51 protein-coding genes (2 of these 51 cut by a window edge) are annotated in these 57671 nt (G+C 72.6%); 20 read left to right on the plus strand and 31 right to left on the minus strand.

Annotated features, from left to right (window positions below; all coding sequences use genetic code 11):
• The 6 genes from Mco01_RS28130 to Mco01_RS39910 all read right to left on the minus strand — a co-directional run.
• Positions 1-259, minus strand: the 5' portion of a protein-coding gene (locus Mco01_RS28130; RefSeq protein WP_036328022.1) for a glycosyltransferase family 2 protein. Its footprint begins 623 nt before the window's first position; the window shows 259 of its 882 coding nt (coding positions 1-259); the start codon lies at positions 257-259; its stop codon lies off the left edge, out of view.
• Positions 260-458: 199 nt separating this feature from the next.
• On the minus strand, positions 459-1217 hold the full coding sequence (locus Mco01_RS28135) for a CDP-alcohol phosphatidyltransferase family protein (RefSeq protein WP_204059879.1): 759 nt from the start codon (positions 1215-1217) through the stop codon (positions 459-461).
• On the minus strand, positions 1195-2235 hold the full coding sequence (locus Mco01_RS28140) for an iron-containing alcohol dehydrogenase family protein (protein ID WP_204059965.1): 1041 nt from the start codon (positions 2233-2235) through the stop codon (positions 1195-1197). Before Mco01_RS28140 ends, Mco01_RS28135 begins: the two co-directional genes overlap by 23 nt.
• A gap of 58 nt (positions 2236-2293) precedes the next feature.
• A complete protein-coding gene (locus Mco01_RS28145) occupies positions 2294-3025 on the minus strand; it encodes a phosphocholine cytidylyltransferase family protein (protein WP_204059880.1) in 732 nt (243 codons plus the stop codon).
• Between the two features lie 93 nt (positions 3026-3118).
• Positions 3119-3742, minus strand: a complete 624-nt coding sequence (locus Mco01_RS39905; protein WP_204059881.1) for a DUF5941 domain-containing protein — start codon at positions 3740-3742, stop codon at positions 3119-3121.
• Entirely contained in the window at positions 3739-5265 is a 1527-nt protein-coding gene (locus Mco01_RS39910; protein WP_275410590.1) for a CDP-alcohol phosphatidyltransferase family protein, read from the minus strand. Before Mco01_RS39910 ends, Mco01_RS39905 begins: the two co-directional genes overlap by 4 nt.
• 163 nt (positions 5266-5428) lie before the next feature.
• On the opposite strand from Mco01_RS39910, the gene Mco01_RS28160 reads away from it, so the two are divergent.
• Both Mco01_RS28160 and Mco01_RS28165 read left to right on the plus strand, forming a co-directional pair.
• On the plus strand, positions 5429-6835 hold the full coding sequence (locus tag Mco01_RS28160; RefSeq protein ID WP_204059883.1) for a bifunctional cytidylyltransferase/SDR family oxidoreductase: 1407 nt from the start codon (positions 5429-5431) through the stop codon (positions 6833-6835).
• A gap of 44 nt (positions 6836-6879) precedes the next feature.
• The gene (locus Mco01_RS28165; RefSeq protein ID WP_204059884.1) at positions 6880-8667 is read left to right on the plus strand and encodes a CDP-glycerol glycerophosphotransferase family protein; all 1788 of its coding nucleotides are present in this window, start codon (positions 6880-6882) and stop codon (positions 8665-8667) included.
• 31 nt (positions 8668-8698) lie between these two features.
• Here Mco01_RS28165 and Mco01_RS28170 read toward each other — a convergent pair whose 3' ends face one another.
• On the minus strand, positions 8699-9757 hold the full coding sequence (locus tag Mco01_RS28170) for a glycosyltransferase family 2 protein (protein ID WP_204059885.1): 1059 nt from the start codon (positions 9755-9757) through the stop codon (positions 8699-8701).
• Positions 9758-9809: 52 nt separating this feature from the next.
• On the opposite strand from Mco01_RS28170, the gene Mco01_RS28175 reads away from it, so the two are divergent.
• The 8 genes from Mco01_RS28175 (at position 9810) to Mco01_RS28210 (ending at position 16592) form a co-directional block, all read left to right on the plus strand.
• Entirely contained in the window at positions 9810-11321 is a 1512-nt protein-coding gene (locus Mco01_RS28175) for an LCP family protein (protein WP_204059886.1), read from the plus strand.
• A gap of 140 nt (positions 11322-11461) precedes the next feature.
• Complete coding sequence (locus tag Mco01_RS28180) at positions 11462-11830, plus strand: group I truncated hemoglobin (RefSeq protein ID WP_204059887.1); 369 nt, start codon at positions 11462-11464, stop codon at positions 11828-11830.
• Between the two features lie 387 nt (positions 11831-12217).
• Positions 12218-12808: a hypothetical protein gene (locus tag Mco01_RS28185; RefSeq protein WP_204059888.1), complete on the plus strand. Its 591-nt coding sequence runs from the start codon at positions 12218-12220 to the stop codon at positions 12806-12808.
• A gap of 24 nt (positions 12809-12832) precedes the next feature.
• Complete coding sequence (locus tag Mco01_RS28190; protein ID WP_204059889.1) at positions 12833-13444, plus strand: FMN-binding negative transcriptional regulator; 612 nt, start codon at positions 12833-12835, stop codon at positions 13442-13444.
• Positions 13445-13506: 62 nt separating this feature from the next.
• A complete protein-coding gene (locus Mco01_RS28195) occupies positions 13507-14640 on the plus strand; it encodes a TIGR03118 family protein (RefSeq protein ID WP_204059890.1) in 1134 nt (377 codons plus the stop codon).
• Between the two features lie 157 nt (positions 14641-14797).
• A complete protein-coding gene (locus Mco01_RS28200) occupies positions 14798-15583 on the plus strand; it encodes a hypothetical protein (RefSeq protein ID WP_204059891.1) in 786 nt (261 codons plus the stop codon).
• Positions 15559-15831 carry a hypothetical protein gene (locus Mco01_RS28205; RefSeq protein WP_204059892.1) on the plus strand — a complete coding sequence of 91 codons (273 nt, stop codon included), beginning with the start codon at positions 15559-15561 and terminating at the stop codon, positions 15829-15831. The genes Mco01_RS28200 and Mco01_RS28205 overlap by 25 nt, the downstream gene beginning before the upstream one ends.
• Before the next feature lie 170 nt (positions 15832-16001).
• Entirely contained in the window at positions 16002-16592 is a 591-nt protein-coding gene (locus Mco01_RS28210; RefSeq protein WP_036328048.1) for a DsbA family protein, read from the plus strand.
• A 74-nt stretch (positions 16593-16666) separates the two neighbouring features.
• On the opposite strand, the gene Mco01_RS28215 is transcribed toward Mco01_RS28210, so the two are convergent.
• The 3 genes from Mco01_RS28215 to Mco01_RS28225 all read right to left on the minus strand — a co-directional run bounded on the left by Mco01_RS28215 (position 16667) and on the right by Mco01_RS28225 (position 20762).
• The gene (locus Mco01_RS28215; protein ID WP_204059893.1) at positions 16667-17995 is read right to left on the minus strand and encodes an MFS transporter; all 1329 of its coding nucleotides are present in this window, start codon (positions 17993-17995) and stop codon (positions 16667-16669) included.
• Positions 17996-18231: 236 nt separating this feature from the next.
• Positions 18232-19413, minus strand: coding sequence for a GNAT family N-acetyltransferase (locus Mco01_RS28220; protein ID WP_204059894.1), 1182 nt, complete (start codon positions 19411-19413; stop codon positions 18232-18234).
• On the minus strand, positions 19410-20762 hold the full coding sequence (locus Mco01_RS28225) for an ATP-grasp domain-containing protein (protein ID WP_204059895.1): 1353 nt from the start codon (positions 20760-20762) through the stop codon (positions 19410-19412). Before Mco01_RS28225 ends, Mco01_RS28220 begins: the two co-directional genes overlap by 4 nt.
• A gap of 364 nt (positions 20763-21126) precedes the next feature.
• Between Mco01_RS28225 and Mco01_RS28230 the strand changes: the two genes are divergently transcribed.
• On the plus strand, positions 21127-22176 hold the full coding sequence (locus Mco01_RS28230; protein ID WP_204059896.1) for a questin oxidase family protein: 1050 nt from the start codon (positions 21127-21129) through the stop codon (positions 22174-22176).
• Positions 22177-22585: 409 nt separating this feature from the next.
• Entirely contained in the window at positions 22586-24580 is a 1995-nt protein-coding gene (locus Mco01_RS28235) for an FAD/NAD(P)-binding protein (protein WP_204059897.1), read from the plus strand.
• Here the strand turns inward: Mco01_RS28235 and Mco01_RS28240 are convergent.
• The 7 genes from Mco01_RS28240 to Mco01_RS28270 all read right to left on the minus strand — a co-directional run bounded on the left by Mco01_RS28240 (position 24536) and on the right by Mco01_RS28270 (position 35027).
• Complete coding sequence (locus Mco01_RS28240) at positions 24536-25510, minus strand: TauD/TfdA family dioxygenase (protein WP_204059898.1); 975 nt, start codon at positions 25508-25510, stop codon at positions 24536-24538. The two genes, Mco01_RS28235 and Mco01_RS28240, sit on opposite strands and share 45 nt — an antisense overlap.
• 21 nt (positions 25511-25531) lie before the next feature.
• Complete coding sequence (locus tag Mco01_RS28245) at positions 25532-27175, minus strand: class I tRNA ligase family protein (protein ID WP_204059899.1); 1644 nt, start codon at positions 27173-27175, stop codon at positions 25532-25534.
• On the minus strand, positions 27172-27564 hold the full coding sequence (locus Mco01_RS28250; protein ID WP_239103964.1) for a cupin domain-containing protein: 393 nt from the start codon (positions 27562-27564) through the stop codon (positions 27172-27174). The genes Mco01_RS28245 and Mco01_RS28250 overlap by 4 nt, the downstream gene beginning before the upstream one ends.
• An 18-nt stretch (positions 27565-27582) precedes the next feature.
• The gene (locus Mco01_RS28255) at positions 27583-28908 is read right to left on the minus strand and encodes a lysine N(6)-hydroxylase/L-ornithine N(5)-oxygenase family protein (protein ID WP_204059900.1); all 1326 of its coding nucleotides are present in this window, start codon (positions 28906-28908) and stop codon (positions 27583-27585) included.
• Positions 28909-29326: 418 nt separating this feature from the next.
• Positions 29327-33004, minus strand: coding sequence for a GDSL-type esterase/lipase family protein (locus Mco01_RS28260; protein WP_204059901.1), 3678 nt, complete (start codon positions 33002-33004; stop codon positions 29327-29329).
• Between the two features lie 355 nt (positions 33005-33359).
• A complete protein-coding gene (locus Mco01_RS28265; protein WP_204059902.1) occupies positions 33360-34406 on the minus strand; it encodes a hypothetical protein in 1047 nt (348 codons plus the stop codon).
• A 15-nt stretch (positions 34407-34421) separates the two neighbouring features.
• The gene (locus Mco01_RS28270; RefSeq protein ID WP_204059903.1) at positions 34422-35027 is read right to left on the minus strand and encodes an RICIN domain-containing protein; all 606 of its coding nucleotides are present in this window, start codon (positions 35025-35027) and stop codon (positions 34422-34424) included.
• Between the two features lie 298 nt (positions 35028-35325).
• Between Mco01_RS28270 and Mco01_RS28275 the strand changes: the two genes are divergently transcribed.
• From Mco01_RS28275 to Mco01_RS28290, 4 genes are all read left to right on the plus strand, one after another.
• On the plus strand, positions 35326-35769 hold the full coding sequence (locus Mco01_RS28275) for a helix-turn-helix domain-containing protein (protein ID WP_204059904.1): 444 nt from the start codon (positions 35326-35328) through the stop codon (positions 35767-35769).
• 114 nt (positions 35770-35883) lie between these two features.
• Positions 35884-36429 (plus strand): hypothetical protein, encoded by a 546-nt coding sequence (locus tag Mco01_RS28280; protein ID WP_204059905.1) that lies wholly within the window; start codon positions 35884-35886, stop codon positions 36427-36429.
• 16 nt (positions 36430-36445) lie between these two features.
• Positions 36446-37657, plus strand: coding sequence for an MAB_1171c family putative transporter (locus Mco01_RS28285; protein WP_204059906.1), 1212 nt, complete (start codon positions 36446-36448; stop codon positions 37655-37657).
• A gap of 347 nt (positions 37658-38004) precedes the next feature.
• Positions 38005-39807 carry an AfsR/SARP family transcriptional regulator gene (locus Mco01_RS28290; RefSeq protein ID WP_204059907.1) on the plus strand — a complete coding sequence of 601 codons (1803 nt, stop codon included), beginning with the start codon at positions 38005-38007 and terminating at the stop codon, positions 39805-39807.
• Between the two features lie 60 nt (positions 39808-39867).
• Here the strand turns inward: Mco01_RS28290 and Mco01_RS28295 are convergent, their stop codons facing one another.
• From Mco01_RS28295 to Mco01_RS28325, 7 genes are all read right to left on the minus strand, one after another.
• Positions 39868-40047, minus strand: a complete 180-nt coding sequence (locus Mco01_RS28295) for a hypothetical protein (RefSeq protein ID WP_204059908.1) — start codon at positions 40045-40047, stop codon at positions 39868-39870.
• 119 nt (positions 40048-40166) lie between these two features.
• Entirely contained in the window at positions 40167-40334 is a 168-nt protein-coding gene (locus tag Mco01_RS28300; RefSeq protein WP_204059909.1) for a hypothetical protein, read from the minus strand.
• Between the two features lie 103 nt (positions 40335-40437).
• Entirely contained in the window at positions 40438-40896 is a 459-nt protein-coding gene (locus Mco01_RS28305) for a S26 family signal peptidase (RefSeq protein WP_204059910.1), read from the minus strand.
• Positions 40893-42767, minus strand: a complete 1875-nt coding sequence (locus Mco01_RS28310; RefSeq protein ID WP_239103965.1) for an ABC transporter ATP-binding protein — start codon at positions 42765-42767, stop codon at positions 40893-40895. Before Mco01_RS28310 ends, Mco01_RS28305 begins: the two co-directional genes overlap by 4 nt.
• Positions 42764-43306, minus strand: coding sequence for a thioredoxin domain-containing protein (locus Mco01_RS28315; RefSeq protein ID WP_204059911.1), 543 nt, complete (start codon positions 43304-43306; stop codon positions 42764-42766). The genes Mco01_RS28310 and Mco01_RS28315 overlap by 4 nt, the downstream gene beginning before the upstream one ends.
• Before the next feature lie 15 nt (positions 43307-43321).
• The gene (locus tag Mco01_RS28320; protein WP_204059912.1) at positions 43322-43873 is read right to left on the minus strand and encodes a MauE/DoxX family redox-associated membrane protein; all 552 of its coding nucleotides are present in this window, start codon (positions 43871-43873) and stop codon (positions 43322-43324) included.
• Positions 43874-44099: 226 nt separating this feature from the next.
• On the minus strand, positions 44100-45197 hold the full coding sequence (locus Mco01_RS28325) for an FUSC family protein (protein ID WP_204059913.1): 1098 nt from the start codon (positions 45195-45197) through the stop codon (positions 44100-44102).
• 739 nt (positions 45198-45936) lie between these two features.
• On the opposite strand from Mco01_RS28325, the gene Mco01_RS28330 reads away from it, so the two are divergent.
• Positions 45937-47544, plus strand: a complete 1608-nt coding sequence (locus tag Mco01_RS28330; RefSeq protein ID WP_204059914.1) for an ABC-F family ATP-binding cassette domain-containing protein — start codon at positions 45937-45939, stop codon at positions 47542-47544.
• Between the two features lie 38 nt (positions 47545-47582).
• Here the strand turns inward: Mco01_RS28330 and Mco01_RS28335 are convergent, their stop codons facing one another.
• The gene (locus Mco01_RS28335) at positions 47583-48086 is read right to left on the minus strand and encodes an SDR family NAD(P)-dependent oxidoreductase (RefSeq protein ID WP_204059915.1); all 504 of its coding nucleotides are present in this window, start codon (positions 48084-48086) and stop codon (positions 47583-47585) included.
• An 82-nt stretch (positions 48087-48168) separates the two neighbouring features.
• Here Mco01_RS28335 and Mco01_RS28340 point away from each other — a divergent pair, with 82 nt between their 5' ends.
• Positions 48169-48786, plus strand: a complete 618-nt coding sequence (locus Mco01_RS28340) for a TetR/AcrR family transcriptional regulator (RefSeq protein ID WP_239103966.1) — start codon at positions 48169-48171, stop codon at positions 48784-48786.
• A 39-nt stretch (positions 48787-48825) separates the two neighbouring features.
• Positions 48826-49182, plus strand: a complete 357-nt coding sequence (locus Mco01_RS28345) for a PPOX class F420-dependent oxidoreductase (protein ID WP_275410596.1) — start codon at positions 48826-48828, stop codon at positions 49180-49182.
• Between the two features lie 258 nt (positions 49183-49440).
• Here Mco01_RS28345 and Mco01_RS28350 read toward each other — a convergent pair whose 3' ends face one another.
• From Mco01_RS28350 to Mco01_RS28375, 6 genes are all read right to left on the minus strand, one after another.
• Complete coding sequence (locus Mco01_RS28350) at positions 49441-50166, minus strand: alpha/beta fold hydrolase (protein WP_204059916.1); 726 nt, start codon at positions 50164-50166, stop codon at positions 49441-49443.
• Between the two features lie 124 nt (positions 50167-50290).
• On the minus strand, positions 50291-51079 hold the full coding sequence (locus Mco01_RS28355) for an oxidoreductase (protein WP_204059917.1): 789 nt from the start codon (positions 51077-51079) through the stop codon (positions 50291-50293).
• Between the two features lie 54 nt (positions 51080-51133).
• Positions 51134-52054, minus strand: a complete 921-nt coding sequence (locus Mco01_RS28360; protein ID WP_239103967.1) for an alpha/beta fold hydrolase — start codon at positions 52052-52054, stop codon at positions 51134-51136.
• Between the two features lie 23 nt (positions 52055-52077).
• Entirely contained in the window at positions 52078-52869 is a 792-nt protein-coding gene (locus Mco01_RS28365) for an alpha/beta hydrolase (RefSeq protein ID WP_204059918.1), read from the minus strand.
• A gap of 275 nt (positions 52870-53144) precedes the next feature.
• Positions 53145-53630, minus strand: coding sequence for a helix-turn-helix transcriptional regulator (locus Mco01_RS28370; RefSeq protein WP_204059919.1), 486 nt, complete (start codon positions 53628-53630; stop codon positions 53145-53147).
• A 150-nt stretch (positions 53631-53780) separates the two neighbouring features.
• The gene (locus tag Mco01_RS28375; protein ID WP_275410594.1) at positions 53781-56648 is read right to left on the minus strand and encodes a helix-turn-helix transcriptional regulator; all 2868 of its coding nucleotides are present in this window, start codon (positions 56646-56648) and stop codon (positions 53781-53783) included.
• Between the two features lie 17 nt (positions 56649-56665).
• On the opposite strand from Mco01_RS28375, the gene Mco01_RS40480 reads away from it, so the two are divergent.
• A protein-coding gene (locus Mco01_RS40480) for an AAA family ATPase (protein ID WP_204059921.1) crosses the window boundary here: on the plus strand, positions 56666-57671 show its beginning. It continues 1757 nt past the right edge of the window; 1006 of the gene's 2763 nt are visible here — the first part of the coding sequence; the start codon lies at positions 56666-56668; its stop codon lies beyond the right edge, outside the window.

The following is a 57671-nucleotide window of genomic DNA, read 5'->3' on the forward strand; positions in this document are numbered from 1 at the left end:
AGAGCACGATGTCGCCGGAGCACTCCTGGACGCCCCGGTTACGCCCCTCGGGGATGCCGGCGTTGTGCGAGAGCCGTACGGTCTTGACCGCGGCGGCGGACCCGGGCAGCGGCCGGACGCTGAGCTCGGGGACGTCGGCCCCGTTGCCCACGATCACGACCTCGACGTCGCCGTCGGTCTGCGTCAGGGCCGACTCCACGGCCCGGTCGAGCTCGGCGATCCTGTTGCCCATGGTGAGGATGACACATGAAATCTTCACCGCGTCACGACCCTCGACCTTGGGCGGACTACACACGATTTCATGATCACCGAGTCTGTGTGGCCGGGCAATCCGGGATCTGCCTGGTTTACTGCGAAATAAGAGTATCGGAACTGCCAACGAACCCCCACCCAACCGCACGTGTACGAGGCATCCGCATACTGCCCCAGAACGCTCGGACCAACTCGTACACGTACGGTCATGAGAGCCGCCGGGACGCCAGGATGCTCACCAGGTGCAGGAGGAGCTGGACGACCGCGACGATCGCGCACGCGACCACCAGGACGCGCGTGGCGGGGAACCACAGGTCGAGGACGGCCGCGACCACCACGATCAGCGACAGCTCGACGGCCTGGATCAGCCGGTGGAAGCGCAGCGCGCCGACGACCCGGCGGGCGAGCGCGACCCGGCTTGAGGTGAACTGCCCGGCCGACGCCTCGGTGGCGGCGACCAGCCCCGAGCGGGCGCGGGCCACGTCGACCAGGTCGGTCTCCGACTTGATCAGGATGGCGCCGAGGGCCGCGGCGAAGCCGAGGACGGTGTACCAGTCGGGCAGCACCGCGGACGCACGGAAGCCCAGCCCGATGAGCAGCGCCGCCTCGGCGAAGTAGTGCCCGACCCGGTCGAGGTAGACGCCCGTGATCGAGGTGCGGCCGGTCCAGCGGGCCAGCTCGCCGTCCGAGCAGTCGAGCAGCAGGTAGACCTGGATGAGCAGGGCCGCGGCGACGGCCGCCGCGATCCCCGGCAGGGCGAGGACCGCCCCCGCCCCGATCCCGCAGAGGATCATCAGGCCGGTGACCTGGTTGGGGCTGATGGGCGTCTTGGCCAGCAGCCAGGTGGCGTAGATGGACAGCCGCCGCATGTACAGCAGGCCGGCCCAGTGCTCGCCGCTGCGGCGGTCCATGGTGGTCTGCGGCTGCGCGACCGCGCGGAGTTCAGCGACCGACGGCGCCGACATAGTCCTCAACCTTCGCCCTGACCTCGGACTCCGACAGCCGGAGGTGCTCAAGGATGGTGTAGCGGCCGGGACGCGTGCTCGGGGCGAGCATCACGGCCTCGGTGAACTGCTCGGCCGTGAGGCCGACGTCGCCCGGGACCACCGGCAGGCCGTGCCGCCGCAGGCAGCCGGCGATCTCGTCGAGGCGCCGGGCGTCCCGACGGAGGAAGAAGCAGAACGCGGCGCCGATCCCGGCGAGCTCGCCGTGATTGGACGTTCCGGGGAAAAGCTGGTCCACGGCATGAAGGATCTCATGATCGCCGCCACTCGCCGGACGGCTTGACCCAGCGATGACCATCGAAAGCCCCGAAAGGATCAGCGACTCGGCCAGAACGGTCAGGAAGGCGTCCGACTCGATCGAGTCGCGACGTCCCAGGACGGCCTCGGCGGCCGTGCGGGCCATCGAGACGGCCAGCCCGTCGATCGGCTCGCCCCGCTCCACCGCGCCGAGCTGCCAGTCGTCGATGGCCGACAGGTTGCTGATCACGTCGCCGATCCCGGCCCGTACGAGCGAGGGCGGCGCGTCGTGGACGAACTCCAGGTCGACCATGATGGCCAGCGGCATCGGCACGCCGAACGACCCCTTGCCGCCCTCGTAGACGAGCGAGGCGACCGGCGAGCAGATGCCGTCGTGGGAGAGGTTCGTGGCGACGGCGACCATGGGGATTCCGGCCAGGGAGGCGGCGTACTTGGTCGCGTCGATCGTCCTGCCGCCGCCGACCCCGATCACCGCCTCGTAGTTGCCCTTGCGCAGGTCGGCGCCGAGCGAGACGGCCGCGTCGACCGTGCCGTCGGGCACCCGGAAGACCTTGGCCTCGCCCAGCGAGGGGGCGATGACCTCGGCGATGCGGTCGCCCTGGCCGACGCCGACCGCGACCGCGACCCGGCCCGACGTGGCCACGCGGCTGTCGGCGAGCAGCGAACCGAGCTGCGCGATGGCGCCCCGCCGGACCTCCATCGTGAGGGGGGCGGGGAGCATCCTTGCCAGAATCGGCATCAGACCTCCTCAGGCGCAGGCCGGCGGGCCGGCGGCGTGATCAGTAGCGGCATGCGATCTCACGGGCCCTCGCGAGGTCGTCGTGGTTGTCCACCTCGACCCACTCGACCTTGCCGATCGGCGCGACCGCGATCTTCTCGCCACGGGCGACCATCTCCTGGTAGCCGTCCTCGTAGTAGAGCTGCGGGTCGCGCTCGAACGTCGCCTTGAGGGCGTCGGCCAGCCGCTCGGCCGCGCCGGGACGGATGAGGGTGGCGCCGATGTACTCGCCGTACGCCTCGGCGGGGTCCATGAGCTTGGTGATCCGCCGGAGGTGGCCGTCCTCGAGCGTGACCTTCATCTCCTCGTCGGCGAGCGACTTCACGTCGTCGACGGCGAGGAGGACGTCGGCCGCGTCGGCCGACGACAGCAGGGTGCGCTCGACCGACACGGGGTGGACCGTGTCGCCGTTCACGAGCAGCGCGCCCTGCTCGAAGTAGTCGCGGGCGCACCAGAGCGAGTAGGCGTTGTTCCACTCCTCGGCCTTGTCGTTGTGGACCAGCGTCAGGCGGACGCCGTGGCGGCGCTCCAGGTCGGCCTGGCGGTCGCGCACGGCCTGCGCCTGGTAGCCCACGACGACGACCACGTCGCGGAGGTCGACCTCGGCGAGGTTGCGCAGGGCGATGTCGAGGATCGTGGTCTCACCGTCGACGGGCACCAGCGCCTTCGGCAGCGTGTCGGTGTACGGCCGCAGGCGACGTCCGGCTCCGGCGGCCAGCACCATTCCGAGCAATTTCCCGCACTCCTTGAGGTCGAGCGTCAGACAGTAACCTCAAAGGTTAGTTGGGTTCTGGCCCATCTTGGGTAATCCGGTGTTGGTCTGGCGTTAATCCTGCGCGGCCGCGTCGATCACCTCGCCCGCCGCGCGGGGCGCGGCCAGCCAGCAGGTGAGGCTCTCCCAGCCGAACAGCCCCCACAGGTAGGCCGCGAGCAGGACGAACACCGCGGGCACCAGGCCCAGCAGGCCGCCGATGGCGACGACCAGCATGCGACCGTCCCAGCCGAGCCCGGCGGCGGCGAGCCACGGCGGCGGGTAGACGTGCTGGCGGATCCGGTAGACGGTGTCGTAGTGGTGGAAGGCCATCGCCCCGAGGAGGGCGATGATCAGCACGGGCCACACCGAGCGGGCGAAGCCCACGGCCGCGATGAAGCCGTACTCCGTGATCCGCAGGATCGGCGGCACGAGCCAGTCGAGACGGCCGTCGTGCCGGTGGGAGCTGCCCGCCCCGGCGAGCAACAGGACCACGGCAGGGCCGAACACCGCGAAGTCGTCGGCGCCCGCCACGCCCAGCAGGAGCAGGATCCCGGTCACGAACGCCCCGGCGAGCGCCGGGGGCAGCGGGGGGATCTGCCCGGCGACCAGCAGGCCCATGCCCTTGGAGAGCGTCCCGTCGTCGCGGTAGGCGACGACCACGCTGCGCGGGACCGGGGTCATGTGCACGGAGATCACGCGAAGGACCTCGCGATCCGGCCGGCGGCCGTGTAGACGAGGGCGACGAGGCCCCAGGACAGCAGCGCGACGAACGTCACCCGCGCGTCGAACAGGGCCGCCGTGACGGCGATGAGCGCCATCCGCTCCCCGATCGGCAGGACGATCGTCTTCTTCACCCAGTAGGCGGCGCCCCGGTCGAGCCGCCGGGACAGGGCGAGGACGGCGCCGGCGCCGGAGCCCCCGCCGGACGCCGGCGCGGACGCCGCGTCCCAGGGGACGCCCAGCGGGCGGGGCGGGCCGGTGGCCGCGGCCGTGGCGCGGGCCTCGGCCACCTGGCCGGCGTAGGAGAAGTCGACCATGTGCCGGATCGTCTGCAGCAGCATCGTCGCCACCGCGAGGGGCCACACGTCGTGCGGGCCGGCCGCCGCGGCCCCGGCCGCCAGCCCGGCGTAGACCACGTACTCCTTGAGCCGGTCGCACATGGCGTCGAGCCACCCGCCGAGCTGCGAGAACGCGCGGGTGTACCGGGCGAGCTGGCCGTCCACGCAGTCGAGCACGAACGACAGGTAGAGCGCGGCCGCCCCCACCAGCATCGCGGGCCGGTGGCCGTCGGAGAACCAGATGGCCGCGATGGCCGCCAGGCCCACCGAGACGCCGGTGACCGCGTTGGGCGTGAGGTTCAGCCGGGCGGCCAGCCGGACGACGTGGCGCGACCACGAGCTGACGCAGAAGGTCGCGAACAGGCCGTCGCCGGTCTTGATGGCCGCGTCGAGCCGCGCCTCGGGCTCGTCCACCCGGGCGAGCTCGGCCACGGCCTCCTCCGCCGCGGCCTGCCCGGCGACGCGCGAGCAGTGCAGGGAGCGCAGCGAGACGGCGTGGACCGGTACCCCGGCGCGCACGAGCCCGGTGAGCAGCAGGTCGGTCACCTCGGCGTCGCTCACCCGGCCGAGCCGGCGGCGCTGGGCCAGGTCGGCCAGCTCCTCGGCGACGTCGGCGAAGCCCGCGAGGTGGGCCTCCCCCACCTGCAGGACGCCGCGGAACGTGCCGTTGGGCCACTCGACCTCGTGGAAGGAGTTGCCGGCCGACACCACGCGCCCCCACTCGGTGCGTACGGGCGGGCGGAGCGGGGAGGGGTCGCCGTTGCCGACGACGGCGCCGGTGGGCCGCGAGGGGTGCTCCAGCAGCCCGGCCAGGGCCTCGGTGTGCGCCACGACGTCGGCCGCGAGGACGGCGACGGGCGAGGTGGCCGCCCTGGCCACCTTGGCGACGATCCGCAGGTCCTCGGCGAGGCCGTCGCTGGTGGCGGCCAGATGCCGCATGCCGTCCACGGTGGGGAGCCCGGGGGCGCGGCCGGGAGGGCCGTCGGGCCAGGCGCCGTACCCGCCCGGGGAGGCGTCGCCGCGCGTCACCACGTGCACCTCCCGGACGGGGAGCGTGACGAGCTGGGCGGTGAGGCGCTCCAGGAGCGTGCCGCCGGCGCACGGCAGTCCCGCGGCGGGCGAGGTCGCGAGGACCACCGCCACCGTGTCGGTTTCCCGCACTGTTTCGTGCACTGTGCCGGGCTTGCTCGGATCCGCCCCCATGAAAAACCCGCTTCACGTCGACCACGCGGTGCTCACCTCGCAAAGTAATCGAGTGATCACTAGGTGGCAATCACCTTCACCGGCTCCCCACACGGGTATGGTCTGACGCGGGGAGGAGATCATGATCGCGGAATCGCGTCTGCGCAGGGTAGGGGTGGTGCTCGCCGGCGGGGTCGGCCAGCGGGTCGGCCTCAACACGCCGAAGCAGCTGCTGAAGATCGCCGGGAAGACGATCCTGGAGCACACGATCGACGTGTTCGACGGGCATCCGGAGATCGACGAGGTGATCGTGCTGATGGTGCCCGGCTTCGTCGCCGAGGCCGAGGAGCTGGTGCGCCGCAACGGCTACGCCAAGGTCAGCCAGATCATCGAGGGGGGCGCGACCCGCACGGAGACCACCTGGCGCGCGCTGCGGGCCCTGGGCGACCGGGAGTGCGACGTGCTCCTCCACGACGCCGTGCGGCCGCTGGTCGAGCCCCGGGTCATCAGCGAGTGCGTCGCCGCGCTCGACCGGTACGAGGCCGTCGAGGTGGCGATCCCGTCGTCCGACACGATCGTGGTGGCGGCCCCCGGGCCGCGTGGCGACATCATCAGGGACATCCCCGACCGCTCGCGGCTGCGGCGCGGGCAGACCCCGCAGTGCTTCCGGCTGTCGGTGATCCGGGCGGCGTACGAGCGGGCCTTCGCCGACCCCGGGTTCGCCTCGCTGCCCACGACCGACGACTGCGGCGTCGTGCTGCGCTACCTGCCCGACGTGCCGATCTACATCGTGCCGGGCAGCGAGCAGAACATGAAGGTCACCCACCCCGTCGACGTGTACATCGCCGACAAGCTCTTCCAGCTCGGCGCGAGCGCCGCGCCCGCGCTCGACGACGAGGGATACCGCGCCGGGCTCGCGGGCCGTACGCTCGTGGTCTTCGGCGGCAGCTACGGCATCGGGGCCGACGTCGTCGCGCTGGCCGCGCGCCACGGCGCGAGCGTCCACCCGTTCTCCCGCAGCCAGAACGGGGTGCGCGTGGAGGACGTGGCCGCGGTCGAGGACGCGCTCGCCCGCGTGTACGCCGAGACCGGCCGGATCGACTATGTCGTCAACACGGCGGCCGTGCTGCACATGGGCAAGCTCGGCGAGGCCGGGCACCACACGATCGAGGAGACGATCGGGGTCAACTACCTCGGCCCGGTCAACATCGCCCGCGCGTCCATCAAGTACCTCATCGAGACCCGCGGCCACCTGCTGCTGTACACCTCCTCGTCGTACACGCGCGGCCGCGCCGACTACAGCCTCTACTCCTCCACCAAGGCGGCCGTCGTCAACCTCACCCAGGCCCTCGCGGACGAGTGGGCCTGCCACGGGGTGCGCGTCAACTGCGTGAACCCCGAGCGCACCGCGACCCCCATGCGGCTGCGCGCCTTCGGCGACGAGCCCGCCGCGACGCTGCTGTCCCCCTCGGCCGTCGCCCGTACCAGCCTGGACGTCCTGCTGTCCCGCCTCACGGGGCAGGTCGTGGACGTCCGGCTGACCCGCTGACCGAACGATCGCGCGGCCGGGGGCCGCGACACATGGGGGGAACGATGAGGGGGCGAAAAGGCCTGCTCACCGCACTGCTGCTCGCGTCGTGCGCGGCTCTGCTCGCGGCCGCGCTGTGGCCCGCGCCGTGGGCCTTCGCGGTCCTCGTGCCGCTGTCGTACGCCGGGGAGGCGGCGCTGCCCGGGAGGGCGGCCGACGCGCTCGGCAGGGCGCACCTGAGCGCCACCGTGCGGTTCATGACACGGGAGACGGCCGCGGTCCTGCTGCTGGCGCGGTCGGCGCCCGGGCGTCCCTGGGCGTACGCGCTGCTGGCGGCCGGGCTGTTCGCGTTCCATCTCGGGCGGGCGGCGCAGACGTGGCTCGCCCTGTTCCTCGACCGCTGCCACAACCAGCGGCCGGTGACCACCCGCAACCTCGACCTGCCGTCGCTGCGGATCCCGCCCGCGCCGCCGAGGGCGCTGCTCGTCTGGCGGGGCACCCGGCTGCTCTACCTCGACGTGCTGCCGGTCGGGCTCGCCGCGTCCGGCGCCCTGGCCGGGTGGGGGTGGGCCGGGGCCGCCGGCGCCGGGGCCGCCCTGGCGGCCGAGGGCGCGGCCGTGCTCGCGCTGCTGGTCCACGCCCGGCGCGCCGCCCACCTGCGCGACCGGAGCCGGGTGCTCGCGGCCGTGGACGACGAGGTCCGCGCCTACCGGCCGGAGGTGCTGCTCTACTTCTCCGGCCCGGCGAGCGCCGTCTACCAGGCCACGATGTGGCTGCCGACGATGGAGCGGCTCTCGCTGCGGTCGCTGGTGGTGCTGCGCGAGCGGTCGCTGCTGAACGCGCTGGGGCCGACCACGCTGCCGGTGGTGTGCGTCCCCGCCTCGGTGGACCTGATGAACTTCCGCGGCCTCGACTCCGCCAGGGTCGCGCTGTTCCCCGCCAACGTCGGCAACAACATCCACATGCTGCGGATGCCGGGCGTGCGGAGCGTGTTCATCGGGCACGGCGACAGCGACAAGGAGGCGTCGTTCAACCCGTACACGAAGGTGTACGACGAGGTGTGGGTGGCCGGGCCGGCGGGCCGGGACCGCTATCTGCGGGCCGACGTCGGCGTGCGGGACGACGCCGTCGTGGAGGTGGGCCGTCCCCAGCTCGCCGCCGTCCTGCGGACCAGCCCGCACGCCGAGGGGGCCGTGCCGTACCGGACCGTGCTGTACGCGCCGACGTGGGAGGGCTGGACGGACGACCTGTTCCACAGCTCGATCCAGGCCATGGGCCCCGCGCTCGTGCGCGCGCTGCTGGACCGGGGGGCGCGGGTCGTCTACAAGCCCCATCCGCTGACCGGGCACCGGTCGCCCCGCGCCCGCGCCGCCCACCGGGAGATCGTGGCGCTGCTGGAGGCCGCGGAGGGCTCGTCCCTCCCGCACCTGGCCGTGACGGGGGGCGAGCCCGGCCTGTACGACTGCTTCAACGAGGCCGACCTGCTCGTCGCCGACATCAGCAGCGTGGTCTCCGACTTCGTGGCGAGCGGCAAGCCGTACGCCGTGACGAACGTGGCGGGGCTGCCGGCCGGGGAGTTCCGGGAGCGCTACCCGGCCGCCGGGGCGGCGTACCTCCTCGGCCCGGACCTCGGCGAGCTGCCGGACGTGCTGCGGCGGCTCGCCGGCGGCGAGGACCCGATGGCCGCCGCCCGTCGCGCGCTGCGCGCCTACCTCCTGGGCGCCGACCATCCCGACCCGGTGGCGCGGTTCGAGGAGGAGGTCAGGCGGGCCTGCATCCGGTCGGCCGCCCGGCTGGAGCGACTGGAGGCCGCCCGCCGGCCCGAGTCGCTCGCCCTGCCGGGCCGCGACTGAGCCGGCCGGGCCGGTCGTGCGGGTGGCGGTGTCAGTCCTCGAAGAAGTCCTGGAGCCGGGCCCGTTCCGGCTCCGGCTGCTGCTTGCTCAGCTTCGGCGGGCTGGTCAGGAACCCGGTGCCCCACGAGAGGTGCATCGTGGCGTACACCAGCGGCAGCCGGGCCAGCGCGGCGGGCGGCAGGCCGCGGCCGGTGAGCACCGAGCCGGCCAGGATCGCCGCGACGTAGGCGCCGGGGATCAGCAGGCCGGGCCAGAAGAACGGCGACGCGACCAGGCCGGCCGCCATGGCGGCCACGGCCGTCGGCGGGGCGAGGTAGCGCAGGTTGATGGTGCCCTGGTGGGTGCGGGAGACGACCCGCCGCCAGCGGCCGTAGTGGAAGTACTGCTTGGCCAGCGCCCGGACGTTGGGCCGGGGCCGGTAGGAGACCCGCATGCGCGGCTGGAACCACACCAGGCCGCCGGTCTCCCGGATGCGGTGGTTCATCTCCCAGTCCTGCGCGCGCTGGAAGTGCTCGTCGTAGCCGCCCACCCGGTCGAGTGCCGACCTGCGGAACACGCCGAGGTAGACGGTGTCGGCCGGGCCGGGCTGCCCGCCCGTGTGGAACCGGGCGTTGCCCACGCCGATCTTCGACGTCATCGCCGCGGCCACGGCCTGCTCGAACGGGGTGACCCCCTCGGCGGCCATGATGCCGCCGACGTTGTCGGCCCCGGTCTCCTCCAGCGTCTCGACGGCCGTGCGGAGGTAGTCGGCCGGCAGCATCGCGTGCCCGTCGACGCGGGCCACGATGGGGTTGCGGGAGGCGGCGATGGCCGCGTTCAGCCCGTTGGGGGTGCGGCCGGTCGGGTTGGCCACGACCGTGACGCGGGGGTCCTCGGCGGCGATCGCGTCGGCCACCTCCTGCGTGCGGTCGTGCGACGGGCCGACGCTGATGACGAGTTCGAGGGGGCCCTCGTAGTCCTGGTCGAGGACCTGCCGCACGGCGTCGCGCAGGTGCCGCTCCTCGTTGAGCACCGGCATGATCACCGAGACCGGCGGCCATTCGCGCGTTGGCGCCGGCCGCGTGTGGCGCGAGTCGGGAAAGGGCTTCATGGCGCGCTCACGCTACTGTACGGAGGGGTGGAGACGGCAACCGGAGGACGGAATGCCTGGGGACCATGATGAGGACTCCGCCGTCCGCGTTGGGGGCGACGGCTACGGCGGAGTGAGGATCGCGGCCAGGCGCGCCCGACGAAAGCGGACGAACGTCAGATCTCTGATCATCTCCGGCTCCCTGTCGGGCGTCGTGCTGGCCGGATCCGCCGTCCTGTGGATGGTGCCCAACTACGCCGCCAGCCAGATCAAGGCGGTCGACGCCGGCACCAGCCAGAACACGTCGCAGGGTGCGATGAACATCCTGCTCGTCGGCGTGGACAAGCGCGACGACCTGTCCCGGCGGCAGCAGAACCAACTCCACCTCGGCCGCGAGGTCGGCGAGCGCAGCGACACCATGATGGTGATCCACCTGTCGCGCGACCACCGCAAGGTCACCGTCGTCAGCATCCCCAGGGACACCTGGACGACGATCCCCGGCAAGGGCGAACACAAGATCAACTCGGCGTACCAGTTCGGCGGGCCGAAGCTCGCCGTACGGACCGTGGAGCAGCTCACCGGGCTGCCGATCAACCACTACGTCGAGGTGAACGTGCTCGGCTTCATCGACGTGGTGCAGTCGCTCGGCGGCGTCACCGTCTGCACGCCGGTCGCCATCGACGACCCGAAGACGAAGCTGACCCTCCAGCCCGGGACGTACACCCTGGACGGCGTCCGGGCGCTCGCCTACGCCCGCACGCGGGCCACCGCCCGGTCCGACCTCGACCGCATCGACCGCCAGCAGCAGGTCATCTCCGCGCTGCTGAACAAGGCGCTGAGCGGCGGCACGCTGGCCAACCCGGCCAAGCTGGGCGCGTTCGTCAGCTCGACGCTGAAGACGCTCACGGTCGACAACGCGCTCGCCCAGGACCTGCTCGGCCTGGCCGGCCAGCTCAGGGACGTCTCGACCGACGACGTGTCGTTCGCGACCGTCCCGCTGGCCGACGTGAACTACAAGGCGCCGACCGGCGAGTCCGCCGTGCTCTGGGACAAGGCCGGGGCCCGCACGCTGTTCCAGCGGATCGACGCCGACCAGCCGCTCGTCGCCCCCTCGCCGAAGGCCTCGGCCTCGGAGTCCCCCTCCGCCGGCGCCTCGGCGGCTCCCTCCGCGTCGCCGTCCCCGACCTCGACCGCGCTGACGATCCCGCCGCAGCGGATCTCCCTGCGGGTGCTGAACGGCACGCTGATCAAGGGGCTGGGCGCCAGGACCAAGGCGGCGCTCGTCGCGGACGGGTTCATGGTGCCGGCCGCGCCCGGCGACACCGTCCAGCGTGACTTCGCCACCACCGTGATCCGCTACCCGCCCGGCCGGGAGGACTCGGCCCGGACGGTGGCCGCCGCGATCCCGGGCGCCAAGCTCCGGGAGCAGCCGGACGTGTCCGGCATCGAGGTGGTCGTCGGGCAGAGCGCCCACGACGTGTCGAAGGTGACGGTGGCCACCGCGACCCCGGGCGCCGCCGCCGGCGCGCCGACCCCGCTGCCCACGGCGCGGACGGCCACGCAGAACATCTGCCGCGCGCACTGACCCGTGCCGGATGTTTCCGCCACGTCAACCGCGTGATGCGCCGATCACCAACTCATTCGCGCCTCTTCATCGAGGTGGAACGGCGCCCGGTGATCCTCCTGTTCAGCACACCGTGTCGTACGGCAGGCGGGAGGAACGGGATGACGTCCATCTTCGACCGGATCGGCGGCGCCGAGGCGGTGAACGCGACGGTGGAGGAGTTCTACGCGCGCGTGGTGAGCGACCCCTCGCTGCGGGAGTACTTCGCGGACGTCGACATGAGGAGGCTCAAGGCGCACCAGCGCAGCTTCGTCGCCGCCGCGCTCGGGGGGCCGCAGGAGTACCGCGGGAAGTCGATGGGCGAGGCCCACGCCGGCCTGGGCGTCACGGCGGCGCACTTCGACCTGGTCGTCGGCCATCTGGCGGCTGCCCTGGCTGCGTGCGGCGTCGCGGACGACACGATCGCGGCGATCGCGTCGGCCCTGGCCCCGCTCAAGGCGCAGATCGTGGACAGCGCCGCGGCCGCCTGACGGACCTTCCCGACGACCGCCTCCGGCCTCGTAGGGGTACGGGAAAAGCGACAAAGGGTATGAAAAGTGACGTCTCACCAAAGGGGAGGCGTCATGACCGTCCATGTCGCGCGCTCGCCGGCGGAGACCCTCGGGGGGCTGCCGACGCAGGTCCGGCCCCGGGTGGACAGGGCGGACGTGGTGGTCCCCGAGGGCTTCAGGTGCTCGGCGGCCCGCGCGGCGTGGCGTACCGGGACGGCGCGATCTACGTCAGCGTCAAGGGCGGCTACCACACGCACATCGACCGGTACGACCTGGCGACGGGCGAGCGGACGGTCGTCGTCCACGGGCTGCCGAACGGCGGCTGGCACGAGCCCGGCGGCCCGCTGTTCGGCCCCGGACGGCCTCGTGTACTTCGCCCAGGGCTCGGCGTCGCAGAACGGCGTGTGCCTGCCGCAGGGGTTCACGGTCGACCTGGCCAAGCACCCGAAGGCGTGCGACGTCCCGGGGCAGGACGTCACGCTCACCGGCAACGACGTGTGGAGCCGCGACCCGGAGCGGCTCATCGAGGACCCGCCGCCGATGGCGGGCCCGCCCGTGTACCTGGCCCGCCCGCACTCCTGCCTGACGAAGACGGAGAGCGTCGTCCTGGTCGAGCTGGACGAGGAGTACTGGGCCGGCCGGCTGGACAAGGTCGCCGCCTGGCTCGGCAACGTGGCCCTGACCCAGTCCACGTTCCGGCGGCTGGCCGAGTCGGCCGTGGACGCCGTCGAGGAGCCGCACATACGGGCGTTTGACGGGCAGGAGCTGCCGGAGCGGGTCCAGCAGGCCCTGGGCGCGCCTTCGCCACGGCCGAGCAGCTCGGACTGGCGCTCGGCCTCAACCACCTGGCCGAGGCCGTTTCCCGATCGTGCGCGAGAAGGAGACGCACCAGCTGCTCATCCAGGAGTTCGTCCTGCAGATGGCCACCAGGCCATCCTGTACGAGGGCGGCGTCTGACGCCCCGCGCCGTACGGTGGACGCATGCTGATCCACCCCTGGGACGCCGCCGGCGAGGACGAGGCCGCGGCGTTCCTCCGCGCCAACGAGTTCGGCCACCTCGTCGCCTCCGGCCGGGACCGGGACGTGCCCGTCGTCGTCCCGACCCAGTTCCTGCTCGCGGACCCGTCCACGATCCTGCTGCACCTGGCCCGTCCCAACCCGATCTGGGCCGCCGTCGAGGAGAACCCCACGGTGGTGATGGCCGTCGCCGGGGACTGGGCGTACGTCGAGGGGGCGTGGAAGGCCCTTCCGGGCACGGACGAGGACCCCCGGCTCGGGATCCCCACGACGTACTACGCGGCGGTGCAGGCGGTCTGCCGCGCCGAGATCGTCGACGACCCCGCCGGGAAGCTGGAGATCCTGCGCGCCCAGCTCGGCCGCCTCGACCGCGGGCTCGCCGACCCGGCCGGGCACCAACGGCGGCTGCCCGGCATCCGCGGCCTGCGGCTGGCGGTGCAACGCGTGGACGGCAAGTTCAAGTACGGCGGGAACGTGGACGAGGCCCACCGCAGGCACGTCGCGGACCGGCTCGCCGAGAGGGGCGCGCCCGGCGACGCCGCCGCCCGCGGGCACCTGCTCCGGCGGCTCGGCTGAACCGTTCCGGCCCGGCGTCCGTTTCTGTTTCGTAAGCTCCCCCGAGCGACCCGGGAGGCCTGATGAGGATCAGGCAGATCACCCTGTGCGCCGCCGCACTCGTCGTGGGCGCCACGACGACCCTGCCGGCGCACGCCGCCTCCGTCCCCGCCGCCACCGCGACGACCACCCGCTTCCAGGAGATCGACCTGGTCGCGGACGTCGCCGGCCGGGCGGCCCGCACCGATCCGAAGCTCGTCAACCCCTGGGGCATCGCCGTGGGCCCGCGTGTCTGGGTCTCCGACGCCGACGCCGGCGTCGCCACGGTGTACTCCGGCGGCGGCACGGCCGGGCCCGTCGTCAAGGAGCCGCTCACCGTCGCGGTGCCCGGCGGCCCCACGGGCCAGGTGTTCAACTCCGGCCCGCACTTCGTCGTCCACGGCCCCAAGGGGTCGGGGCCGGCCGCCTTCGTCTTCGCCACCGAGTCCGGCACGATCCAGGGCTGGAACCTCAAGGCCGATCCGGCGCACGCGGTCGTGGCCGCCAAGGTACGCAGGGCGAGCTTCAAGGGCCTCGCCCTGCTCCAGGCCCGCGGGGGACCGTTCCTGCTGGCGGCCGACTTCTTCCACGGCAGGATCGTCGTCTTCGACGGGCGGTTCCACCGGGTCTCCCTCCCCCACGCGTTCCGCGACCCGTCCCTGCCCCGCGGCTACGCGCCGTTCAACGTCGCCGTCGTGGGCGGCACGGTCTACGTCACGTACGCGCGGCAGAACGCCCACCACGACGAGGAGGTCGCCGGGCCCGGCAAGGGCTTCGTCAGCCGCTTCACCGCGTCGGGCGCCTTCCGGGGACGGCTCGCCGCCCGCGGGCCGCTGAACGCCCCCTGGGCCGTGACGGCCGCCCCCGCGAGCTTCGGCACGTACGCCGGGGCCCTGCTCGTCGGCAACTTCGGCGACGGCACGATCAACGCGTTCACCCGGAACGGCCGCTTCCTCGGCCCGCTGCGCACCCCGGAGGGGAAGCCGATCCGGATCGACGGGCTCTGGGGGCTCGCCCCCGGCACCGCGGCCAACGGCGGCGCGAACGCCCTGTGGTTCGCCGCCGGCACCGACGACGAGAAGCACGGCCTCCTCGGCCTCATCCGCCCGACCCCGCGCAAACCCGGGACCGGCGGCGACGACGGCGGCCACATCACCTATCCCCCGCCCCGCTACTGATGCCTGTGACGGGCCCCGCCGGGCCCGTCACAGCCCGGGGATCACGATTGCGTCACCGGGGTACGCGACCACCTGAGGCGACCGCATGCTTGCGTCATGAGCGGCGGTTCGAGGCCCCTGCGTCCACCGGCTCGGCCTGTCGGTGATCGTCGTCTGGGTGTCGCTCGTCGCCTCGGCGGGCCTCGTCGACTCGGTCTCCGCGAGCAGCCCGCCCGGGCGCGTCCAGGGCGGGCTGCTCACGCTGATCGGGGCGTACGCCGCGGGCTCTCTCGGACGGGCCTGGCGGCTGGCGTCGGACGACCATCGCCGCCGCGCGGCAGTGGGAGCCGGGCTGGCCCTGCTCCTGTGCGTGTACCTGGGCTACGAGGTGTCCACGGACTTCTCCGGCCAGACGCGCGTCCTCGCCGTCGCCGCCCTGACCGTCGCCGCCGCCCTGAGCGCCGGCGTGGTGACATCGGTCAACCTGTTCGTCCTCGCCCGCACCGGGACCGGCGGACGGTCGGCAAGCCTGCGGGACGTGTGGGCAGGCCCGGGCACGCCCGCCACCGTGACGCCGGTCTCCGACCCGGCCTCCGCCCCCGAGCGCCTGGAGGCCGCCCTGCGCGAGAACTACGGCCCGGCGGCGAGGTACAACACGTTCGCCCGGTACGGGCAGGCCGAACTCATCCAGTTCGGCCAGGTGGTGACGGACGCCGCCGTGCTCATCCCGGACGAGGAGACCACGGCCACCGTCGTGGTGTTCGTGCCGCGCGACAGGCTCACGGGACGGCGGCCGTTCGCACTCCTGCGGCTCACGGTCGACCTGGTCTTCGCCCGGACCGACCGCATCCCCCTCGGGCCGCCCGTGGAGGTGGACAGCACGAGCGCCGCCGGCAGGGACGCGGAGGGCTGCGAGGGCCTCCAGGTCCTCCGGAAGCGATGGCCCGTGTCTACGGCAGCCTGACCGAACGTCTCACCCAGAGCGACCGCGAGGTGACGATCGGACGGGTGATCGGGCCGCCCTCCGCCGTTCCCTCCACGCCGAGGACCATCTGGTGGCAGGACGCGCCGTCGCTGAACTTCTCGATCCACCACGGGGACAAGCCGTGCGGCGAGCTTCTCAAGGACACCCGCGACGAATCCGACCTCGACCTGGAACGGCGGAGCATGCTCGACGAGGCCGGATCGGTGACGGAACTCGTCCCCGCGTGACCGGAACCGCGAGGCGACGGGCGGGCCGTCTCACGGCGGCATTCTGGAATAAGACACGCGCGGACCCGGGTGCGACGATGAGGCCCGTACGCCTCGCCGGGCCAGCCTGAGCCGGGCTGCGGGGGTTGGTCGCCGGCGTCCGGGAAACGCCGACGACAGGATGTGACGTTGTGAGCATCACCCTCTGGTTCGACCCCGTCTGCCCCTTCACCTGGCGCACCTCCCGCTGGGTCCGGGACGTCGCCGCACGTCGCGGCGAGCCGGTGACCTGGCGGTTCATGAGCCTGGCCCTCCTCAACGAGGGCAAGGACCTCCCCGAGAGGCTGCACCGGGCACACCGGAGGTCGCTGGCGGCGCTGCGCGTGCTCGCCGCCGCCGAGGAGCGGTTCGGCCAGCCGGCCGTCGACGCGCTGTACACCGCGATCGGGCACCGCGTGCACGACCTCGACGACGACCTCACACCGGACACGATCGGCGCCGCGCTGGCCGACGCCGGACTGCCGTCCGACCTGCTGCTCGCCGCGGACGACCCCGGGTTCGACACGCTGATCGGTGAGAGCCACCGCCTCGGGCAGTCGCGGGTCGGCACCGAGAGCGGCAGCCCGGTGACCGCGATCGACGACGGGCCCGGCTTCTTCGGCCCGGTGGTCGCGAGCGTCCCCGCGGCAGAGGAGGCCGACCGGCTCATCGACGCCATGCGGCTGCTGTCGTCGGTGCCGGTGTTCAGCGAGCTGAAGCGCGAGCGCGCGCCGCTGAGCTGAGCGGCGCCGGACCTGAGGAACGCCGCAGGGGCGGAGGGGAGTCCCCTCCGCCCCTGCGGCGTCTCCGCGGGTCCTCACCTCACCTCCTCGGCGGCGCGCTCGGACTCCTCGAACCGGGTGACGGCGCTCGGCAGGAAGCGGGCGAAGACGAGCCATCCGGCCGCCAGCGCGAGGATGCAGAGGAACATGGCGGGGCGCAGGCCGAGGCGGTCGCCCGCCAGGCCGCCCACGATGCCGCCGACGCCGATCGAGCCGAACGCGAGGAACCGGTACGTCGCCGAGACGCGGGCCAGCATGCCGTCGGGGGTGGCCCGCTGGCGCAGCGAGATGCCGTAGATGTTGAACACCGTCATGCCCACGCCGTAGACGACGAAGGACAGCGTGGTGAGGGCGACCAGCACGGCCTGCGACCCCGAGGCGAGGGGGATGACGACGGGGGCGAGGGACGCCACGCCCATGCCGAGGATCAGCACCCGGGTCGTGCCCAGCGTGTCGCCGATGAGCCGGGCCACGCCCGAGCCCGCGAGCACGCCGATCGCGCCGAGCGACATCGTGAGGCCGACGAGCTGGGGGGAGAACCCCAGCACCCGGATGCCGTACAGCAGGTAGAGGGTGAGCACCGCCTGCTCGAAGAGGTTGAACCAGGCGCCCTGGAGGGTCAGCACACGCAGCAGCGGCATCCCGGCGGTGAACCTCATGCCCTCGGCGATCCGCCGGAGCGTGCCCTCGCCGCCGCGCGCCGCCGCCGGCAGGCGCTCCTCGCGGGCGCGGATGGCCAGCACGCCGATCGCGGCGAGCACGTACGCGACGACGGCCGACATCATGGCCGCGGACCCCCCGAACGCGCCGATCAGCAGGCCGCCGAGGCCGGGCGCGCCCACCATGGCCAGCGAGAACGCCACCTCCAGCCGGCTGTTGGCCTGAACCAGCTGGTCGCCGCGTACGAGCTTGGGGATGTACGCCTGGTAGGCGACGTCGGAGAAGGCGATCAGCGAGCCCATCCCGAACGCCACGAAGAACAGCACGGAGACGTGCACGACGCCGAGCGAGCCGGCCAGCGGCAGGGTGGCGGCCAGGATCGCGTTGCCGACGTAGGCCGCGATCAGGGCGGGACGGCGCGGGCGGCGGTCCAGCCACGCCCCGGCGAAGAGGGTGACGACGAAGACGGGGAAGAACTGGGCGGCGTTCAGCAGGCCGACCTGGGTGGGGGTGGCGGCGAACGTGACGACCGCGACGAGCGGTAGAATGACCGCGAGGCTTTTCGACGCGAATTGCGCGACGATCTGCGCGAGCAGGAATTTCGCGAAATCCTGGTTGACGAGGAACCGGGACGCCCGGCTTTCCCGTGGCCGGACCGCGGAACCGGCGTGACCCGCCGACCTGTGCAGCGTGGAAACCGACATGATGAGTTCCTTGAGAATCGTGGCGGCCGACCCTGCGGGTTCTCTTCGGCCCCGGAGTTCGTTCTGACAGGAACAACTCTCCGTTTTCCACGATCCTCGGAACAGCACAATCGAATGCAGCAACCTGCAGCGCCCCGGCAGCTTCCTGCCAGCCGCCTGCCACGCCTCCCGACGCGCGGACGTCCCATGGCCGCCTGGGCCATGGGACGTCTCTCAGATCGCGCGTCAGCGCCGTCTCAGCAGAACGGCTCCCACAGGTCGCGCACCAGCGCCTTGGCGACCGCCGGGGACGACTCGCTCCAGCGGGCCACGACGGCCGCGTTGTACGCCCGCACGTCGTCGTCGCGGCCGTCGAGCACGCTGTCGCGCGACAGGTCGAGCATCCACAGCGGGCGCAGCTCCGCGCCGCGCAGCACCTTGGCCTCCGCCGCCTCGATGCCGGCGTGCAGCCGGCGGACGCCGTTCTCGCAGGCGATGAGCAGCGGGATGTAGTACACGAGGTTGAAGTACTCCGCCGCCCCGGCGAGCCGGTCGTAGTCGAACCCCGCGGCGCGCAGGTACAGCGTGTCGCCCCAGATGTAGTAGAGGCAGTACCCGACGGGCTCCTCCCCCGGGCGGCGCAGGAGCAGCACGCGGGCGGCCGCGCCGAGCGCCTCGGACTGGATGCGGATGGACTCCGTGAGGTCGCCGACGTCGGCGTCGTGGCCGTACCGGCGCTCGGTGCACGCCAGCAGACGGGCCGCCCGCGGACCGCACTCGCCGAGCGTGGTGTGCACGACCTCGTAGCCGACGTCCAGGAAGACCCTGCGGTCCCTGCGGACGATGCCGGCCCGCCGGCTGGAGGGCAGCGAGCGCAGCCACGCGTCCCAGCCGCCGTCCTCGGGCAGGGGGATCCAGGCGTCCGGCTGCAGCGCCACCGGCATCGCCTGTACGCCGGCGGCGCGCAGCGCCACGACGTCCGGCGTGGACAGGAACATCGCGACGACGGGGACGCCGTCCGCGCCGGCCAGGCCCTGGGCGGCCAGCCCTCCGGCGAGGTCCTCCAGGGCGGCGAGGACCTCCTTGGCGGCCTGTTCCCTGGAGAGGCCGGGCGAGGCGAGGAGGTTCGTCTGGTACCCCCGGTGCGCTCCGACGAGCAGCCCGCTGAGGCCGGGCGACGGCAGCCCGGCCTCGTCGAGGATGCGGTGCCACTGGTAGAACGGGTTGCCGATCGAGCGCACCGCCGTCACCGGCACCCCGGCCGTGCCGGCGCCCGGCACCTCCAGATGCAGCCCGCCGGTGGTGACGCCCCGGTCGCCCGCGCAGAAGCGCAGCCAGTCGGCCGACGAGTAGAAGTGGTCCCGGGCGAGCGCGTCCCAGGTGGCGGCGTCCATGCCGCCCGTCACGCCGGAGAAGGCCGGCAGCGGGATGTCGCTCACGAACGGCTCCCGGCGTCCGCGAGCTCCCGCGCGCCCTCGCCGGCCGTACCGCCCGCCACGCTGATCGTCACCGTGGCGGTGAACCTCTCCGCCAGGCCGTCCGCCGGCGTGTCGAGGGGGGCGTCGAAGACGACGGAGACCGAACGCGCCTCGGAGTCGGTCTGCGGGCCGAGCACGGTTCCCGGCCGCTGGGTGACCAGGACGGCGTGGTCGGCCGGCGGCGCGTCGGCGGCGACCGGTTCGAAGACCGGCCAGGTGTTGTCGACCGAGACCCAGGACACCGGGGCTCCGGTGCTGGTCACGTCGAGCAGGCCGCCGTACGGGTGCTCCAGGTAGACCTGGTACGCCCGGCGCCGGGGGACCGGGTAGGAGGTGGGCTCGCCGAGGGCGAGGTCGATCATGACGGGCTCCAGCGGCTCGCCCGTGGCGAGGTGCCAGAGGAAGGTGATGCCGTCGCCCGGCAGGCGCGTGGCGACCTCCATCAGCACTGCACGCCCCTCGGAGAGCCGGAACTCCGCGTGGGTGATGCCGTCGCCGAAGCCGATGCGGCGCAGCACCTCGGCGTTCGCGTCGCGCAGGGCCCGTACGTGCTGCTCGGGCAGCCGGGCGGGCGACGTGTGGCCCATCTCCGTGAAGAAGATCCCGGTGGACTCGTTGGTGGCCTTGGCGGTCACGCCCGCCCAGACGATCTCGCCGTTCTGCGTCAGGGCCTCGACGGAGAACTCAGGACCGACCACGCGGCTCTCGACGAGCACGGTCTCGTCCTCGGGGTAGGTCGCGAGGATCGCCGGGAGGTCCTCGGGGTTCCTCACCTGGCGCACCCCGAGGCTGGAGAAGCGCCCGACCGGCTTGACCACGACGGGGAACGAGAGCCCTTCGGCGGGGAATCCGGCGCGCTCCTCCGGGGTGACCACGCGGAAGTCCGGCGACAGGTGCGGCACGGTGGTGCGCTGCAGGAGCTTGTTGCGGCTGGTGCGGCTGGCGCCCGCGCCCGCGCCCGGCAGGTTGAGACACGCGGCGACCATGCCCACGGGCTCCACGAAGAGATCCCCGATGCACAGCACGCCGCGCACGTCGTAGCGGCGCAGGAGCGGCTGGATGGCGGGCACCACCAGGTCGACCTTGGGCTCGGCGACGTTGACGACGTCCGCCAGCAGCGACAGAGGGTGGGTGTCGTCGGCCCGGCAGGCCGCGAGCTCGCCGGGGTCGGTGTCGGGGGTGATGACCAGCAGCGGGGCGTACCCCCGCCGGTGGGCCTCGGTGATGAGCCGGAGCTGCCGGGCGACGATCACCATGTCGCCCATGAACAGGATGGCGCGCGGGCGGGACGGGTTCGTGTCAGTGGTCATGATGTCCGATTCCCTGAACGGGTGTCAGCCGGTGGTGGAAGGTGCCCGGGGCGAACGCGTGAATGGCCGCGAATGGCCGCGAACGGCATGGCCGGCATCGGCGAACGGCGGCCGAAGGGTCTCGTGGAAAAGACCGAAGGGCCTCGCGGGAATTCGATGCCGTCGGCCCCGCATTCGCGCATCAGACCATCTCCTCTGCCCTGCGCCCAGTCAATACGGTCCCGTCACGGGTGTCTTCTCCGATCGTGCTGAGTGGCGGCCGCCGATGCGCCCCGCGCGATCGCCCGCCGGAAGTTAGGCTTTCCGCACACCCGCGGTGAGCTTCTCCCGGGTGACGGTCTCGGACGATCCCGGGGAGGCGACGATGAGCAGCGCGATCCTGAACGAGGCCTACGAGCGGTTCCGGGGCACCGGCCCCGAATGGGGGGAGAGCAGGCTCACCAACCACGGGCCGATGGCCGTCGAGGTGCTGGTCAGGCGCGGCCACGAGGACGCCGTGCACCGCTGGGTCGACGCCTACGCCCACCGCCTCGACGACCTGCCGTCCGCCCGCGAGCCGATCGGCGACGCGAACTGGCGGGAGGCGCTGGGCGACGGCGACCGGGTGGGCGACTGGGCCGGGTACTTCACCCGGCAGGTCGCCGAGCGGCCGTGGCGCGAGGTGCTGGCGGTGTGGTGGCCCCGGCTGCTGCCCGGTGTCCTTGCGGGCACCACCCACGCCGTCATCAGGGTCGGCCACGCCGTGCGCACGCTGCTGGCCGACGACGGGAACGCGGTCGCGGCGGCCGAGCTGGCCCAGGGCCTGGCGTTCTGGGGCGCCCGCTCGCTCGGCATGCCGGTCGCGGCCGAGCCCCGGGGCGATCTGGACCCCGGCGAGGCCATGGCGCGGGTGCCGCGGGTCCCCTCGCAGGACGGACCGGTCCGGGCCCGCCTCGGCCAGCTCCCCGGCCTGGCCGGCTGGCCGGAGGCCGTCGCCGCGCTGCGGCCCGCGCTCACCCCCGACGAGGTCCCGGCGCGGCTGGAGGCCCTGGTGGACGCCGCCACGCTGCGCTATCTCACCCACGGGCACGCGAGCCCGGTGATCCTCGTGCACACCGCGACCGCGCCCAACGCCGTGCTGCACACGCTGCCGGCCCTGCCACGCGAGCTGTGGGTGCCGAGCCTGTCGGCGATCTGGGCCGCCTGCGCCGGGGTGCAGGCCGCGTTCGAGCCGGTGGAGGCCGCGCCGCGCGACGCCCTGCCGGAGGCGCCCGCGCACCCCGACGCCCTGCACGACGTGATCGAGGCGGCCGTCGCCCACGGCGACGAGCACGTGATCAAGTTCACCGACACCGCGGCCGAGGTCTTCACCCGCACCGGTCACCCGGACGCGCTGGCCGCCGCGACCCGCGTCCGCCTGCTCCTCGCCCGCTGACGACTCGCGCTCCCTCAGGAGGGGCCGGCGACCCACGCTCACCACGGCCGAGCACCCAGACTCACCGCGGTTGAGCACCTCCGCTCCCCGCGGCCGGCCACCCGCGCTCGCCGCGGGAGAGGCGGGCGACCCCGCGCCTCCCCCGGCCGCGGGAATGAGCACATCTTTTCCCGCTCCTGTGGATCCGCCCCCGCCGGGAGTTTCCCGGCCGGGGCCTTTCTTTGTTTTTCGCGTTTCTCCGCGCCGGATTGCAGGAAGTTGTCAGCGCGGGGCAGCTTGCTGACTTTCCCATCCCTGGTCCGCGTCCTTACCGGCACGCAGTGTTGTGGGCGGATTCGAATCCGCGGCCCCGTTTTCCGGGGTCGTGCGCCGCCGTCAACCAATTCCTGCGTACAGACCGGGTGCACAAATGAGAAGCACGCAGAAGGATCCGTTCGTCGTCGTGATCGTGGGTGCGGGGCCACGGGGTACGGGAGTGCTGGAGCGCCTGCTCGCCAACGCCGCCGAGACGCCGCCGTCCCGCCCGCTGAGCGTCGAGCTCGTCGACCCCTACCCACCGGGGGGCGGCCGGGTGTGGCGGGAGGAGCAGTCGCCGCTGATGTGGATGAACGCCACCGCCGAGAACGTCACCATGTTCCCCGACGAGACCGTGACCTGCGACGGGCCGATACGCTCGGGGCCGTCCCTGAGCGAGTGGGCCGCGGCCGAGGGCGCCTGCGCCGAGGTCACCCGCACGACGTTCGCCACCCGCCAGGTGCAGAGCCGCTACCTGCGCTGGGTCTTCGACAAGGTCGTCGCCGAGCGGCCGCAGAACGTGTCGGTGCGCGTGCACGCGACCCGGGCCACCCGGATCGAGGGCGGCGCGCGCACCCGGCAGCGCGTGTGGCTGGAGGACCGCGACGCGCCGCTGCTCGCGGACGTGGTGGTCCTGGCCCTGGGGCACCTGGACGCCGTCCCCTGCAAGGACCAGCGGCTCCTCGCCGACTTCGCCGACCGCCACGCCCTGGGCCATCTGCCGTGCGCCTACTCGGCCGACGCGGACCTGTCGGTGTTCCGGCCCGGCGAGGACGTGCTGATGCGCGGCATGGGCGCCGCGTTCATCGACCTGATGGTGCTGCTGACCGAGGGCCGCGGCGGCGCCTTCGCCGAGGGGGCGGACGGCCGGCTGCGCTACGTCCCCTCGGGCAGGGAGCCCCGGCTGCACGTCGGGTCGCGCCGCGGGGTGCCGTACCGCTCGAAGATCTCCTACCGGCTCGTGGGCGACCCTCCGCCGCTGCCGCGCTTCTTCTCCGCCCCCGAGGTCGACGCGCGGTTGGCCGGCCGCGACCGGATCGGCTTCTGGGACGATCTGTGGCCGCTGATGGCCAAGGAGATCGCGTACGGCTACTACCACGAGCTGTTCACCGCCCATCCCGAGCGCGTCGCGATGCCGTGGCGGGAGTTCTCCGCGGCGTACGACGGCCTGGACTGGGACGGCGAGCCGTTGCGCGCCCTCGTCGAGGCGTCCGTCCCGTCGAAGGCGGATCGCCTGGACTTCGCCGCGCTCGACAGGCCGCTGCGCGGGCTGCGCTTCCCCGGGTCCGCGGATCTGCAGGACCACGTGCGCGAGCACATCAGGGCGGACGTCGACCGCCGCTCGGACCGCCGGCACAGCGCCGACCTCGGGGCGTTCCTCGCCCTGCTCTCGGTGTACGGGCAGTTGCCGCTGCTGACGTGCCTCGCCAGGCTGCCCGCCCGTTCGCGCGTCACGGACGTCGACGGCTGGTGGCAGGGCTTCTTCGAGTACGTCGGCAGCGGCTCGCCCCGCGAGAGGACCCGGCAGCTGCTCGCGCTCGCGGAGGCCGGCGTCGTGCGGTTCGTCGGCGCGGACATGTGGGTCGAGACGGACGAGGAGAGGGGCGTGTACCGGGCGGGCGGCGCGAGCACGCCGGACACCGTCGAGGCGACCGGCCTGATCGAGGCGCGGCTGCCCGACGCCGACCTGCCTACGTGCACGGAGCCGCTGCTGCGGTCGCTGTACCGCAGCGGCGAGGCCGCCGAGCACGTGCTGGCCGACGACGACGGGTACGCGCACCGCACCGGGCTGCTGCACGTCTCCCCCGAGGACTTCCGCGTCCTGTCCCGGGACGGCGTCCCGCACCCCCGCCGCTTCGCGCTCGGACCCTTCACCAACATCCGGCGGTTCGCGACCTTCGCCCGGCCGCGCAGCAACGCGCTGTCGTTCCGGCAGAACGACCGGCTCGCCCGGGAGGTGCTCCGCCTCCTCGGCGCGCCGGCGCGCGTCTCCCGGAAGGACGGCGGGCGGGGCGGGACCGGCCTCCCCGCGGAGACCGGCCCCGCCCTGCCCGCCGAAGGGCGGCTAGCGCTCCAGGACGTGGCCGTCGTCCGGCCGATGGTCGCGTGAGCTGCGCAGGTTCACGGAGACGAACGTCCGCTGGAGCCAGCGGTCGCGGCCGTCGTACCGGGGCCGGAAGGCGGTGCGCCCGTGCACCGTGACGCGGTTGTCGACGACGGCGAGGTCCCCGGTGACCAGCCGGACGCTCTGCGCGGTCCGGTCGAACACCTCGCCCAGCTCGGCCAGCGCGGCTCGGGCCGCCGGCGTCAGCGGCGTGGTGGCGGCGAGGTCGACCCGCATGTCCGGGTCGTCGGGGGCGCCGGACAGCACGCCGTGCGGGAAGGTGGCGTCGCGGTTCGCGCCGAACGAGGGCGGGGCCTCGGTGACGAACTCGGGCAGGAACAGCGTCCGCCGCGTCTCGTCCGTGAGCAGCGGGAGGATCTCCCGTGAGCACGCCGTGCGCAGCCCCGCGACGCGGTCGTGGTCGGGCCGCAGGCACAGGAGGAGGACGTAGTCGGGCCGGTGCTCGTGGAAGGCGTTCTCGTTGTGGAACGACAGCGTGACCGAGCCGGCGTTGCCCTGGAACTCCTCCTTTCCCGGCACGGGGACGACGTCCTGCACCAGCGCGCCGGACTTCTCCGCGCGGAAGGCGATCGGATCGCCGAGCGCGCACGCGACGAGCAGGAGCATCGCGGCGGGGCCGCTCAGCGTCTGCTGCACGGAGCCGTCCACGGTGGGGGTCGCGGGCAGCAGGTTCTCGTCGACGGGAAGGCCGCGCACCAGCAGCGCCCCCGTCGGGCCCGAGTGCCTGCGGAACGCCCGCAGCGCCCGGCGCAGGGCCGGGGGCAGCGCGTCGGAGGTGTCCCTGGCCGCGGCCATGGTCGCGGCGTCGTCCACCGTGCGGGCGGCGGACGACCGCACGGCGAGCACGGCCCTGCGGACGCGCGCGCCGTCCGCGCCGTCCATCACGACGCCGTCCGCCGGGGTCTGAGTGATCATCGATAGCACTGTGTCCACCATTCACTGAGGATCGAGAGTGGCCCGGCGCGCGGCCGCCGTGTCGCCGGGGGTCGCCAGCAGGGGCAGGGCGAAGGGGGTGACGCGCGCCGGACGGAACTCCTCGGCGTCCAGCCGGCAGGTGAACCCGCCCGCCTCGCCCGCGGCCCGGGCGAGGTCGATCAGGATCGGCGAGGCGCAGGCCACCAGGACCCGCACGTCGAGGAAGAGGTCGCCGAGCCTGGCCGGATCGTCCGCCGCGTCCCGGTGGCCCTCGTGGACGAGCCGCGCCTCGCCGACCAGCCGGTCGAGCTGGCCGACGATCAGGTTGGCGGCCCGGGTGAGGCTGTAGCCGGACAGCTCGTAGCAGGCGCGGAACCGGGCGAGCACCGCCTCGGCGCGCCGCCGGCCCTCGTCGGACACCGGCAGGTCCGCGCCCTCGGCGCCGGCGTCGGCGACGGCCTTGCCCAGCAGCCCGGCCAGCCGGTTCCACGGCCGCACCAGCCGGTCGCCGCAGACCCTGGCCAGCGCCTCCCGCCCGAAGTTGGCGAGCTGGTGCTCCGGGGCGCTGATCGCGAGGTAGAAGCGCACCAGGTCCCTCGGCACCTCCTTGAGCAGGTCCTTGGTGTAGAGGACGTGGCCGAGGCTGGTGGAGAACTTGGCGTTCTCCAGCTCGTAGAACTCGTTGGAGATGAAGGTGTCCGGCAGCGCGTACCTGCCCTCGTGCGCCATCAGCAGCGCGATGTGGGTGAAGCCCCAGAAGTAGACGTTGTCGAACCCGATGAAGTAGACGATCTCCGGGTCGTGCTCGGCGCGCCACAGCTCGTCGTCCGCCGCGTGCCGCTCGCCGAGCCGCTCGGCGGCGTACGCCGTGGTGTACATGACGGCGGGCATGCCCTCGGCCCAGGCGTTGATCCGCTGGCCCGGCGTCTCGGGGAACGGCGCGGGGATGCCCCAGCCGATGGGATAGGTGATCGGGAAGTCGGGCAGCGGCCGGGCCAGCACCTCGCGGACCAGCTGCGTCGTGTGCGGCCGCAGGCGCGGCTCGCGTTCCCGGTAGTAGGCGGTGAGCCGGTCGCGGTACTCCTCCATCGGCAGCACCAGGATCCGGGCCTCGCGGTGCGTCACCACGTCGTCGGGGTCGATGGTGGAGCGCGGCCGGATCAGCTCGTCGAAGTTGTTCGGGTGGCCGCAGGTCTCGCACAGCCCGCCGCGGCTCTCCACCAGGCAGATCGGGCAGTAGCCGCAGACCAGGCCCTCGACGAGGTACTCGCCCCTGCGCTCGGAGTACGGCAGCATGACCGTCTTCTCGCGGAACCTGCCCGCCCGGTGCAGCGCCGTGAGGAACGACAGCACCGACGCCCGGTAGCGGTCGTCGTACGGCGCGAACCCGTCGAGCGAGACGCCCATCCCGGCGAGCGTGCCGCGGATCTCGTGCCAGGACCTGCCGCTGAGCTCCTCCGGCGTGAGCCCCTTGCGCCGCGCGCTCGACAGCACGTACGTCTGGCTGTCGTCGGTGCCGCTGGAGAACACCACGGGACGCCCGTTGGCCCGCAGGTAGCGGGCGTAGACGTCGGCCGCCATGAACGGGCCCGCGAGGTGCCCGACGTGCAGGTCGCCGTTCGAGGTCGGCGGGGTGTCGATGATGATGGCCCGGCGTTCGTTCACAGCTCAGCCCTCGCTCCCTGTGTGGTGAGGCTCGTGTCGTGGTGGCGGGCGGTGAAGCGCTCACTCATGGGGACGTCCCACCACACCGCGTACATCTCGAAGTCCTCGTCGCCCTCGTTGACGACCTGGTGGTCCACGTACGGCGGGAAGTGGACCAGGTCGCCGGGCCTGAACGGGGTGCGTTCACCCCCGGACACGAGCACGGCCTCCCCGGAGACCGCGATGAAGACCTCGTACTCGTGGTGGGCGTGGCTGGTGGTCGCCGTGCCCGGCCTGACGACGCACCAGGCGCCCTCGAAGGGGGCGTTCAGCGTGTCCCACGGCATCAGCCGCTGCGAGTGGTTGTTGGCGGGACCCAGCCGGTCCCGGTCCAGCCTGCGGACGTCCACGGTCGCTCCTTCGCACTCTCAGTTGGCGGGGACGGGTACGGCGACGGCCTGCGACGGCACGGCGGCGAGGCTCCGCGGCCCGCCCTCCGCCCGGTCGGCCAGGATGTCGGCGGTGATCTCCCAGGCGCGTACGGCCTGCATGCTGAGCAGCGAGTCGGCGATGCCGTGCGTCGCCTCGTTGACCCCCTGCAGGTAGCAGGCCGCGGTCGCGGGGCCGGGGACGGCGAGCCGGTAGGTGCGGTTCACCGAGACGTCCTCCAGGCCGAGCGCGCCGGCGAGACCGCGCACCAGGCCCGGCATCGCCCGTACGAACCCGGTGCCGAGCAGCACCAGGTCGCACCGCAGCTCCTCCGTCTCGCCCGTCCTGCGGTCGGTCAGCTCCAGCACGACCTCGTCGCTGTCCTCCCGGGCCGAGGTCACGTCGTGCATCGTGACCACGCGCAGCCGTCCCTTGCCGGTCAGCCGGTCGAGGTACAGCGCGTGGTACAGCTTGTCGAGCGTGGCCGGGTTCAGGCCCGAGTAGTTGGTGATGTGCATCTCGTCGAGGATCTGCCGCCGCGCCTCCTGCCGGGCGCCGAAGAAGGCGTCCACCGCGGACGGGAAGTACAGCTCGTTGGTGAACTTGCTGTTCTCGTACGTCTTCAGGCCGATCGACCGCATCACCAGGGTCGGCTGGCAGCCCGGCAGGTCGCGCTGCACGGCGTCGAACATCTCGGCCGCGCTCTGCCCGCCGCCGATCACCGCCACCCGGTACGGCACCCCCTTGGGCAGCTCCGCGATCCGCTGGACGTACCTGGTGCTGTGGACGACGCGCCGCGCCGGCAGGGCGGCGAACGCCTCGGGCACGTGGACGTCCCTGCCGATCCCCATGACGAGGTAGCGGCTGCGGATCGTCGAGCCGTCGGCGAGGCGGGTCAGCCAGCCGGTCAGCGCGCCCTCGGCGTCCCGCAGCGGCTCGACGGCGGTGCAGCGCCGGTTGTACTCGAGCCGCACCCGGCTGAGGGAGTCGGCGACCCAGGCGAGGTAGTCGGAGATCTCGATCCGGTACGGCCAGAGGCTGCCGACGTTGATGAACTCGCTGAGCCTGCCCACCGCGTGCAGGTAGTTCACGAACGAGAACCGGCTGCACGGGTTGCGCAGGGTGACGAGATCCTTGAGGAAGGAGACCTGGCTCTGCGCCTCCGGCAGCAGCATCCCCGGCTGCCACGCCACCGTTCCGGCCTGCTCGATCACCAGTGAGCCGGTGGCCAGCCCTCCGGGGGCGAGCTCTTCGAGGGCCACGGCGAGGGCCAGGTTCGCAGGTCCGGCGCCAATCGCGAGCAGTTCCACATCCCTGTGTTTCATCGGTTTTCCTCGGATTTCTTTCGGCGTGTCCGTGGCATGGGCGGGGCGACCGGCTGCCGCGCGGCGGGGATGGTCGCGTGGCACGGCGTCGTGGGCGTCGGGCCGGGTGGTCGGGGATTGGAAGGCTGGGGCGACGATCGGCGGCGCGTTCATCGGGCCACCGCGCCCGCCGAGGGACCTGTGAGCAGACGGCATGTGCGGGTCCGGATCCGCGGGGCCGGACACCATGGGGAGTGATCGCTTCGGCCATGTGGTCCGGGAGGTGAACGGGTCAGGTCCCGGACATCTCGCAGGCTGCCCGCATCCGCTATCGAACGCCTTTCGCGCGCCTATTGAGGGGAATCGCGAAAGGTCAGCACATATGCGAAGACCCCGCCTGCCCGGTACGGGAGGCGGGGTGTCCGCTAGGCGATGGCTGTTACAGCCCCATCTTCCGCAGCGTCGCGTCGGCCGCGTCGGCGTAGTTCCCCGCGCCGTCGAGTGTCGGGTGGAACGACTGCAGGGACACGGGTGAGTCCGTCACCGGAGGGTCCCCCGGCGTACGGTCCAGGACGAGCCCGTGGATCCTCTCCGGCGAGCCGCAGACGCCCTGGCCGTCGAAGTCGTCCTGCGGGTCGGAGAACCACACGGGGACGCCCGTGCCGGTGAGCTCGTCGGCGAGACCGCTGAGCGTGTCGTCGAGGAGCCCGGCCATCTGGTTGATCCACGACGCCTCGCTCGGGCTGACCCCGATGACGCACACGCCGAGGTTGCTCAGCAGCCTCGGATATCCCATCAGGAGGATTTTGGCGTTGGGGGCCTCCTGGTGGATCCGCAGCAGAGTGCTCCTGACCGCGTCACGCACCGGCCCCTTGATCCGCTGCGGCTCGGCGATCTGCAGGGAGACGTTCTCTCCCGGCAAGGGGGTGTCCTGGCAGTCCTGGGGGGTCGACAGCACGAGGCACTGCTTGATCACGTCGGAGAAGCCGGCGTCGTTTCCGCCGATGGACAGCATCACCAGCGTCGTGTTCTCGTCCAGGTATCCCTGGGAGATCTGCGGCAGCTCGTGATACTGCGGATCCTTGAGGACGTTGTCCGTCACCGCGCCGGAACAGGCGGTGAAGTGGTAGTCCAGGTCCTCGGTGCCGAGGTCCCAGTGCTCGGCGCGGTATCCGATGGTGTACTCGGGGACGTCGGTCAGCGCCGCCCGCCGCGACCAGGCGTACGGGGAGCGGTGGCACGCGTCCCGCCACTGCTTGTCGTGGCCGTCGACGTCGGTCTCCTTGTAGTAGTCGGTGGGGTCGCTCTTCGCGGAGACCCCCTCACCCGAGGAGTAGGAGTCGCCCATCGCCACCACGAAGTCCCTCGGTTTGCGCGGCAGCGGCTGGACCGCGACGGCGTCCCAGGCGAGGTCCTCGTCCCCGGTCCCGTCGGCGGTCTCGTTGCCCAACGTGATCTCGGGTGTCCCGTCGAACCGGAACACGCCGAGGGAGACCCATTTGTTGGCCTGGATGCGCTGTTGTATGGCCCGGGATGAGGTGAGCGCGTCGTTGAGGGTGTAGACCGCCTGCCGGGTGTGCGCGCCGTGGTCGGGGACGTGGACCAGGACGCGGGCCCAGCCGTTGACGGACCGGTCGAGCGTCCAGGTTCCCTTCACCGCGAACTGGTCGCCCGCCGCACGAGTGTGGACGAACCAGAAGTGCCCGCCGCTGCCGCCGCCGAGCTGATGCAGGTCGATCTTGGCCGTGTAGGTGCCGGTGCTGCGGTCGTACGGGTCGAAGTCGAAGCTGAACCGGCCCGAGCTGCTCATCGTCCTGCCGCATCTCGGGATGAAGGTGCCGTCGGGGACGTCGTCGATCACCAGCGCGCCGGAGGGCAGACCGGCCCTCTGGTCGCACTGCGGCGGGAAGTGGGTGCCGTCCGGCGGCTCGGGGTACGGCGGGTCGAAACGGATCAGCTCGTGCCCGCACGTGGTCGCGCAGTCCGGCTTCCACGTCGAGGACTGGTGGTAGTAGCAGTGCAGGTCGTACAGGCCGTTGTACTGGTGCGCGCAGGGCCCCGGCTTCTCGGACGACACCTCGGGGTCGGTGGGCTGGTACGACTTCCCCCACTCGCAGTCGTTCGACGAGTCGCAGAACTGCGGGTACGGCGGCGTGGCGTGGAGGCGCTGGTCGTCGGTGTTCCACCAGGCCGGCCGGAAGCCGGGGCCGTCGGGGGTGTCGATGGACCACGACGCGAACCCCAGGACCTTCTCCGGGTAGGTCCAGCGCTCCGGGTGCGCGGCGTCGGACCAGGAGTTGTTGTACAGGAACGGGTACCGGGAGGGGCTGTAGCGGGGGTTGGCCGGGTTGTTGAACCAGCCGAGACCCCAGACGCCGTGGTTCTTGCCCGCATCCGACTGCGCGTGGAAGCCGCTGTTGTAGGCCCAGGTGGCGAAGTACCAGTTCTCGATCCGGGTGGGGTCGCCGTTGTTGACCCTCATGATCGGGTACAGCTCGTTCCACTTGTCGGAGACGAGCTTCAGGCCGGCGGCGATGTTGGCGGCGTAGTCCAGCGCGATCGCCCGCTGCTGCACCTCCGGCAGGATCTTCTCGTCCTCGTCCCGCGGATGGCCGGCCATGCGCATGCCGTCGGTCATCTGGGAGATCCCGTACCCGCAGTCGGCGTCGTCCCAGTGGATGGACCAGTCGGTGATCTCCCCTGTGGTGCTGTCCGCCTTGAGGCCGTAGAAGTTCCCGATCAGAGGGTTGCTGTACTCGCCGGGCTCGCCGTAACGGTCGGCCTGCCACAGGTTCGACTCCTGGGAGAGGATGCCGAGGAACACCTGCGGCGGGACGTGCCCTCCCCCGGCCAGCGCCGGGACGGGGAACATCCCCTGCGGGGTGTACGAGGGCAGGCCGGTCCCGTGGGTGGGGCGGCTGACGTCGAGCCTCCCCACCACCGCCATGTCGACCGCCCACTCCACCTGCCGCGCGGTCGGCTGGTAGGTCTGCGATTTCAGGTCGTTGCGGGGCACCGAGCAGTACCTGTCGTCGTCGACGGGGCTGCTGGATGACGCGGCGGCCGTGAGAGCCGGGTGGACGCCCGGCGTGGCAGCGGGCAGGCGAACCGGCGCACGGCCCTCCGCGTACCTGCCGCTCGTGCCCGCCCCGGGTTCGACCCGGAAGTCCACCGACGCGCCCGTCGCCGGGATCAGCTGTTTCACCTCCACGGGTTCGGGATGCTCGGGGTCGACCGGGGCTCCGATCCTCCGCTTGGCCGGGTCCGCGAAGTCGACCCCGGTCAGCGCCGCCTGCCCCTCGGTGGAGACCTGCGCCTCCGCGGGGACGTCGAGGTGCCGGACCGGCGACGGCAGGGCCGTGAGCCTGGTGGGATGTCCGGTGATGAACACCCGTCCGCCCGCGCCGGCGGACAGGCCGACGTCGTGGAGTCCCCCGTCCGCGAGCGTCGTGGTCTTCCGGCCGACCGTGCGCTGGACCCGGACCTGGTCGTCGAGCCGGTCCAGGTAGTTCACCCCGCCCTCGGCGTCGACGCGCAGGTCGAACGGGACGTTGGTGGTCGCCGCGAGGGCCTTCGTCGTGCCGTCGGCGCCGAAGCGCACGATCCTGTTGCCTCTGGCGGCCACGATCCCGTCACTCGCGGGAACGGCCGAGGTGACCTGCCCGGGGAACTTGAGCGGCCGTCCGGCCTTGCCGGTGTCGGCCGCGAGCGGGATGAGCCGGGTGGCGCCGAGGTCCTCGTCGCCCTCCTGGGTGAGGACCGCCGACTCCCCCGTCCCGCACCCGGGGTTGAAGTAGGAAAGACTCGTGGTGAAGGGAAGCTTCGTGACGGCTCCCGACCGCATGTCCACCACCGCCGTGAACGCCCCTCTGCGGGCCAGCTCGGCCTTGTTGGTGAACGCCCTGGGCGCGTAGACGACCACGGCGCGGCGTCCCGAGGCGGTCAGGCACGCGTTCCCGATCCACCGGTCGGTCTCCAGCCCCGGCTCGGCGAGGGTGGCGACCGTACGCCAGGTGTATCCGCTGGAGGCGTCCGCGGCCAGCAGGTGGAACCCGTTCGCGTCGCCGTTGGTCGTCCAGGCCAGATCACCGGAGGTGCGCCAGTCCTTCGGCAGCACCGCGTCCCGTCTGGCCGGCTCGATCGTGCTCGCCGTGGGGGGCGGCTGCGGCGGCGTCGCCGCCGGTGACGCGGCGGCGGGAGTGGGCGGCGGCCCGGCGGCGGAGGCAGGAGGGACCGCCAGAAGTGGACAGATGAGGCTTGTGACGGACAGTAAGGCCAAGCGCCGGTGCGCTTTCATTCGTGACCCTCCACTCGGGGGGAGTACGCACGCGGGGACGTGCGGAACTGCGCACGCCGGCTCGCGGTGGGGACCGGCGAGCCGGCGTGCTGCGAGGAACACGGGGTGATCCGCCGGGGCCGTCTGTGACCGGCAGGCTCGTCAGCGGGACGCGGCGGACGTCAGGTGATCGCGGTCAGTTCACGGCGATGATGGATCTGGCGTGCGAGACCCATGACTTGAACGTCGTAAGGGCGGTTGTGAGGTCCGCCTGGTTCTCGGCGAGGAACTGCTTCTGGTAGGCGATCTCGAGGGCCTTGTACGTACCGACGAGGTTGGTCTCCGCCTGGCAGCCCGCGTCGGCGGCCGCGGTGGCCTTCTCCTCGGCGCCGGCCGGGGTGCCGGAGGGCCGCTCTCCCCAGCGCGGATCGGTCTGCGCGCTCAGGGGGTCGTCGTAGTGGAGGCCCTTGCGGTCCATGCAGGCGCTCCAGGCCGCGAAGACCTGCTGCATCCGGTCGTCCCGGAGCGCCGAGAACTTCGCCTGGCCGGCGAGGAAGCGGGGATCCACCGGAAGCTGCGTCGTACCGCCCTTCACCTGCCTGTCGCCTTCCGCCTCGCACCCGCCGTCGGGGACCGCGGCGCCGCCGGCCGTCTGGGCCTCGGCGCCGATGTACGCGCGCACGGCGTCCTGGCTGAGAGCGGACGCGGCGCCGACGTTCGTCTCGCCGGACAGGTCCGAGAAGATCGAGGGATAGCCGGTCTGGCCGGCGTCCGCGGGCGGGAGGTAGTCGAGGACGTCGTTCTCCTTGTCGTCGGCGGGGCCGGGAATCGCGCCGGCGGTCCATGTCGTGAAGCCGAGCGACCTCATGCAGTCGCGGGCCTTCAACTCGGCGGCGTTGTCAAGGAGGTTGATGTCGCTCAGCGAGGTCATCACCGGATCCAGCGGCATGGCGATCGGGTCACGACTGGTGATCGTCGGGATCGGTCCGAGAGGCGGCGGGGACGCCGTCTCCGACGGATCGGGCTCGGGTGTCGGCGGCGCCTCGGTGGGCTGCACGACGGGCCCACTGGGGGTGGCGCTGGGGGTGGCGCTGGGGGGCGGGTTGCCGGCGCCGGGCCCTCCCGGTCCGGCCTTGGCCGCCGCGACGCCTCCGATGGCCAGTACGGCCACGCCCAGCGTCACCACCAGAACCCGGGTCCCGCGCCCCTGCGAACCGCCCGTCTCACGGATGTGGGTACTCATGATCTCCTCGACTTCCTATTTCCAGGTGCAGTAGTTGCTGGGCCCCATCTCGTCCGGCCAGAGCGCGAGGCTGCATCCGCCCGACTTTTCGGAATATAGGAAGACCTGATACAGGCTTGGGTGTTCGAGGCTGATCGACAGAATGTCGTGCCAGGCGTCGCCGCTGCATCCCGCCTTGTTGATCAGCACCCAGCCGTAATCGGAGCTGAGGTGCTTCTCCTTCCACTCCTGCGTGGAATACACGTGCCGGCCGTCGGACGTGGGCCATTGCGTGACTCCGCTGCCGCAACTGTTGTAGGCGGTGAGCAGCAACCCGCTGTTGTAGTTGAACTCGGCCCAGTATCTGTCGCTGAGTTTCTGGTCGTACCAGTACTGCGTCTTACTGCCGTTCCACGGCCACGCGCCGACGTAGGCGCCCTTCTTCTTCGAGGACTGGTAGACCTCCAGGTAGCGCTTGGTTCCGACGTTCTTCCACGTCACCCTCCCGTTCGCGTGGGCGGCGCCGGCGGGGAGCACGCCGAAGGCCAGGACCAGGCCCATGGAGGCCGCCGCCGCCTTTCTCGTCCAGCGAGTCGCGGCCCGGACCGCCGAAGTGGGGACCGAGGGTTTCTGGGGTTGCATTCTTCCTCCCGTTTCGTCTGAGCTGCGTCCCGTCGCGCCGCCGGATTCGCCGAGCATGAGGGGGGTGGTCTCCGGCCGGCTCACGGCATCCGTCTCACCCCGCGCCCTCCCCCAGGGCGTCCATGGTTGCGCCGCGCCATTTATCTGAGTTGATGATCCATGCGAGAGAGTAAACTTTGATGAGAGGGAGCGTCAACTGGCGTGTGAAGATTCAGAGACGAATGTTCAAGTAAGTTGATGGCCGGTAGACTGGCGGGCGCCGGGCCGTCTCGGACGAGGCGGGGCAGGGAGGCGTTGAATGCCGGACACCGAGCCGGAGGACGGGCGGACGCTCGCCGCCAAGCTGAACCACCTGTTCCGGACGATCCGTCCCCGCGCCGGCGGCGAGTACAGCTTCGAGGAGGTCGCCACGGCCATCCGCGACCGCGGCGGGCCCACGATCTCGGCGACCTACGTGTGGCAGTTGCGTAAGGGCATCCGGGACAACCCGACCAAACGGCATCTCGAAGCCCTGGCCGGGTTCTTCGGCGTGCCGCCTGCGTACTTCTTCGACGACGAGGCGGCCGAGCGCATCAACGCCGAGCTGGCCCTGCTGAGCGCGCTGCGGGACGCGTCGGTCCGGCAGATCGCGCTCCGCGCGGCGGGCCTGTCCCCCAAGTCCCTGGACGCGATCACCGAGATGGTGGAACGCGTCCGCGAGCTCGAAGGGCTGCCCGGCAGTCCACCTTCGCAAGGAGCCTGACGTGTGCTCTCCAGGCACGCGGCCCGTCGCCGTCGCCCGCCGCCACGGCGGGCGGGACGACGGCCGCCACGGCGGGAGTCCGCCCGACGACTCCCCCACCGTCCGGAGATCCCGGTGAGACGCCGGTCGAGCGGCCTGCGGGAGTTGCGCCGCCGCTGCGAGGCGCGGCTGGACGAGCTGACGCTTCCCGTTCCGTTCGACGCCCGCGCTCTGTGCCGGACGGTGGCGGACAAGCGGGGCCGGCCGATCCTGCTGCAACCACTGGCCGGGCGTTCCGGGCTGTGGGGGCTGTGGGTGGCGACGGAGACGAGCGACTTCATCTTCTACGAGGAGTCCACGACCCCGCCTCATCAGGAGCACATCATCCTGCACGAGCTCAGCCACCTGCTGTGCGACCACTACGGGGCGGCGGTCCCCGGCGGTGACCACACGCGCCTTCTCATGCCGAGCCTGGATCCCGAGATGGTCCGCAGGATGCTGGGGCGTACGACGTACTCCGCGGTCGAGGAGCAGGAGGCCGAGCTGCTCGCGTCGCTCATCCGGCAGCGCGCGGGCCGGCCTCCCGGACCTGGGCCGTCCGGTCCGGGCAGCCTCCTGCTCAACCGCCTCCTCGCGGCGCTCGACTGGTCGCAGGCGGGGCCACCGGACCAGCAGCACTGACCGTGAGGGGCCGACCATGGGAACCTGGCTGCGCATGTACGGCCCGACGATCCTGGCGTGGGCCCTGCTGGTCTCGCTGCTGTCCTACGCGTCATGGCGTCCGCCCGGCCTCGCTCGGCGGCTGCTGACCGAGATGCTGGTGGCGGTCGCCATCGCTTTGACCGTGCTGACTCCCGCGGTCTACTCCGCCGTCGCCCGGATCAGCGGCGTCCCGAACCTCGCCCGGCTCCTCGGGCACGCCGGCATGCTGGTGGCGGTGTGGTCGGCCCAGTCGCTGCTGCGTATCCTCACCATGTCCTCGCAGGAGGAGGCGGCCCGGTACCGGCGCACGCAGGTCCGGATGCTGGCGGGGGCCGTGACGACGCTGGCCGTCGTGTTCGCGCTCGCCGCGACGCCGGTGGACGACGTCCGGTTCGCCGCTCATTACGCCCGCAGGCCCTGGGTGCTGGAGTACTGGGTCGTGTACTCGGTGTTCCTCATGCCGGCGTACGGGAACCTGCTGCGCCTGACCTGGCGATACGCGAGGCTGACGACCAACCCGACGCTGCGCCTGGGCCTGCGCCTGGCCGCGTTCGGCGCGGCCTTCGGTCTGGTGTACCAGCTGCACAAGACGTTGCTGTTCGGCTCCGCCCGCTTCGGCTATCACTACATCCCATCGGCTTGCAGCCAGTTCCTCGACGAACTGTTACCCCTCGCCGGTTATGTCCTGTTCCTCGTCGGCGCCACCATGCCGACCTGGGGGCCACGCCTCGGCCTGGCCGTGCTGCTCGACTGGCTCCAGCGGTGCCACACCTACCACGCGCTGCGGCCGCTCTGGCTGGCGCTGTACCGGGCGAGCCCGCAGATCGCGCTGGCCCCGCCCGTGCCCGCTCTGCTCGACCTGCTGATGCTTCAGGACCTGGGGCTTCGGCTGTACCGCAGGGTCATCGAGATCCGCGACGGCCGGATGACGTTGCGCCCGTACTTCGACCCCGCGGTGACCACCGCCGCCCGCGCCGCGGCGGTGGCGGCGGGCGCGAGAGGCCAGCGCCTGGAGGCCGTCGTCGAGGCGGCCACCCTGGCCGCGGCCCTGCGGGCCAAGGCGCGGGGCGTGGCGGCCGCCGAGGACCCGCCGGCCGCGGCGATCCCCGGTGGGGGCGACCTGACCAGCGACATCGCCTTCCTCCACGACGTCGCACGCGCCCACCGGCGTCTCCGCTTCCGGCCCGTGGCCCCCGGGCACCTGTGAGGGCGTGAGCACCGGGCGGGCCATGACCGTCCGCCGGAACCTGTAGGCGCCCTCGTAGGTCTGAGGTGATCTCCCGCACCGTGGACCGCCCGGATCTCGTCACGGGAAGCACCCCTGGCCTCCCCGGCCACACCTGATCGAAGCTTCTGGGCGCGGATCGCGCCCGAGCCGGGCGGAGTACGGAACTGTTCCGGACGCCCGCGGACCTTGTGGAGGCTCGCGGGGGACGGGGATCTTCGTGCTGCTCCCCCCAGACGCTCCTCGCGAGACGCCTATGGAGGTCCCCTCGTGCACCGATCATCCGGCTGGAAGCGAACGTCGGCCCACTCGGGCCTCCGGAGGGCGGATTGAACCTCCGGTTCGGGCTGCTGGGCCCGGTCCAGGTCCGGCGGAACGACAGGCCGGTCCCGCTCGGCACGCCCAAGCAACGCGCCCTGCTGACCGCGCTGCTGCTCGAACCCAACCGGGTCGTGTCGATCGACCGGCTGATCATGGCCCTGTGGGACGAGGAGCCGCCCTGCTCCGCCGTCGCCAACGTCCGCACCTACGTGAACCGGTTGCGGAGCACACTCGGCGAAGGCGACCGGCTGACGGCCCGGCCGCCCGGCTACGTGCTCGCCGTACGCGCCGGCGAGCTCGACGTGGCCGAGTTCGCCGACGCCCTGCGGCAGGGCAGGCGGTCGCTGTCCGCCGGGCGGCCGGAGGAGGCGCTGCGGCACCTGTCGTCGGCCCTCGCGCGGTGGCGGGGCGCCCCCGCCGAGGACGTGCCCAGGTCGGCGGCGCTCGGCCCGCGCCTGGACGCGCTCGCCGAGCAGCGCTGCCTGGCCCTGGAGGCGCTCGCGGAGGCCCGGCTCATGCTGGGCGAGCACGCCGACGTGCTGGCCGAGCTCCATGAGACGGTGGCCGCCCATCCCACCAGGGAACGGCTGTGGGGCGCGCTCATGCTCGCGTCGTACCGCACCGGCGACCCGGCGGCCGCGCTCGCCGCCTACGGGCAGGCGCGGGCGTTCCTCGCGCAGGAGCTGGGCGTCGAACCCGGGCCCGAGCTGGCCGAGCTGCACCGGAGCATACTCAACCGGGACCCCGCGCTCCGGGCGGTTCCCGCGCCTTCCGCCCCCGGCCCGTCCCGCCCGGCGCCCACGTCGAAGGCGGCGCCGCTCACCGCACCGGGATGCCTCGTCGGCCGGGACCTGGAGCTCAAGGAGGTGGTGGCGGCGATCACCGCCTCCGCCCCGCGGCCCGTCGCCGTCCACGGCCCGGCGGGGGTGGGGAAGTCGGCCCTGGCGCTCGCCGCCGTCCGGGCGGCGGCGCCGCACTTCCCCGGCGGCGTGCTCCACGTCGATCTGCGGGCCCTTCCCCGCCCCGGCGCGTACGAGACGCTCGCGCGGCTGCTGAGCCTGCTGGGGCTGGCGGACGACGAGATCGCCCCGGACCTCGACGACGCCGCGCTCCAGTTCAGGACGGCCACGGCCGCGGGGCGCGTGCTCGTCCTCCTCGACAACGTGACCGGCGAGGGGCAGCTGCGCCCGCTGGTCGGCGCCAGCCCGGACTACCGGTTCGTCATCACCAGCAGGACGGTGCTCGCCGCGCTCGACGACGTGGACCACCTGCCGCTCGCTCCCCTGACGGACGACGCGGCCTGCGAACTGCTCGCCCGGCTCTGCGGCCGGGACCGGATCGACCCCGAGCAGGTGAGGAGGGTGACCCGGCTCTGCGACAACCTGCCGCTCGCGCTGCGGATCGCGGGCAAGCGACTGGCCGTCAGGCGAGAGTGGACGATGGCGGCGTTCGCCGACATGCTGGCCGACGAGGAGCACCGGCTCGACCTGCTGACCTGCGGCGACCTTTCCGTGCGGGGCGCCCTCGACCTCGACTACCAGGCCCTGCGGCAGTGCGGGGGGACCGCGGCCGGCAGCGCGCTCGCCCTGTTCCACCGCCTCGGCGAGCGCGGCATGGCCGGCTGCGGGCCGGCTGCGGCCGCCGAGCTCCTCGGGTGCGACCGGCGGACGGCGTCGGCGGCGCTCGGCGTGCTGGCCGATCTCCGTCTGATGGAGCCGCTGACCCTCGGCCACTACCGGATGAACGGCCTCACCCGCCTGTACGCGGCGCAGATGGCCTCATGCCCGGACAGGAGAGCACACCGCGACTGACATACACAGGGCGCGCCCCGGCGTGCGGGACGCGCCTGGTGGTTCACGCAGACGTCAGGATCAGCACCATTGCGTCCAACCGCTGCAGTAGCGGTCCCCGTCGGGGACCCCCGCGCCGGTGCAGCAGGTGCGGCGCCAGCAGCCGGCCCAGTCGTACGAACAACTCGTGGCCGCCGCCTGAGTGGCCGGGACGAGGCGGGCGACCATCTTGTCCGCCAGCCGCTGAATCGTCTTCGTCATTCGGTTCCTCCTTTGAAGGACTCCCTTTTCCCCGACATTAGGAGCGGCCCCGATCACGGACATACCACCGCGATACACGGACACCTGTATTCGACAGCGGAGCGCTCCGTTGTGCTCGTTCAGCAGATGTACTGCCAGTTGGTGCAGTAGTTGACGCCCGACCCCTTGCAGCAGTAGCGGCGGACGCAGCCGCTGACCTCGTACCAGCAGTTGACCGCCTCCGCGCGGGTGGCCGGGACCAGCCGGGCGACCATCCGGTCCGCCAGCCGCTGAATCGTCCGCGTCATTCGGTTCCTCCTTCGAAGCACTCCTTTTCCCCGACATTAGGAGTGGCCGCCGTCACGGACATACCACCGCGATACACGGAAACCTGTATTCGATACACGTGATTCACGCGTTCAGCCGCCGGAGCACGACACCCGTGATCCTGCTCTCGGGGAGGAGGCCCCACTGCCGGGAGTCGGTGCTCCGCGAGGGGTTGTCCCCGAGGACGAGCAGGCGTCCCGGCGGCACGTGGACCTCTCCCAGGGCCTCTCCCAGCGCCTCGAACCCGGGAGGGATCGGGTCCCCGGCCACGGCCGCCGCCCGCTTGATCACCAGGTTCGTGCCGCCGTCGAGCGTGAAGCCCTCCCCCGGGCCCACGCGGGCGATGACGACGATGTCCCCGCGCCGGACCCGCCGGCCGGCCCGGCCGGGCCGAAGTCTCCGCACGAGGACCTGGTCACCGGGCCACAGGCCGGGCTCCATGCTCTCCCCGTGAACCTCGACGACGCGCAGGATCTGTCCGGCCGCCACCACGGCGGCGGCCACGAGCGCCGCTGCGAGCAGGACGACCAGGACGAGCGTCATCGTGTCCCCGAGAGCCGGTCGCGCGGGGCGTCCGCGTCCCGGTTCTCCCCCTGCCGGTATCCCTCCGCCTGGAGGGCGAACATGTGGGCGTAGATCCCGCCGCGCTCCAGCAGCCCTGCGTGCGTGCCCCGCTCGGCGACCTGGCCGCCGTCGAGGACGACGATGTGGTCCGCCTCGCGCACGGCGCCGAGCCGATGGCTGATCAGCAGGCTCGTACGGCCGCGGCGATGCTCCCGCAGTCCCCGGTGGATCTCGTGCTCCGCCTCGGCGTCGAGGCCCGAGCTGGGCTCGTCCAGGATCAGCAGGTCCCGCTCGCCCCGCAGGTAGGCACGGGCGAGGGCGAGCCGCTGCCACTGCCCGCCCGACAGGCGGACACCCGCCTCGGCGCCGTCGTCCTCGGCGGGGTCGGCGAAGATGCGCGACAGCATGGTGTCGTACCCCCGGGGCAGGGCGTCCACGGCGTCGTGCGCGCCCGCCCTCCGCGCCGCCGCCTCGATCCTCCCCCGGTCGTCCATCGCGGTGAGATCGCCCAGGCCGATGTTCTCGGCCGCGGTCATGTCGTACTCCATGTAGTCCTGGAACACCGCCCCGATCCTGGCCCGAAGCTCCGCCGGGTCCATCTCCCTGAGATCGACCCCGTCCCACAGGACCGAGCCGCGTTCCGGGTCGTACATCCGGCAGAGCAGCTTGACCACGCTGCTCTTGCCCGCCCCGTTCCTCCCGACGAGCGCCACCGCGCTGCCGTACGGGATGGTCAGGCTGACGCCGCGCAGGACCCAGGGATGGCCGGGCGAGTAGCGGAACCACACGTCGCGCAGCTCGATCCCCCGGTGCGGCGGACCGGCCCGCCGGGGCCGGGACGGAACCGGCAGGTCCGGCTCGGCGTCCAGGACGGCGAGGTAGTGCCCGAACAGCAGCACCTGCTGGTGCGCGGTGACGAGTTCGACGACGAGACCGCTCACCGCCGCCTGGACTCCGGCGACGGCGGCGACGAACAGCGCGACGTCGCCGGCCCCGCCCGTGCCGTTCGCCGCGGAGACGAGAACCCACAGCAGGCCGGCCCCGGTCGCCAGCGCCGCCGTGGTCCCTGTGAGGGCCTGGACGCCGAGTTCCCGCCGGTCGGTGCGGCTCCGCTCAGCGTTCGCGGCCCGCCGCTGGGCGGCCATCAGCCCGCGCAGATGCGCTCCGATGCCGAAGAGCCTCAGCTCCTTGGCCGCCTGGACGTTGACGAGAAGCTCAGCGAAGAAGAACTCGCGGCGCTCGACCGGGCCGATGCCCCACAGCATCGCGGCACGCCGCCGGGAGAGCCACAGCTCCGCGGCCATGGACGGCGCCGCGGCGCAGACCACGAGGGCGGCCGTCCACGGGCTTATCGTCACGAGGGAGACGAGGAAGCCGGCACCGGTCAGCACCGTCCTGGCGGCGCCCAGGGCGGCGGAGACCACCAGGCCCGGGGTCGCCCCGCCGTACCGCTGGGCCATACGGATCCGGTCGAGGAACGCGGGATCCTCGAACCTCGCGAGGCCGACGAACCGCTCCGTGGCCCTGAAGAGGCGGTCCTGGGCGACGAGCCCGATCCTGCGCCCGCTCTCGTCCCTGACGTACTGGACCACCTGCGGCCCGAGCGCCGTCAGCACCCCGCACCCGGCGAGCGCGGCGCCCAGCGCCGCCGTCACCCCGGCCCCGGGCCGCCCGCCGGCGATCTCGTCGAGGACCAGCTTGGTGCACCAGGCGATCGCCACCGGCAGCACGGCCATGAGCGTGCTGAGGACGGCGAAGGCGACGGTCAGCCCGCTGCCGGCCCGCCAGGCCATGCCGAGAGCGGCGACCACCGCCCGCGCTCCGGCCGGGCCCCGCACGTGCGCCGTCACGCGTGTACGGGAATCTTGTCGAGGTCCTCCAGAGTGGTCCCGCTGGCGACGACCCTCCCGCGCCCGTCGACCAGGGCGAGGGACGGGAACCCGTTGACCTGCAACGCCTTCGTCAGGCCGGTGCCGTACTCCTCGATCAGCACCAGCGCGACCGGCTCCAGCGCCCGCCGCTCGTCCGCCACCTCCTCCTCCGCGCCGACGAGAACGGCCAGCACGTTGCCGCGCCCTCCCGGGAAGGACCGCGCGCGCTCGGCGAACTGCGGCAGGCGGTCCTCGCAGGCGGAGCAGCCGGGCGAGAAGACGCCGACGAGGACCGGCTCGGTCAGCGCCTCGTCGGAGACGTAGACGCCGTCGGTGCTCACGGCGGAGAAGCCGCCGATCACCGCCCCGGGCGGGAGCACGATCGGCGGGGACGCCACCGGTCTGGCGCGCAGCATCTCCTCGTGCGCCCGCAACCGCCGGATCACCCCGACCGTCAGCACCAGGTCGATCAGGCACAGGACGCCGACGCCCAGGACAAGCGCTATCAGGAACGGCATGAGGGACTACCTCCGTCAGGGTGTACTCGTGAAGAGACCGGCGATCTCGCCGATCGCGGACAGCAGGACGGCCGCCGCTCCGGCCGCGAGGGCGACCGCGGCGACCCCGGCCGGCCCGAGGTCCGCGGGGACGACGCCGGATACGGCAGGAAGCGCTCCGGCCCGGATGGCTCCGGCCTGGATCGCTCCGGCCGCCGTCATGACGATGAGCACGGCGTTGCGCGCGAGATGCCCAGGGCCCACCGGAACGGCGGATGCGCCGAAGCAGCGGCAGGGGACCCGCCTGCCGCGCCGAACGGCGACGGCGATGGCCGCGGTGAAGGCCACGAGGAGCCCGAGCGCGACGCAGAAGCCGGCGAGCGCGGTGGGCGGCCAGGCCAGCAGCGGCGCGACGGCGACCTCGGCGGCAACGACGAGCACCGCGACGGGCCGGGCGGGCAGGCGCGTGAGGGCGCGTGTGGCCGCCGTGAACTCCTCGTACGCCGCCCGCCCGCGCAGCTTGCTCACCGCGGACATGAGGAAGACGATCCCCGTGAGCAGCCGGCAGAAGGTGAAGAGATAGGCCACAGGTGCGTCCTCATCCCCGGTCGGGCGTGGCGGGTCGCCCATCACGCTAGGAACCACCGCGGAACGCCGAATACACGACGGCTACACGCTTCGATGTATCGGAGACGAACGCCCCGCGCCGTCAGCCTCGGGCGGCTGCCGCGACGCCTGCCCGAGCTGACCGCCGCCGTCCCCCGGCCCGGTCAGGCGCAGGCATCGAGGGCGACGGTGAGCAGGGCGTGTGATCTCAGCCGCGGATGCTCTCGTCGCTCAGCTCGTCCAGCGGGGTGAGCGTGGCCGAGGCCGCGTCGTGATCCATGCCGGTCGCCTCGAGCAGGTCGACGGCGATGGAGCGCAGCTGCGCGATGATGACGCTCGCCGAGAAACCCAGGTTCTTGGGCCGCTCCCGTGCGGCGACGGCGAGCAACGCCTGCCTGGCCAACATCGGTTCCCGCCCAGCCCCCAGTTCGAGCTGGAGGAGCAGCGCCGCCTCCGAGACCTCGCGCAGCAACTCGGCCAGGGCGACCGGTGGCGGGCTCGCCTCCCCCATCGCCGCGAGCGTCCGGCGGACCAGCACCCGAGCGTTGCGCAGCGCCAGGTCCACCGGCAGGGCGGCGGTCGTGTACCTGGCCAGTCTGGCCCGGTGATGCCAGCGCAACGGCGAGATCCTGATGATCTCCTTGCTGTTCTCCAGCGCCGCCGCGAAATCCTCGACCGCGGTCTGGGTCCTGCGCCCGCACTCCAGTGCCTCGGCGGCCAGGTCCATATCGCCCTTCTCGATCGCCTCCGCCGCCTGCTCCAGCACCGTGGAGAAGGCGTCCAGTACGCCGGACAGATGTCTACCCGCGATGGTGAGCGGGCTGGCGGGCAGCAGCGCGACCGCGACGAGGCCGACGAGGCCGCCGGCGAGCGCGTCGGCCATTCGGTCCAGTCCGCCGGCGTCCGCGCCCGGCACCAGCATGGTGACCAGCACCGCGGACGACCCGACCTGCGACACGAACAGCTCACCGCTGTTCAGCAGCGCCGCGATGGTCATCGCCAGTGCGATCACGAGCGCCAGCTGCCAGGGACCCGAGCCGATCCAGGACACCAGCACGTCGCCGATGCCCACACCCAGACTGACGCCGACCACCAGCTCGGCCACCCTGCGCAGCCGCTGCCCGAACCCCAGGCCCACACAGATCATCACGGAGATGGGTGCGAAGAGGGGGTGGGCGTGGCCGAGCAGATGAACGGCGACGATCCAGGCCAGCGCCGCGCCCACGGCGCACTGCGCGATCGAGGGCACGATCAGACCGAACGTGCCCAGCCGTTTCCTCACCTGATCGCCGAGCCACGTTCGCACTCCTCCACGATCGCGGATCTTTATGACATTGGGATCACATTTGCCCCGGATTCTTCTAATTCGAGCCATTCGGCGAAGGTCAGGATGACCACGCCGGTCGGTGCGGCTCCGCTCGGCGTTCGCGGCCCCCGCCGGGCGGTCGTCAGCCCGCGCGGGTGCGCCCCGATGCCGAAAGGGCCTCGGCCGCCTCCTGTCGCGGCAGGAGTCGAGAGGACCCTTACAACTGGTACGATCCGGGCCATGGAGATTGAGGTCGACAGAATCTAGCCACCGAACTGCCGGTGGCTTTCACCTGCGGGAAGCATCGCTCCCTCATCGGTGACGACTGTTCCCTCCCCGCAGAGCCGTTGGTCCGCCGCTTCATGGCGTCGACCTTCCTGCGTGAACCTCACCGGTACGTTCGCATCGCACCGACCTCGGTCACGAGTCCGTGCTCGCGAACACCTGCGATGTCGATCTCGCCGTCTTTCCGGCTTCTCTCCGCTCCGACAGCGGACCCGCCCGCTGCCGCACGTCGGCGGGCTTCCCCGGTGCCGGGATCGACTCCGTTGCCGCACTGACACCTGGCCAGGGTCCGGTTGCCGCTGTCAGCTTCGCCGGCTCTCGCAGAAGGCCATCACACGCAGCACCGCGAGTCCCACTCCGAGACCTGTCACGTCGCGCGCGATGGACGACAAGCGCACTGATCCCCAGCACACCCGTCCCGCGGTGACGGGCAGAAAGAAGAGACCCACCAGCCATGTCCACCAAATCCGCCATCACCCTCCGCGACCTGACGTTCGAATGGCCCGACGGCGCCGTCGCACTCTCCGGCGTCAACGGCACGTTCACGACCGGCCGCACCGGCCTGATCGGCCGCAACGGCGCCGGGAAGTCGACCCTGCTGCGGCTGATCGCCGGAATCCTGACCCCGACGTCCGGCCAGATCGACACGATCGGCGAGGTCGGCTACCTGCCGCAGACGCTCACCCTCCACCAGGAGACGACCGTCGCCGGACTCCTCGGAATCGACGGCGTCCTCGCCGCGATGAGAGCGATCGAGGCCGGTGACGTCGACCAGCGGCACTTCGACACCATCGGCGACGACTGGGACATCGAGGCGCGCGCCGACGAGGCGCTGCACCAGATCGGCTTCGCCGCGGCGGACCTCGACCGCCGGATCGCCGAGGTCTCCGGCGGGGAGGCGATGCTCATCGCCATCACGGGCCTGCGCATCCGCCGCACTCCGATCACGCTGCTCGACGAGCCCACCAACAACCTCGACCGGCCCACCCGGGCCAGGCTCGCCGAGTTCGTGGACGAATGGCCCGGAACGCTCGTCGTCGTCAGCCACGACCTCGAACTCCTGGAGCACATGGAGAACACCACCGAGCTCTACGCCGGGAACCTCGACACGTTCGGCGGACCCTACAGCGCGTGGAAGGAGCACCGGGAACAGGAGCAGGCCGCCGCCGTCCAGGCCGCTCGTTCGGCCCAGCAGGCGCTCAAGGTCGAGAAACGGCAGCGGGTCGAGGCCGAGACCAAGCTCGCCCGCAGGGAGCGCACCGCCAGGAAGACGCAGAAGGACGGAGGCATCCCGAAGATCCTGGCCGGCAACAGGGCCAGCAGGGCGCAGGCATCCGCCGGATCGCTGCGCTCCACCCTGGACGACAAGGTCCAGGCCGCCCAGGCCGCCGCCGACGCCGCCGACGCACGCGTCCGCGAGGACGGGCACATCAACCTCACGCTTCCCGACCCCGACGTACCGCGCGGCCGCCGCCTCGCCGAGCTCCACGACGACGACCGCACCGTGGTCGTCCAGGGGCCGGAGCGAGTCGCCCTCGTCGGGCCGAACGGGGCCGGGAAGTCGACGTTGGTCGAGCAGCTCCTCCATGGCGGAACGCCGACGCCCGGCCGGGCGCACGGGAGACTCCTGACCGATCTCGTCGGCTACCTGCCCCAGCGCCTCGACGGACTCGATGAGGACGCGAGCGCCATGGCGAACGTGCAGGCGGTCGCTCCCGGCACACCGGCCGGGACGATCCGCAACCAGCTCGCCCGCCTGCTGCTGCGCGGGGACAGCGCCGACCGTCCGGTCAGCACCCTCTCAGGCGGTGAACGCTTCCGGGTCTCGCTCGCGAGACTCCTCCTCGCCGAGCCGCCCGCCCAGCTGCTGATCCTCGACGAACCCACCAACAACCTCGACATCGCCAGCGTCGAGCAACTCGCGGAAGCCCTCGACGCCTACCGCGGAGCCCTCCTCGTCGTCAGCCACGACTTCGCGTTCCTCGAGCGGATCGGGATCGACACGGTCCTCGAACTCGGCGCGGACGGGCGCATGCGCCAACGTCCCGGCCTGGCCATCTGACGAGACGTGCCTGTGTCACACCGGGAACGTCACCCCGGTCAGGTCCTCGGAGATCGTCCACAGCCGACGCTGGGCGGCCACGTCGTAGGACTGCGCGCTCGACCTGACGAGCCGGGGACATGCAGCATTCTGTCGAGCAGCAGCCCGGTGAGAGCGAAGTGGCCCAGGTGATTGGTGCCGAACTGCAGCTCGAAGCCGTCCGCCGTGGTCGCTTGCGAGGCGTACATGATTCCGGCGTTGTTGATCAGCAGGTCGACGCGGTCACGGGTGGCCCGCAGTTCGTCCGCGGCCGCGCGGACGGAGGCGAGCGAAGCGAGGTCGAGGCGTTGCACCGCGACGTCGGCGTCCGGAGTGGCCTCGGTGATCTCGGCGGCGGCGCGCCTGCCCTTGTCCGTGTCCCGTACGGCGAGGATCACGGACGCCCCGCGCGCGGCGAGCACCGTGGCGGTCTCGAAGCCGATGCCGGTGTTGCCCCCGGTGATCACGGCGACGCGGCCCCGCTGATCGGGCACGTCGGCGATGGTCCACCACTGTCGGGGCATGGTTCCTCCAGATAAAATCGGGGCGCTCGTTCCGCTTAGGAACCTACCGGAACGCGCGCCCCGCTTGTCCAGGAGAGTCGTTGTGACTGAGAAACCCCGGCCGCTGCGCGCGGACGCCGCCCGCAACCGCGCTCGCGTGTTGCAGGTCGCCTACGAGACGTTCGCCGAAGAGGGCGCGGGCGTCCCGATCGACGAGATCGCCCGCCGCGCGGGAGTGGGCGCCGGCACGGTGTACCGGCACTTCCCCACCAAGGAATCGTTGTTCCAGGCCATCGTGGCCGACCGATTGCGGCAGATCGTCGAGTGGACGCGCGCACAGGCGGCGGCCGACCCCGGCGAAGGGCTGTACGCGTTCCTCTTCCAGATGGCCGAGCAGGGCGCGACCGACCTGGGGCTCACGGAAGCCTTCGCCGGAAGTGGCTTCGACCTGGCGGCGGCGCTGCCCGACGCCGAGAAGGAGTTCACGGAAATGATGACCGAGATCCTCGCCCAGGCCCAGCGCGCGGGGACCGTACGGCCCGACCTCGACGCGGCCGACATCAAGACCCTGGTCGTCGGCCTGCAGGCGATGCGCCGCTTCCGCGGCGACAGCGACCTGATGCGGCGCGTCTACCCGGTGATCCGAGCCGGCCTGGCCGTACCGGACTCGCCTGAGCCATCGACGCGAGGCTCCGGGACCGAGCGACTGGGCTCCGCATAACCGGGGCGCTCGTTCCGGTATAGTCCTAACCGGGAGATCATCCGCAGCCGGCACATCAGCCTGACCACCTTCCGCAGGAACGGCGGGGCCGTACCGACCCCGGTCGGGTTCGTCGTCGACGGCGACGACCTGTTCGTGCTGACGGCGCGAGACAGCGGCAAGGCCAAACGCATCCGCGACAACTCGTCCGTCGTGGTCGCACCGTGCGACGGCAGGGGCCACATCCTGGAGGGCGCGCCGAGCGCGGAGGCCACGGCCCGGCTTCTGGACGAGGCGCAGACGGCCCGCGTCCGGAGACTCATGTCGCGCAGGTATCCCGTGGCTCGGTTGGTGTTCTGGTGGAACCGGCTCCGCGGTGGCACTGACCCCTTGATCGGCATCGAGGTGACGCTGTGACCATCCCTCCGGGCACCGGACGCGAGGGAGCCTCGATTGCCGAGGCAGGTGCGGCGGCGCCGCCGACCGTTTCCGCCCCCGGAACAACTGATCGCTGTGCACGCCGCGCGGGCCTGAGGAACTGACCGCACGGAAATCGGACTGTCGAGCTACGGTGCCGCGCCCACCCCGGAACTCCTGACGGAGATCGAGCGCACGGCGGCACACGGCTTCTCGCGCTCTCCACGCAGGATCTCCAGCGCCTGGAGCACGCTTCGTTCAACCCGGTACGTGGCCGACGGCGTCGAAGACGGCCGCGGCCACCGCGTCGGGCTGGGACGCCCCCACGGCGTGGGAGGCGCCCGCGATCTCACGGGTTCCGCGCGAGCCGGCGCGTTCGGCCATGAACCTCAGCGCGGCGGCCGGGATGTTGAGGTCGCTATCACCGTGGACGAACCAGGACGGCTTGGCACGCCAGCCCGGCTCGCTCACCGTCAGCCCGTCAGTCAGCGCCTGTTCGGTCACCGGCCGTTGGGTGGCCGCCATCAGGGCGGCCTCATCGGCGTCGAGATCGGCGCAGAACTGGTGGTGGAACCTGTCCTCGGCGATCCGGAACTCGTTGCCGCCGGAGGAGACCGGGTAGGCGACCAAGGTGCCACCCAGGCTGCTGCCCTCGAACGTGCCGGACAGCACCAGCGCGCTCTCCCCGGGTTCGGGCGCGAAGGCGGCGACGTACACGAGGGCCTGCACGGCGTCGTTGCCGGACGCCGCCTGGCTGATCACCATGCCGCCGTAGGAATGGCCGACCAGGACGACCGGCCGTCCGATGCCGGCGATCACGTCGCGCACATAGGCGGCGTCGCCCTCCACGCTCCGCAACGGGTTGGCCGCCGCGACGGCGGTCAGCCCGCGGCCGTGCAGACGCTGGATGACGCGGTTCCAGCTCCCCGACTCGGCGAAGGCGCCATGGACGAGGACGACGACGGGCTGTTCCGTGGCGGTCATGAGTTCACCTTTCCGGAGGTCAGAGCGGCCTCGATTACCTCGACGGCCTGGGCGGCGGCGCCTGCCGCCGCGGTGGAGCGGAGCCACGAACGCACCGACGAGGCGCGCGCCGCCGTCCACCCGGTCACAGGGTGCCGATCAGGCCGCCGTCGATGACGAAGTCCGCGCCGGTGACGTTGCCGGCGCGCTCGCTGGCGAGCAGGACGACGAGGTCGGCGACCTCGTCCGGGCGGGTGAACCGGCCGGTGACCGAGTCGGCGGCGGCCTGCTCCGCCACCGCGTGCGACTCGCCGCCGTTGTGGCGGGCGAGCGTGGCGGCGACGCCGTCCGCGCCGAGCCACAGGTCGGTGGCGACCGGCCCGGGGCTGACGGTGTTGACCCGTATCCCGTGCGGGCCGAGCTCCTTCGACAAGGACTTGCTGAAACTGGCCAGGGCCGCCTTCGCGGCGCTGTAGTCGATCACCAGCGGGTCCGGCAGCGACGCGTTGACCGAGCTGACGGACACGATCGTGCCGGCGCCGCGGCCGAGCATGAGCGGCAGCGCCTCGCGGGTGGCGCGCACCGCGGACAGGAAGTTGACGGTCAGGGTGGCGAGCCAGTCCACGTCGGTGACGGAGGCGAAGCCGCCCGTGCGCGGGCGTACCCCGCCGACGTTGTTGACCAGGATGTCCAGGCCGCCGAAGGCCTCGCCGGCGGCCTCGACCAGTTCGGCCGGGCCGTCCAGGGTGGTGAGGTCCACCGCGACCGGGCGGACGCGGCCCCCCGCCGCCAGCTCGGACAGCTCGGCACTGATGTGCCGCGCTCCGGCGGTCACGCTGACGCCCTCTGCCGCGAGCGCCCGGGTGATCGCCAGCCCGATGCCCTTGCTCGCGCCGGTGACCACGGCGGTCCTGCCTGACAGGTGCAGCTCCATGACGGGCCTTTCTGCGGGACGTGGCCCCGCCCGGAGGCGGGGCCACGTGCGGGTTCAGCGGACGGACCTGGCGGCGGCGACGATGACGTCCACCACGGCCTGCGGCCGGGACAGCATGGACAGGTGCGACGCGGCGACCTCGGTGACGTGGCTGTGGGCCCGGTTCGCCATGGTGAGCTGCAGCGACGGCGGCAGGATGCCGTCCTTCGTGCCTACCAGGTACCAGCTCGGCAGCGTCTTCCATGCGGGCGCCCCGGACGGCTCCTGCAGCGCGCTCAGCGCGATCGGGCGCTGCCCGGCGGCCAACCGGGCGGCCGTGGCGGCCGGTAGATCACCGGCGAAGGCCTGCGGGAACACCGCCTGCTTGATGTAGAGGTCCACGTCTCCGGCCGGCGCCCCGGGGTAGGCCACGACGTCGAACAGCGCGCTCGGGTCGCCGCCGCCCTGCAGCCCGAGAACCGTCTCGCCCTTGTCGGGCGCGAACGCGTTGACGTACACGAGCGCCTTCACGTCGGGGTCGGTGCCGGCCGCGTTGGTCACGACCGCGCCGCCGTAGGAGTGGCCGACCAGGACGACAGGGCCGCTGGTCCGCTGGTCGAGGAACGCCGACAGGTACGCGGCGTCGCTGCCGAGCCCGCGCAGCGGGTTGGGCGCGGCGAGCACGGTGTACCCGAGCCGTTGCAGCAGGCCGGTCACGTCCGACCAGCTCGACGCGTCGGCCCAGGCGCCGTGCACGAGCACGATGGTCGGCTTCGGACGAACGGGACGGCTGGCGGCCGAGGCCGGGACGCCGAGCGTGAACAGGGCGAGGACGGCCAGCGTGATCAACGCACCGCGCCGCCGTAGGGGCCGGTTCATCATGATGGGGATCCACCTCTCGGTCGAGGAAGGCGAGCAGGAGCCGGGCGGGAAGGCGCGGAACCACCCGAGGCCCGCCCGCAGGTAGCGGGCGAACCACCGGACCTGTGCCGACATCCCGGCACGTTCGGTGATCGCGTTCAGAGCGACTGGCGGGCGAGCCAGGCCAGCGTGACCTCGGCGACCTCGCGCCAGCCGCCGTCGATGGTGAGCGAGTGCGCCCGGTCAGGGAACTCGTGGAAGTCCGTGACCGCGGCGGAGTGCCGGTACTGCTTCAGGGTGGCCAGGGTGACGGCCTCGGGCACGGTGTGGTCCCGGCCGCCGGTGATCAGCAGCAGCGGGCCGCGGCCCTCGTTCCCGGTCGCCACCTTCGCGGGCGAGTGCGGGTCGAAGTTGGCCGTCGCGGCCTCGAACAGCGGCTTTCCGGGCGCCGGGATGCTCCAGCGCCGGTACAGCTCTCCGGACTCCTGCTCGGAGACGGCGTTGCCGAAGGCGTACCGGAACTGCTCCTCGGTGAGCGACACGGCCCGGTTGCGGTTGGCGGGGTTGCGGAACACCGGGAGCGCCGAGCGCAGCGCGGTCAGCGGCACCGGCAGCACGCCCTTGATCTGCGCGGCGTCGATCGCGACGGCGGCGGCCCCGAGGTCCAGCCCGAGCAGCTTCTGAGCGATCATGCCGCCGAACGAGTGGCCGATCAGGATCGGCCGTTCCGGCAGACCATTGATGATCTTCGTGTAGTGCTCGACGACGTCGTCGATGCCGTGACGCGCGATGGCCTCAGGATTCGCCCGGGACTCCTCGACGGTCGCGCCGTCGCCGGGCCAGCCGGGCGCGCTCGGCGCGTAGCCGGCCTCCTGGAACAGGTCGATCCAGGGGGTCCAGGAGGAGGCGTGCAGCCAGAGTCCGTGAATGAAGATGACGGGGGTGCTCATGGTGACCTCTCAGCAAGGTGATCAAGCAGAAGGCCGGGGACCAGTGACGTGGAGCGCGCGGCCCGTGCGCGGCCCGGCCGGCCGCCAGGGGTGCGTACGGGCATGGTTGATCAGGGGTTCCGCGGCGGGAACGGGCGTACGCCCGGAGGATCAGGACGCCGTATCGAGTGCAGGTGCAGTCATCACGCTAGGGATCCGGCCCGCGAGCCACCCCACGTGAACACGTAGTCCTCGGCATTCGGGACCCCGCACGCCGTCAACCCGGGATCACGGGCTCAGCCGGCCCGGGTCGCCATCAGCCGGGCCAGCTCCACCCGGGAGCGCACCTGGAACTTCCGGAACACCTGCCGCAGGTGGTAGTCGACGGTGTGCGGCGAGATGAACAGCAGGGCGGCCGTCTCCCGGTTGGTGAGCCCCCGGGCCACGTGCTCGGCGACGGTCCGTTCCGAATCGGTGAGCCGGGACCAGGCCGGCCCGGTCTCGTCCGACCGGCCGATCAGCCAGATCACCGCGCCGGCCAGGACATCGTCGTCGTAGACGCCCTCGCACCGCCCGGTCAGCGTGCCCGACGGCAGGGTCAGCCGCGCGGGCCGCCGCCCCGGCCCGATGCTCAGCCGCCGGCCGGCCCACTCCCACAGCAGCGTGCGGTCCGCGGACGACAGCAGGCCCGCGGCGGCGCTGTTCACGAACATGGTGTGGGCGTCGACGACGGCGACGGGCCCCTTCGCCTTCCGGCGTACCTCAAGGAAATACGCGTGCAAAGCCCGATGCCGGCCGGGTCCGGCGGTGTGCGGATCGTGAGCGGGCACCGTTTGCTCCCCTGCGTCGCCTTGACCGGTCGTCCTCATGGAACCGCGCCGGGGCGGGCCGCCGAATCAGGGAAACACCCCAGTATGTCCACAGGCCGGGGGTCAGCCGGCGGGGCCGTCCTTGAAGAGCTCGCGCAGCTGCCGCCGGGAGGTGAGCCGCAGCTTCCGGAAGATCTTGGTGAGGTGGTACTCGACGGTCGAGGTGCTGACGTACAGCCGCCGGGCGATCTCCGCGTTCGTCGCGCCCTCTGCGGCAAGAGTGGCGATCTTGGTTTCCTGCGGGGTGAGCACGGGGCCGACCGGCGCGGCGGGGGGCGCGACCCGCTCGCCGGTCGCGGCGAGCTCTCCCCGGACGCGCTCGGTGAAGATCCCGGCGCCCATCGCGGCGAACATCTCGTGCGCGGTACGCAGCTGCGCCCCGGCCTCGCCGCGCCGCCGGTGCCGCCTGAGCCATTCTCCGTACAGCAGGTGGGTGCGGGCCAGGTCGGTGCGCATCCGGGTACGCCCAAGCTGCTCCAGCGCCTGCTGGTAAAGCGGCTCCGCGGCTCCGCCGGTCTGCTCGGCGAGCAGCGCTTGGCTGCGCGCGAGCAGACCCAGCCCCCAGGGCATGCCGCTGACCGGCGCCCGCTCCTCCAGCCGCGCCAGCGCCTGCCGTGCCGTGTCGGGGTCGCCTGCCCGCACCGCCGCCTCGACCAGGTCGGGCAGCACCCGGTTGCCGGTGCCCGGCGGGTCGCGGTCGAACAGCGGGCGAGCCCGGTCGAGCGCCTCGCGGTAGTTGCCGAGGCTCACCTCCAGCACCGTCATGGCCAAGGCCGCCTGGTTGACCAGGGCCGGGACGTTCTGGGCCGCGACGACGGCGATCCGGTCGGCGGCCGCGCGGGCCTCCTGCTCCCGGCCCTGCCAGACCAACTGCTCGATCTGCCACTGCGGGCCGCCCCGCGGCATCACTCCGCTCATCGCGTACAGGTCGAAGTTCTCGGCGTAGTGCCCGTCGGCGACGGCGATCCGGCCGGCACGCAGCTCGCTGCCGGCGAGCAGGGTGAGCGTCACCCGGAGCGCGTGCAGCGCCCCGCTCTCGCGGCCGGACGCCGCCAGCCGGCGCAGCAACGCGGACCGTCCCTGCTCGTCCCAGAGCTCGTCGGCGGCGAGCCCGCCGAGCAGCGCGAGCGGCATGCCCTCCTCGCTGAGCCGTTCCGCCGTGCAGAGCTCGGCGACCGCGGCCCGCATCAGCGGCACCGCGGCCCCGTACCCGGCCGTGACCCGGGTGGCGAACGCCCGGGCCAGCAGGTCGGCCGCCGTCCCCGCCGGGTCGGCCGGTACGGCGAGCACGGCACGGGCCACCTCGAGCGGCGTGGTGCCGACCGTGTGCTCCAGCGCGACCATGGCGGTCTCCATCGCCTCCCGGAGCATCACCCGGGTCAGCCGCTCGTCCCGGCCGCCGAGCGCGGCGGCGGCGTCCATCAGGATCGCCGGCGTGTCCGCCACCCGGTCGTCGAAGTTGGCGACGGCGGCGCGCAGCCGCTCCCCCATCGCCCGGGCGACCGGGGTGTGCAGCATCGGCCGCGCCTGGTCGAGCAGCCGGCGGACCGCGGCGATGTCCCCGGCGACCAGGAACGCCCCGGCCGCGGCGAGCAGCCGGCCGCCGCGCGCCGACGCGTCCGGGCTGAGCTCGGCGGCGCGGGCCAGGAAGGCGGCCTGGGCTGTGTAGCCGCCGCGTGCTCCGGCCCGCTCGGCGGAGGCCTCCAGGTCCCGGGCGACGCCCTCGTCAGTGCCCGACGTGGCGGCGGCGAGGTGCCAGGCCCGGGTGTCGGGGTCGAGCACGGGGTCGCTGGAGTCCGCCAGCGCGCGGTGCGCGCGGCGGCGATCGGCCGGCGTGGACGCGTTGTAGACCGCGGCCCGGATGAGCGGGTGCCGGAAGGTGACGCTGCCGCCGGCCAGGTCGCCGAGCAGCAGGACGCCCTCGGCGAGCGCCGGGTCGGCGTCCACCGGGGACATGCCCAGCAGCGCCGCGGCCCGCCAGAGCAGCGCCTGGTCGTGCGCGGGCGCGATCGAGGCGACGAGCAGCAGCTCCCTGGTGGCCGGGGGCAACGCCCGTACCTGGCCCAGGAAGTACGTCTCCAGATGCGTGCCCAGCGGGAGCCGTACCGGCAGCTCGATGTGGCCCGCGAGCTGCTCCGGCGAGAGGGCGGTGGCGAGGGTGATGAGCGCGAGCGGGTTACCGCCGGTCTGCTCCACCACCCGCTCGGCCACCGTGTCGTCGAGCGGCCCGGCGACGCGCTCGGCGAGCAGCCGGCGGGCGGCCGCGTCACCCAGCCCGCGGACGGGGCGCACCGGCAGGCCCTCGAAGAGCGCGGTCCGGGATTCGCGCAGCGCGACGAGCACCCCGACCCGCTCCGCGTGCAGCCGCCGGCCGACGAACGCGAGCGCCTGGGCGGAGTCGCGGTCCAGCCAGTGCGCGTCGTCGACGAGGCAGAGCAGTGGCCGGTCGGACGCGATCTCGGCGAGCAGGCTGAGGGTGGCGAGGCCGATCAGGAACAGGTCCGGCGGGGGGCCGTGCATCAGCCCGAACGCCCGCCGCAGGGCGTCGCCCTGGGGGCCGGGGATCCGTTCGAGCCGATCGAGGAACGGCGCGAGAAGGTGGTGCAGTGCGGCGAAGCCGAGCGGAAGCTCGGACTCGACGCCGGAGATGGTGAGCACCCGCACCTCCGCGGCCGAGGCCGCCGCGGCCGCCTCCTGCAGCAGCCGGGTCTTACCGACGCCCGGCTCGCCGACGAGGACGAGTGAGTCGCTGAGCCCCGCGCCGAGCCGCCGGATCACCTCGTCGATCGCGTGTCGTTCCGCGTCCCGGCCGTGCAGCGACGCGGGCGCCGGCCAGGGTTCCTGAGCGGTGACGTCGTCGGACAGGATTCCCCCTCGACTATGCGGTGCGCACGTGCCGGGGCCGGACTCGGTTCGACCGGGAGGCGGCACCAGGAGACTATGTCACCATGTCCAGCGAATCCGCTAAATCAGGGCTTTTCGGGCGAGAGTCGGAGATCGCCCGGCTCTCCGGCCTCGTCCGCGGACTTCGCGACGGAGGCAGCTCACTGGTCGTCCGCGGCGAGCCCGGGATCGGCAAGTCCGCACTGCTCACTGCTGCTGCGGACGCGGGCCGGGACGCCGGGCTGCGGGTGCTGTCCACGGCCGGCACGCAGGCCGAGTTCCATCTCCCGTACGCGGGGCTGCACCGCCTGCTGCATCCCGCCCGGCTGGACGACGAGGCGCTGCCCGATCCGCAGCGGCGCGCGCTGGCGGCCGCGCTCGGGCTCATCGACGCCGCCGTCCCCGATCTGTACCTGGTCGCGCTCGCCACGCTCAACCTGCTGGTGGAGGCGGCGAGCCGGACTCCGCTGCTGGTGCTCGCCGACGACGGCCAGTGGCTCGACCCGCCCACCGCAGGGGTGCTGTCCTTCGTCGCCCGGCGGCTGGAGGCCGAGCCGGTGGCGCTGGTCGCCACGCTGCGCGACGGCGTGCCCTGCGCGCTGGGCGAGGCCGGGCTGCCCGAGCTCGTCCTGCGGCCGCTGCCGGACGCGGCCGCGGCGCGCCTGCTCGACGCGCGCGCCCCGGGGATGGATCCGCGGACCCGGCGGCGGCTGCTCGACGAGGGCGCCGGCAACCCGCTCGCGCTGGTGGAACTGACCGGCGAGTGGCGCGACCAGGGGGCCGGCCTGCTCTCCTCGCCGTGGCTGCCGCTGACGGAGCGGCTGGAGCGCGCCTTCGGCGCCCGGCTGGGCGACCTTCCCCCCGCCACGCGAGCGCTGCTGCTCGTCACGGCCCTCGACGACGGCACCACGCTGGAGGAGGCGATCGCGGCCGCGGCCGTCCTCACCGCCGGCCCTGTCGCACACGACGACCTGGCGCCGGGGATTCGCGCCGGGCTGATCGAGCCGGACGCCGCCCAGATCCGGTTCCGTCACCCGCTCATGCGCTCGGCGATCTACCAGGCCGCGACGC

It is taken from the genome of Microbispora corallina (assembly GCF_016863035.1).
GTDB classification, from domain to species: Bacteria; Actinomycetota; Actinomycetes; order Streptosporangiales; family Streptosporangiaceae; genus Microbispora; species Microbispora corallina.

What these genes read in the sequence shown, in the direction of transcription:
- Mco01_RS28135 (WP_204059879.1), bottom strand. Translation starts at nt 1,217, where the DNA reads ATGTCGGCGCCGTCGGTCGCTGAACTCCGCGCGGTCGCGCAGCCGCAG.
- Mco01_RS28140 (WP_204059965.1), bottom strand. Translation starts at nt 2,235, where the DNA reads ATGCTCCCCGCCCCCCTCACGATGGAGGTCCGGCGGGGCGCCATCGCG.
- Mco01_RS28160 (WP_204059883.1), top strand. Translation starts at nt 5,429, where the DNA reads ATGATCGCGGAATCGCGTCTGCGCAGGGTAGGGGTGGTGCTCGCCGGC.
- Mco01_RS28165 (WP_204059884.1), top strand. Translation starts at nt 6,880, where the DNA reads ATGAGGGGGCGAAAAGGCCTGCTCACCGCACTGCTGCTCGCGTCGTGC.
- Mco01_RS28170 (WP_204059885.1), bottom strand. Translation starts at nt 9,757, where the DNA reads ATGAAGCCCTTTCCCGACTCGCGCCACACGCGGCCGGCGCCAACGCGC.
- Mco01_RS28175 (WP_204059886.1), top strand. Translation starts at nt 9,810, where the DNA reads ATGCCTGGGGACCATGATGAGGACTCCGCCGTCCGCGTTGGGGGCGAC.
- Mco01_RS28180 (WP_204059887.1), top strand. Translation starts at nt 11,462, where the DNA reads ATGACGTCCATCTTCGACCGGATCGGCGGCGCCGAGGCGGTGAACGCG.
- Mco01_RS28190 (WP_204059889.1), top strand. Translation starts at nt 12,833, where the DNA reads ATGCTGATCCACCCCTGGGACGCCGCCGGCGAGGACGAGGCCGCGGCG.
- Mco01_RS28195 (WP_204059890.1), top strand. Translation starts at nt 13,507, where the DNA reads ATGAGGATCAGGCAGATCACCCTGTGCGCCGCCGCACTCGTCGTGGGC.
- Mco01_RS28205 (WP_204059892.1), top strand. Translation starts at nt 15,559, where the DNA reads ATGGCCCGTGTCTACGGCAGCCTGACCGAACGTCTCACCCAGAGCGAC.
- Mco01_RS28215 (WP_204059893.1), bottom strand. Translation starts at nt 17,995, where the DNA reads ATGTCGGTTTCCACGCTGCACAGGTCGGCGGGTCACGCCGGTTCCGCG.
- Mco01_RS28225 (WP_204059895.1), bottom strand. Translation starts at nt 20,762, where the DNA reads ATGACCACTGACACGAACCCGTCCCGCCCGCGCGCCATCCTGTTCATG.
- Mco01_RS28230 (WP_204059896.1), top strand. Translation starts at nt 21,127, where the DNA reads ATGAGCAGCGCGATCCTGAACGAGGCCTACGAGCGGTTCCGGGGCACC.
- Mco01_RS28235 (WP_204059897.1), top strand. Translation starts at nt 22,586, where the DNA reads ATGAGAAGCACGCAGAAGGATCCGTTCGTCGTCGTGATCGTGGGTGCG.
- Mco01_RS28240 (WP_204059898.1), bottom strand. Translation starts at nt 25,510, where the DNA reads ATGATCACTCAGACCCCGGCGGACGGCGTCGTGATGGACGGCGCGGAC.
- Mco01_RS28255 (WP_204059900.1), bottom strand. Translation starts at nt 28,908, where the DNA reads ATGAAACACAGGGATGTGGAACTGCTCGCGATTGGCGCCGGACCTGCG.
- Mco01_RS28265 (WP_204059902.1), bottom strand. Translation starts at nt 34,406, where the DNA reads ATGAGTACCCACATCCGTGAGACGGGCGGTTCGCAGGGGCGCGGGACC.
- Mco01_RS28270 (WP_204059903.1), bottom strand. Translation starts at nt 35,027, where the DNA reads ATGCAACCCCAGAAACCCTCGGTCCCCACTTCGGCGGTCCGGGCCGCG.
- Mco01_RS28275 (WP_204059904.1), top strand. Translation starts at nt 35,326, where the DNA reads ATGCCGGACACCGAGCCGGAGGACGGGCGGACGCTCGCCGCCAAGCTG.
- Mco01_RS28285 (WP_204059906.1), top strand. Translation starts at nt 36,446, where the DNA reads ATGGGAACCTGGCTGCGCATGTACGGCCCGACGATCCTGGCGTGGGCC.
- Mco01_RS28295 (WP_204059908.1), bottom strand. Translation starts at nt 40,047, where the DNA reads ATGACGAAGACGATTCAGCGGCTGGCGGACAAGATGGTCGCCCGCCTC.
- Mco01_RS28300 (WP_204059909.1), bottom strand. Translation starts at nt 40,334, where the DNA reads ATGACGCGGACGATTCAGCGGCTGGCGGACCGGATGGTCGCCCGGCTG.
- Mco01_RS28305 (WP_204059910.1), bottom strand. Translation starts at nt 40,896, where the DNA reads ATGACGCTCGTCCTGGTCGTCCTGCTCGCAGCGGCGCTCGTGGCCGCC.
- Mco01_RS28315 (WP_204059911.1), bottom strand. Translation starts at nt 43,306, where the DNA reads ATGCCGTTCCTGATAGCGCTTGTCCTGGGCGTCGGCGTCCTGTGCCTG.
- Mco01_RS28330 (WP_204059914.1), top strand. Translation starts at nt 45,937, where the DNA reads ATGTCCACCAAATCCGCCATCACCCTCCGCGACCTGACGTTCGAATGG.
- Mco01_RS28335 (WP_204059915.1), bottom strand. Translation starts at nt 48,086, where the DNA reads ATGCCCCGACAGTGGTGGACCATCGCCGACGTGCCCGATCAGCGGGGC.
- Mco01_RS28350 (WP_204059916.1), bottom strand. Translation starts at nt 50,166, where the DNA reads ATGACCGCCACGGAACAGCCCGTCGTCGTCCTCGTCCATGGCGCCTTC.
- Mco01_RS28355 (WP_204059917.1), bottom strand. Translation starts at nt 51,079, where the DNA reads ATGGAGCTGCACCTGTCAGGCAGGACCGCCGTGGTCACCGGCGCGAGC.
- Mco01_RS28360 (WP_239103967.1), bottom strand. Translation starts at nt 52,054, where the DNA reads ATGTCGGCACAGGTCCGGTGGTTCGCCCGCTACCTGCGGGCGGGCCTC.
- Mco01_RS28365 (WP_204059918.1), bottom strand. Translation starts at nt 52,869, where the DNA reads ATGAGCACCCCCGTCATCTTCATTCACGGACTCTGGCTGCACGCCTCC.